A 42,964-nucleotide genomic window follows, 5' to 3' on the forward strand; every position below is an offset into this window, starting at 1 on the left:
CCGCCGGGGAGCGCGATGAGGACCGGGAAGCCGTGGTCCTTGAACTTCGGGTCGTTGTACGCCTTGGGCGCCCAGACCCACACCTTGCCCTTGAAGCCGGACTTCTTGCCGTCCAGGGTCGTCACGGCGACCTGGGTGCCGTCCGACAGGGTGCTGGTGTTCTTGAACTCGGCCTTGGGGCCCGTCGGCATCAGGACCTTGGAGTCCGCCTTCTGCGGGCCGTTGGCGCCGCCCGCCTGGCCGCCGCCGGGCTGGTCCTGGCCGAAGCTGACCGGCTTGCCCTTGTCCGAGAACGGCCCGAACTTGAAGTAGTTCATGATGCCGGCGGCTATCAGGCCGACCACGGCTATGGACGCCACGATGATCGTCCATCGTTTGGCGCGGGATGCGCGGCGGTGGCCCTGGGACTGGTAGGCCCCATCTTGCGAGTACGTCATCGCGTCGCTCCGGACGTTGCTGCTGCCCCGAAGGACATGACGGTTTGTTCCGTCCTGGTGGATGGGGAAACCGCCCTGGGGGGTTCCTGGGACACCCCGTGAATTGAGTCATAGGCCGAAAAACCGGGGCCCCAGGCCCCCGCCGGGGGAGGCGAAAGGCCCGATGGAACCCTTGCTGCCGGAAGATCCGCAGGTCATCGGTGTGTACCGGCTGCTGGGCCGGCTGGGGGCGGGCGGCATGGGCCGCGTGTACCTGGGTCGCAGTGCCGGCGGCCGGACCGTCGCGGTCAAGGCCGTTCATCCCCATTTTGCCCTGGATGAGCAGTTTCGCGCGCGCTTTCGGCGCGAGGTCGAGGCCGCACGCAGCGTGGGCGGGTCGTGGACGGCTCCCGTGCTGGACGCGGACCCGGACGCCGCCGTGCCCTGGGTGGCGACCGGCTACGTGGCCGGCCCGTCCCTCACCGAGGCCGTCCTGGCCGGCGGCCCCCAGCCCGAGCGGACGGTGCGGGCCCTCGGCGCGGGGCTCGCGGAGGCCCTGGCGGCCGTCCACGCGCTCGGCCTCGTCCACCGCGACGTCAAGCCGTCCAACGTGCTGCTCACCCTCGACGGGCCCCGGCTGATCGACTTCGGCATCGCCCGGGCCACGGACGGCACGGCGTCGCTGACCGCCACGGGCGTCTCGGTCGGCTCACCCGGCTACATGGCCCCGGAACAGATCCTCGGCCACGGGGTGACGGGTGCGGCGGACGTCTTCTCGCTGGGGGCCGTGCTCGCCTACGCGGCCACGGGCGAGGCGCCCTTCGCCGGGGACGGCGCGGCGGTGCTGCTCTACAAGGTCGTCCACGAGGCGCCGGTCCTCGGCCCGGGCCTCACCGGGGACCTGCGCTCCCTGGCCGGTGAATGTCTGGCCAAGGATCCGGTGGCCCGCCCGGCCCCGGAGGAGGTCGCCCGCCGGCTGGCCCCGGACGGCGCCGGTGCCCTGGTGGGCGCGGGCTGGCTGCCCGGGCCCGTGGTGGAGCGCGTGAGCCGGCGCGCGGTGGAGCTGCTGGACCTGGAAGGGGGCGCGCCCACGGCCCTGGACGCGGGCCCGCTCCGGGCGGGCGCCGCCCCGCCTCCCACCGGCGCCGCGTCCCCGGCGGACGCCGTGCCGCTCCCGTGGGGTGCCGGGCAGCCGCCCGCGGCGGAGGCCGCGGAGCCCGCCCGGAGAGCCGGAGAGGGACGGCGCAGAACGAGGGCCGTGCTCGTCGCGGTCGGTGCGCTCCTGGTCGCGGCGGCCGTCGCCGCGATCCTCGGCTCCGGCCTCCTGCGGGGCGGGGGCGGCGACAAGGGCGGGACCGGCGGCACCGGAGGCGGCCGGGCGAAGTCCGTACCCGAGCAGTTCCTCGGCACCTGGACCGGGCAGGTCGTCCAGAGCGACGGCACCCCCAACGGGACGATGACCGCCGTCATCGCCGACGGCGCCCCCGGCACCTACGTCGTCCGCACCACCTACTCCGCGCTCAACGTCCTGGAGTGCCACAGCAAGGGCAAGCTGCTCACCGCCGTCCCCACCCGGCTCACCCTGGAGGAGGCCACCGACGGCACGCCGTCGCTCGGGTGCACGGGCGAGACCGCGCGGATCACGTTCTCCCTGGCCGCCGACGGCAAGCTCATGTACACGTCCGAGGACACCAAGGGCGGCAGCCCCCATGCAACCCTCACCCGCCGGGAGGGATGAGGGCTGGCGTAGGCTGGCGGTCGTGTCAAACCCCCTCCGAAGGGACGCCCCGGTGAGCGAGAAGGCCGACCTCACGACCATTGATGTCACAGCCGTCCTCGACCGCGCCGCCGCCGGTGGCCGCATCACTCCCGAGGAGGCGCTGGAGCTCTACCGCTCCGCGCCGCTGCACGCGCTCGGCGCGGCGGCCGACGCGGCCCGCCGCAAGCGCTACGCGGGCACCGAGCACATCGCGACGTACATCATCGAGCGCAACATCAACTACACGAACTCGTGCGTCACCGCGTGCAAGTTCTGCGCCTTCTACGCCCCGCCGAAGAGCGACAAGGTCTGGACGCGCCCCCTCGACGACATCCTGCGCCGCTGCGCGGAGACCGTGGAGCTCGGCGGCACGCAGATCATGTTCCAGGGCGGCCACCACCCGGACTACGGCGTGGAGTACTACGAGGAGCACTTCTCCGCCATCAAGAAGGAGTTCCCGCAGCTGGTGATCCACTCCCTCGGCGCGTCCGAGGTGGAGCACATGGCGCGGATCTCCGGGGTGAGCGCGGAGGAGGCCATCCGCCGCATCCACGCCGCCGGCCTGGACTCCTTCGCGGGCGCCGGCGCCGAACTCCTGCCCGCCCGGCCCCGCAAGGCCATCGCGCCGCTGAAGGAGTCCGGCGAGCGCTGGCTGGAGATCATGGAGCTTGCCCACACCCTGGGCGTCGAGTCGACCTCCACCATGCTGATGGGCACCGGCGAGACCAACGCCGAGCGGATCGAGCACATCCGGATGATCCGTGACGTGCAGGACCGCACGGGCGGCTTCCGCGCCTTCATCCCGTACACCTACCAGCCGCAGAACAACGTGCTGAAGGGCCGTACGCAGGCGACCGTCTTCGAGTACCTGCGGATGATCGCCATCGCGCGGCTGTTCCTCGACAACGTCGCCCACATCCAGGGCTCCTGGCTGACCGTCGGCAAGGAGGCGGGCCAGCTCTCGCTGCACTACGGCGCGGACGACCTGGGCTCGGTGATGCTGGAGGAGAACGTCGTCTCCTCCGCCGGTGCCAAGCACCGCTCCAACCGCATGGAGCTCATCGACCTCATCCGCAAGGCGGGCCGCGTCCCGGCGCAGCGCGCCACCACGTACGAGCACCTGCTCGTGCACGACGACCCGGCGAACGACCCGGTCGACGACCGCGTCGTCTCGCACCTGTCGTCGACGGCGATCGAGGGCGGCACGGCCCACCCCGAGCTGAAGCTCATCGACGCGAGCTGACACCGGACCCGTGCTGACGATGCCGTGCTGACGATCCACACCGCCGGCCTGCTGCTGACCGCCGCCCCCGGCGCCGCCGCGGTGCCCGGCGGCGCGGTGGTGGTGGACGGCGACAGGATCGCGGCGGCCGGCCCGTACGAGGACGTGGCCGCGGCCTTCCCGGGCGCGCGCGTGCGGCGCTGGCCGGGCGTGCTGACGCCCGGTCTGCGCCAGTGGCACGCGGCGTGGCTGCTGGGGAACGCCTATTTCCCGGATCCGCGCGAGTACGACGAGCTGGGGGACCGCCCGCTCACCGGCGAGCGGCTGGCCGCGCTGGAGATGACCGAGACCCGCCGGGCGGGCAGCGTCCGGCGGGGGCTGCAGCAGATGCTGCGGCACGGCACCACGGCCGTGGCCGCGACGGGCGGCTTCCAGGACCCGGTGGTGGCGACCGCGGTCGCCCGGTCGGGGATGAGGGTCGTACCGGCGCGCCTCGCGCAGGGGATCCCGGCCGGCGCTCCGGACCTCGATCCCCTGCGGGAGGGCCGGGACCTGCCCGGCTCCGTCGAGGCGCCTCTGACCGTAGGCGGCCCGGCCGACCTCGCCGCCTTCGACGTGCCGGACGAGGCGGCGCTCCTGGCGGCGGGCGCGGGCAGCTGCGTCGCCACCGTGCTCGCCGGGCGGCTGGTCCACCGGCGCCGCTGAGCGGACGCCTGCGGGCGGCCGCCGGCCGGGCGCCGCACACCCGGCGTCAACGAGCCGTATGGAGGGCGTCCGCGCACGTCAGGGGCCCGTCAAGGCGGAAGATCCCGGTCCGTTCCGCGGGGCAGGATGGGCAGCGCGGGGACGGCCGCTACGGACGTCCCGCGGTGCCACTGTGGAGGGCCCTGGCAACGGTTCGTCATGCCGGGCCGCAAGGGCGCGCAACGCCGGGCGGGGGGTCCGGCGGTCCCGGGGAGCGGGGGCTCCCGGGACGTGCGCAGTCGGCACCGCAGGACGTCCGGTCCTTCCCGGGCGCGCCGTCCCCGTCCAACCCTCTGCGTCCCCTCCCGCCCCGGGGGTGAACAATGGGGTCGTGACCCGAGCATCCCTGGACAAGCAGCCGCACGAAGTCGCCGCGATGTTCGACGACGTGGCGGCCAAATACGACCTCACCAACGACGTGCTCTCGCTCGGCCAGGCCCGTCAGTGGCGCAAGGCCGTCGCCCGGGCCGTCGACGCCCGCCCGGGGGAGAAGGTGCTGGACCTCGCGGCCGGGACGGGCACGTCCTCGCTGCCGTTCACCATGGCCGGCGCCTACGTCGTGCCGTGCGACTTCTCGGTCGGCATGCTGCGCGAGGGCAAGAAGCGCAACCCCTGGATGCCGCTGACCGCGGGCGACGCCACCCGGCTGCCCTTCGCGGACGGGGTGTTCGACGCCGTCACGATCTCCTTCGGACTGCGCAACGTGCAGGACACCGTCGGCGCGCTGCGCGAGATGCTGCGCGTGACCCGGCCCGGCGGCCGCGTGGTGATCTGCGAGTTCTCCACGCCCACGTGGGCGCCGTTCCGCACGGTCTACAGCGAGTACCTGATGCGGGCCCTGCCGCCGGTCGCGCGGGCCGTCAGCAGCAGCCCCGACGCGTACGTCTACCTCGCCGAGTCGATCCGCGCCTGGCCCGCCCAGCCGGAGCTCGCCGCGCTGCTGCAGGAGGCGGGCTGGTCGAAGGTCGCGTGGCGCAACCTCACGGGCGGCGTCGTGGCCCTGCACCGGGGCACCAAGCTCCCGGCGTGACGCGTCCGGAGCGGGCCGGGGCCGGGGCCGGGCCGGCGGGCTGACGGATTGTCATGGGCAGGGCGTCCGGAGTCGATACGATCAAGCCACCCCCGCCCTCCGAATGACCCGCCCGAGCTCCGGAGCGCTCCATGACCTTGCCCTGCTGTCCCGACTGCGGTTCCACGCTCCCCGCGGAAGCGCGCTTCTGCATGAAGTGCGGGCGGGAACGGCCGCGGGGCGGGGCGGAGGCCCCGCCGATACCGGGGCCGCCGGCTGCGGCGGCGATACCGGAGAAGCCGGGCGCGGCAGCGATACCGGCCCCGCCGGCCGCGTCGCCGGCCGCGTCGCCGGCTTCGGACGCGGCGGCTTCGAAGGCGGCTTCGGACGCGGCGCCTGCTCCTGCGGCGCCTGCCTCTGCGGCCCCGGCTCCTGCGGCCCCGGCCCCGGCAGCCCCTGCCCCCGCCGCCGTGCCCCCCGTTCTCCCGCCGCCCCCCGCGCCTTGGACCGTGCCGACCACCGGCGCTCCGGCCGCGCCCGCCGCCGGGCCGGCACCGGCACCCGTACCGCCGCCCGCGCCCGCGTCGACGCCCGGCGCCGCACCGGGCCACCCCGCGCCGCCCTTCCCGCCCGCGCCGGAGGCGAGCCCGCTCGCCGTCATCGGGCCCACCCCCGAGTTCTTCGTGCTCCCCAAGGCCCGCCGCAGGCTCAACCTCGGCTGGGTGGCGGCCGCCGTGGCGGTCGTGGTGATCGGCGGGGCCGTGGGCGGCGGGATCCTCCTGACGCAGGGCAAGGACGACGGCAAGCGGGACGCCGCCCGGATCGAGGACACCGAATCCGTGGAGCCGGCGCCGCCCACGGCGGCACCGAGCAACCCGCCCTCGCCGTCGCCGTCCGCCTCGCCCTCCGCGTCGCCCTCGGCCTCCGCCTCCGCATCGGCGTCCCCGTCCGCCTCCGAGTCCTCCTCGGCCTCGCCGTCGCCGTCCGCGTCGTCGTCGGCGCCCGCGACGGGCGGCCCCGCGCCCGCGGGGTACGAGAACGTGTCCGCCCCGGAGGGGTTCTCCCTCGCGGTGCCCCAGGGGTGGCGCCGGGAGGACAACGGGAGCGGCCAGATCGACTACGCGGGCCGCACCGGCAGCGAGTACCTGCGCATCGGCATCGTGCACGGCACCAAGCAGTCCGCCTACGACCACTTCCAGGACCTGGAGAAGGGCGTGGCCCAGCTGAACGGCTACAAGCGGGTCAAGATGACGCGCAACACCTTCCAGGGCCGCCCGGGCGCCCTGTGGGAGTGGACCTGGGTCGAGAAGTCCTCGGGCCGCACCATGCACGGCCACAACCAGGCGTACGTGGACGGTTCGGGCACGGAGTACGCCATCATGTTCCGCGGCCGGGACGGCGGCGGGGACGCGTACCGCAAGCCCTTCGACACGGCGCTCGGCTCCTGGCGGGCCGGGTAGCCGGGCGCGCTCAGGCGCCCCCTGAACGGCCGGGTGGCCCCCGCCCGGCCGCGGCCGGGCGGCTCATAGACTCGGGTGACCAGTCCTCAGCCGAACGGGAGAGCCGACCGTGACCGATACCGAACACTCCGCGGATGTGATCGTCGTCGGGGCCGGCCCGGCCGGGTCGACCACCGCGTACTACCTCGCGAAGGCCGGACTGGACGTCCTCCTGCTGGAGAAGACGGCGTTCCCGCGCGAGAAGGTGTGCGGCGACGGGCTGACCCCCCGTGCCACCAAGCAGCTCGTGGCGATGGGCATCGACATCTCCGAGGAGGCGGGCTGGCTGCGCAACAAGGGCCTGCGCATCATCGGCGGCGGCGTCCGGCTGCAGCTCGACTGGCCGGATCTCGCCTCCTTCCCGGACTACGGACTGGTCCGCAAGCGCGACGACTTCGACGAGCAGCTGGCCCGCAACGCGGTGAAGGCCGGCGCGCGGATGTACGAGCGCTGCAACGTGGGCGCGCCCGTCATCGACGACCGCACGGGCCGGATCGTGGGCGTCGAGGCGAAGCTGGGCGAGGAGAAGACCCCGGTCACCTTCCGCGCCCCGCTGGTCGTCGCGGCCGACGGCAACTCCTCCCGGCTGTCGCTGGGCATGGGCCTGCACCGCCGCGAGGACCGCCCCATGGGCGTGGCCGTGCGCACGTACTTCACCTCCCCGCGCCACGACGACGACTACCTGGAGTCCTGGCTGGAGCTGTGGGACCGGCGCGGCCCGAAGGACCGGCTGCTGCCCGGCTACGGCTGGATCTTCGGCATGGGCGACGGCACGAGCAACGTCGGCCTCGGCGTGCTCAACACCTCCGATTCCTTCAAGGAGCTGGACTGGCGCGAGGTCCTCAAGGCCTGGTGCGCCTCGATGCCGGAGGACTGGGGCTACACCCCGGAGAACATGACGGGCCCGATCCGCGGCGCCGCCCTGCCCATGGCCTTCAACCGCCAGCCGCACTACACGCGCGGCCTGCTGCTGGTCGGCGACGCGGGCGGGCTGGTGAACCCGTTCAACGGCGAGGGCATCGCGTACGCCATGGAGTCCGGGCAGATCGCCGCGGACGTCATCGTCCAGGCCCACGCGCGCGCTTCGTACGCCCAGCGCGAGCTGGCCCTGCAGCGCTACCCGAAGGTCCTCAAGGACACCTACGGCGGCTACTACACGCTCGGCCGGGCCTTCGTGAAGCTCATCGGCAACCCGAAGGTGATGAAGATCGGCGCCCAGCACGGCCTGACGCACCCGCTGCTGATGAAGTTCACGCTGAAGATGCTGGCGAACCTGACGGACCCGCAGGGCGGGGACGCGATGGACCGCATCATCAACGGGCTGAGCCGGGTGGCGCCGAAGGCGTGACGCGCGGGCGCCGCACGGGCTTCCACCCTTCGGGTGGCTTCCGGGCGCCCCGGACCGCCCGCTCCGGTCCGCTGATCACACCACCCCGTTGAGCAGTGCCTGTCCCAGCGGGGTGAGCGTGTGGTGCACGGAGGGACCCGTGCGGGTGGTGCTGAGCAGGCCCGCCTCCCGCAGCACGGTCGCGTGCTCGCTCGCCGAGGCCGGGGAGATGCCGGTGCGGCGGGCGAGCTGTGCGGTGCTGCCGCCCTCGGCCGCCGCGTCCAGCACCCGGGCGCGGGTGCGTCCGAGCAGCGCGGTCAGCCGCCCGAGTCCGCCCGGGGCGGTGGGGCGGGAGAGGACCGCCTGGTAGGCGGACAGGTCGAGGGCGACGGGGTAGCACAGGTCGATCGGCGCCTCGTCGTCCGCGCTGTGGGCGCGCGCCGTGGGGTGCGGCCAGAAGAACGAGGGCGTGAGCGTCAGGCCGCGGCCCGCCAGGTGCACGTCGTGGAAGTCCCGGTGGAAGCCCTCGTTGTGCATGCAGGGCACGTGCAGCACGGGCGACTCCCAGCGCACGGTGGGGTGCAGGGTGGCGAGCAGGTGCTCGACGCCCTGTTCCGCGGCGGTGCGGATGCGGCGCGTGCGGTCGGCCTGCACGCAGGCGGTGACCTGCGACCAGTACGGCGCGAGGGCCGTCTCCCAGTACGAGCGGAAGGCCTGGTCGACGGTCCGGGCGGCCGGGCGGTCGGCGGTGTGCAGGTCGCCGAACCACTGCGGCACGGGGCGGTGGTCCAGCGCGCACTCCAGCTCGGCCGTCCAGACCTTCCGCGGCAGGGACCACACGGACTCCAGGCTCTCCGCCAGCGAGCAGGCCCCGTCCTCGGCGTGCAGGAACGCCTCGGGGAGGTACTCGCCCATGTTGGCCGGGGCGAGCTCCAGCAGGGGCCGCATGAGCGGGCTCAGGCCGCGCTGGGTGCGGTGCCGCCAGCCCTCCAGGGCGATCCCGCCCATCCACCGGTTCTGCAGGACGGGCAGGCTCAGTGCCGCCTCCGCCAGCGGATCGGGGCCGGGCGCGAGGCGCACCCTGCCGAGATCTTCGGGGCCGAAGTGGATACGCAGCACGGTGACCGAAGGTAGCGCCCCGGCGGTATCGGCCAACTGTCCAGATCTGGACAACTTTACGGGGAGCCCGGATTCGGCTGCCGCCGAAGGGCTTTGTCCCCGCGATGACGGTGCTTGCAGACTTCACATACCGGGACGGGCGCTTCTCATGCGGCTCGGAGCGCCCGCCCCGGTACCGGGGGAGGCACGGATGTCCTGGGGGCGACGGGGGTCGCAGGGTGTCCGTGCGGGCAGGCCGCGCCGCGGGCCGTGCGGGGGACACGGCCGCCGGCGGGCATGCCGAAGGGCCGCCGTCCCGAGCGGTGGGACGGCGGCCCTTCGCAGGTGTGCGAGCCGCTGGGCGGTCCGGCGTCAGAGGACGCGGACGGCACCCGTGGGCGGGGAGTAGCTCATGTCGCGCTCGACGATGCCCGTGCTCGGGTTCTGCGCGCCGATGAACTTGCCGCCGCCGATGTAGACGGCCACGTGGTACGCGCTGCCCGCGGAGCCCCAGTAGAGGATGTCGCCGACCTGCAGGTTCGAGGTCGACACCTGGGTGCCGGCCGTCGACTGGTCCTGCGAGACGCGCGGCAGGTCGATGCCGATCTGGCTGTAGGCGGCCATGACCAGGCCGGAGCAGTCGTAGGAGGACGGGCCGGTGGAGCCCATCACGTACGCCTTGCCGACCTGGGCCCGGAGGAAGGAGACCAGGGAGGCGGTGCTGCCGGTGGCGGTGCCGCTGCTCTTGGAGGAGGACGAGGCGGGGGCGTCGGCGTCGGCGTCCTCGGAGGTCTGGGCGGCGGACTTGCTGCTCAGGCTCTGGCGCTCGTTCGCGCGGGAGGCGCGGGCCTCCTCCTTCTCGCGCTTCTCCTTGGCCGCGGCGGCCTTGCGCTCGGCCTCCGCCTTGCGCTCGGCCTCGTCGGCGGCCTTCTTGGCGGCGGCCTCGACCTTGCTGGTGGCCTCGTCCTGCTGCGCGCGGTCCTGGTAGTCGAAGGCGGTCTGCTGGGTGGCCGCCGCGCTCTGCGCGATGGACGTGGCCAGGGCCGCGTTGACCGCGGGCATCTCGACGGTCGCCTCGACGGGCTTCTCGGCGGCGGTGGCGGAACCGGCGCCGGCCACGGCCAGGGTGCTGAGGACGCCACCGGCAACACCAGTGCGGACGACCCACGACTGGGTGGCCGTACGACGGGGCTTCCGGTGGCTGGTTATGTGCGCGTTGGGGGACATGGGACAACGGACTATCAGTCCGCGCAGGTTGAGTTCAATAAAGGTGACGTGCGTCACAATTGACGTGGACGCGCCCAGAATTCGGGCATTTGATCACGGGAACATCACGGCGCCTCGCGCCCCGCCGACCCCTATCAGCCGCCTCAGCATGGGGTTTTGGCCATCGGTCATGATCGGCGATGGTCATATCACCATCACGGCTCACGTGTCGAGGCTACCCGGCAAAACCGGCCCTAGACCCGTCCGGCGCGTGGCGCAGCTCACGTCCCGCCCGCCCCGTGCGAGCTCTCGTGAACGGAGACACCAGCCGTTGCCCGGCGCGGCCTCCGGGGCGATGCCGGGTCAGTGAACGGCGCTCCTATATCAGTTGAAGGCACCCGGTGCCAATTTGCGTGCGCGCGGCATCGCTTGATAGTGCGACACGTCTCCGACCAGGCCCTGAGCGTCCGATTGTCACCTCTGGTGATCACTCGGCCGCTTCGTGTATGAAGATCGCCGCTCATCCGACTTGATGATCGTTCGTCAGGTGGTGGAGATCACAAACGCGGGTGTGTACCCCGTGTCGCAGATCACAGACCGGCGGGCATAGGATGCAATCGACCCGGGCTTGTGAACTGCCTCACATATCGGTGATCTTCGCGGTGATCTCCGGTGGTCGTCACCGTGGGCGGGGCGCCCGACCGGGTCCGGTAAGCCGGCAGTCAGCGTCGACTGGAAGGAGCGAGGAGCGGTGAACGCCTACGCGCCCATCCTCGTACTGGGAGCCCTCGGGGCAGGCTTCGCGATCTTCTCCGTGGTCATGGCCTCGCTCATCGGGCCCAAGAGGTACAACCGCGCCAAGCTCGAGGCCTACGAGTGCGGTATCGAGCCGACCCCGCAGCCCGCGGGCGGCGGGCGCTTCCCGATCAAGTACTACCTGACGGCGATGCTCTTCATCGTCTTCGACATCGAGATCGTCTTCCTCTACCCCTGGGCCGTCACCTTCGACGCCCTGGGTCTGTTCGGGCTCGTGGAGATGCTGCTCTTCGTGCTCACCGTCTTCGTCGCCTACGCCTACGTCTGGCGCCGCGGCGGCCTGGAATGGGACTAGGGGGCACCACATGGGACTCGAGGAGAAGCTGCCCAGCGGCTTCGCGCTGACCACCGTCGAGCAGGCCGCCGGCTGGGTCCGCAAGTCGTCCGTCTTCCCGGCGACCTTCGGCCTGGCCTGCTGCGCCATCGAGATGATGACCACCGGCGCCGGCCGTTACGACCTGGCCCGCTTCGGCATGGAGGTCTTCCGCGGCTCGCCCCGCCAGGCCGATCTGATGATCGTCGCCGGCCGGGTCAGCCAGAAGATGGCCCCCGTCCTGCGTCAGGTCTACGACCAGATGCCCAACCCCAAGTGGGTGATCTCCATGGGCGTCTGCGCCTCCAGCGGCGGCATGTTCAACAACTACGCGATCGTCCAGGGCGTCGACCACATCGTGCCGGTCGACATCTATCTCCCCGGCTGCCCGCCGCGGCCCGAGATGCTCATGGACGCGATCTTGAAGCTGCACCGGAAGATCCAGGGCGAGAAGCTCGGGGTGCACCGCGAGGAGGCCGCCCGCGAGGCGGAGGAGGCGGCCCTCAAAGCCCTGCCGTTGATCGAGATGAAGGGGCTGCTGCGGTGAGCGAGCAGGAACGGGTCCCCCCCGAGCAGGTCCCCGCCCAGCGGGAGGAGACCGGCGAGGCCGTCCGCGTCCAGCGCGGCATGTTCGGCGCCCGCAACGGCGGCGACACCAGCGGCTACGGCGGCCTGGTGCGGACCGTACGGCTGCCCGGCGAGGCCACCCGCCCCTACGGCGGCTACTTCGACGAGGTGGCGGACGAGTTCGAGGGCGCCCTGGAGGAGCAGGGCCTCCTCCCGGGGAACGTGATCGAGAAGACCGTCGTCGACCGCGGCGAGCTCACGTTCCACATCGCGCGCGAGCACCTGCCCCGCGCCGCCCGCACCCTCCGCGACGACCCCGCGCTCCGCTTCGAGCTGTGCACGGGCGTGAGCGGAGTGCACTTCCCCGGCGACAAGGGCCGCGAGCTGCACGCCGTCTACCACCTGCGCTCGATCACTCACAACCGGTTGATCCGGCTGGAGGTGAGCGCCCCCGACGCCGACCCGCACATCCCGTCGGTCGTCGACGTCTACCCCACCAACGACTGGCACGAGCGCGAGACCTACGACTTCTTCGGCATCGTCTTCGACGGCCACCCCGCGCTCACGCGGATCATGATGCCGGACGACTGGCAGGGCTTCCCGCAGCGCAAGGACTACCCCCTCGGCGGCATTCCCGTCGAGTACAAGGGCGCCCGCATCCCGGCTCCGGACGAGCGGAGGTCGTACAGCTGATGAGCGCATCACAAGCAAGCCCGCGTGAGACGACGGAAGGCACCGTCTACACGGTCACCGGCGGCGACTGGGACGAACTCGCGGCCACCGCCAAACAGGCCGACGACGAGCGCATCATCGTCAACATGGGTCCGCAGCACCCCTCCACCCACGGAGTGCTCCGGCTGATCCTGGAGATCGACGGCGAGACCGTCACCGAGGCCCGCTGCGGCATCGGCTATCTGCACACCGGCATCGAGAAGAACCTCGAATACCGGACCTGGACCCAGGGCACCACCTTCGTCACGCGCATGGATTACCTGACGCCGTTCTTCAACGAGACGGCGTACTGCCTCGGCGTGGAGAGGCTCCTGGGCATCGAGGAGCAGATCCCCGACCGCGCCACGGTCATCCGCGTGCTCCTGATGGAGCTGAACCGAATCTCCTCGCACCTGGTGTGCATCGCCACCGGCGGCATGGAGCTCGGTGCCACCACGATCATGATCTACGGCTTCCGGGACCGCGAGCTCGTCCTCGACGTCTACGAGCTGATCACCGGCCTGCGCATGAACCACGCCTACGTCCGCCCCGGCGGCCTCGCGCAGGACCTGCCGCCCGGCGCCGTGGACCAGGTGCGCGAGTTCGTGAAGAAGATGCGCAAGAACCTGCCGGAGTACGACAAGCTCGCCACCGGCAACCCCATCTTCAAGGGCCGCCTGCAGGGCGTCGGCCACCTCGACCTCGCCGGCTGCATGGCCCTCGGCGCGACCGGCCCCATCCTGCGCGCCACCGGCCTGCCGCACGACCTGCGCAAGTCCCAGCCCTACTGCGGCTACGACACCTACGACTTCGAGGTGCCGACCGCCGACACCTGCGACTCCTACGGGCGCTTCCTGATCCGCCTGGAGGAGATGCACCAGTCCCTGCGGATCATCGAGCAGTGCCTGGACCGGCTCGCCCCCGGCCCGGTCATGGTCGCGGACAAGAAGATCGCCTGGCCCGCCCAGCTGGCCCTGGGCCCCGACGGCCTCGGCAACTCCCTCGACCACATCAAGAAGATCATGGGCACCTCCATGGAGGCCCTGATCCACCACTTCAAGCTGGTGACGGAGGGCTTCCGGGTCCCGCCCGGCCAGGTCTACGCCGCGGTCGAGTCGCCCAAGGGCGAGCTGGGCGTCCACGTCGTCAGCGACGGCGGCACCCGCCCCTACCGCGTCCACTTCCGCGACCCGTCCTTCACCAACCTGCAGTCCATGGCGGCGATGTGCGAGGGCGGCCAGGTGGCCGACGTGATCGTCGCGGTGGCGTCCATCGATCCCGTGATGGGAGGCGTCGACCGGTGACTCATGACGTACAGCTCGGGATGCCTCGGCTTCCCGCGCCCGACTATCCCGCCGACGTGCGGGAGCGGCTCGCGGCCGACGCGCAGGAGGTGATCGCCCGCTACCCCGACAGCCGCAGCGCCCTGCTGCCGCTGCTGCACCTCGTGCAGGCCGAGGAGGGCCACGTCACCCGCACCGGCCTGCGGTTCTGCGCCGAGGTGCTCGGCCTGACCAGCGCCGAGGTCACGGCGGTCGCCACCTTCTACACCATGTACCGGCGCGAGCCCGGCGGCGAGTACCAGGTGGGGGTGTGCACCAACACCCTGTGCGCCGTCATGGGCGGCGACGCCATCTTCGAGGGCCTGCGCCGCCACCTCGGCATCGGCAACGGCGAGACCACCCCCGACGGCAAGGTCACCCTCGAGCACGTCGAGTGCAACGCCGCCTGCGACTTCGCGCCCGTCGTGATGGTCAACTGGGAGTTCTTCGACAACCAGACGGTCGAGAGCGCCAAGGCCCTCGTGGACGACCTGCGCGCCGGCCGCGGCGCCGAGCCGACCCGCGGCGCCCCGCTGTGCACCTTCCGGGAGACCTCCCGGATCCTCGCCGGCTTCCCCGACCCCCGCCCGGGCGCGGTCGAGGCGAGCGGCGGCGCGGGCCCGGCCTCCCTGGCGGGGCTCCGGCTGGCCAAGGGCGAGAACGCGCCTCGCGTCGGCCCGCCCCGCAGCGCCCCGGCGCAGGGCGACGGCCCCACACCGCATCGCGAGGAGGGGGAGGGATGACCATGGCACCAGCGATGGGGGAGACGAGCCCGGAAAAGCTGCTCGCTCCCGTGCTGAGCGCCTTCTGGGACGAGCCGCGTTCCTGGACGCTGGAGACCTACCTGCGCCACGACGGCTACCAGGGCGCGCGCAAGGCGCTCGCGATGGCCCCCGACGACGTCATCGGCTACGTCAAGGACTCGGGCCTGCGCGGCCGCGGCGGCGCGGGCTTCCCGACCGGGATGAAGTGGCAGTTCATCCCGCAGGGCGACGGCAAGCCGCACTACCTCGTGGTCAACGCGGACGAATCCGAGCCCGGGGCCTGCAAGGACATCCCGCTGCTCTTCGCCGCCCCGCACACCCTCATCGAGGGCATCGTGATCGCCTGCCACGCGATCCGCTCCGAGCGGGCCTTCATCTATCTGCGCGGAGAGGTCGTGCCGGTGCTGCGCCGGCTGCACGAGGCCGTGCGCGAGGCCTACGCCGCGGGCTACCTCGGCAAGAACGTCCTCGGCTCCGGGATGGACCTGGAGCTGACCGTGCACGCGGGCGCGGGCGCGTACATCTGCGGCGAGGAGACCGCCCTCCTCGACTCCCTGGAGGGGCGCCGCGGCCAGCCCCGGCTCCGGCCGCCCTTCCCCGCCGTCGCGGGCCTCTACGCCTGCCCCACCGTGGTGAACAACGTCGAGTCCATCGCGTCGGTTCCCGCGATCCTCAGCAAGGGCAAGGAGTGGTTCCGTTCGATGGGCACCGACAAGTGCCCCGGATTCACGCTCTATTCGCTCTCGGGCCACGTCGCGAACCCCGGCCAGTACGAGGGGCCCATGGGCATCACGCTGCGGCAGCTGCTCGACATGAGCGGCGGCATGCGGCCGGGCCACCGGCTGAAGTTCTGGACGCCGGGCGGCTCCTCCAGCCCCATGTTCACCGCCGAACACCTCGACGTGCCGCTGGACTTCGACAGCGTGGGCGCCGCCGGCTCCCTGCTGGGCACCAAGTCGCTGCAGTGCTTCGACGAGACGACGTGCGTGGTGCGCGCGGTCACCCGCTGGACGGAGTTCTACGCGCACGAGTCGTGCGGCAAGTGCACCCCCTGCCGCGAGGGCACCTACTGGCTGGTCCAGCTGCTGCGCGACATCGAGGCCGGCAAGGGCCGCAAGTCCGACCTCGACAAGCTCGCCGACATCTCCGACAACATCAACGGCAAGTCCTTCTGCGCCCTCGGCGACGGCGCCGCGGCGCCCATCCTCTCCTCGCTGCAGCACTTCCGCGCGGAGTACGAGCAGCACATCACGGGCCGGGGCTGCCCCTTCGACCCGTCGAAGTCGACCCTGTGGGCCGACGGCCCGCAGAACTCCCACCTGGAGGTGAACGCGTGACGGTCACGACGTCTGCCCCCTCCGGAGGAGGGGGCGCGGAGCCGCCGCCGGAGGACCTCGTCTCCCTCACGATCGACGGCGCGGCGATCTCCGTCCCCAAGGGGACGCTGGTCATCCGTGCCGCGGAGCTGCTGGGCATCGAGATCCCCCGCTTCTGCGACCACCCGCTGCTCGACCCGGCGGGCGCCTGCCGGCAGTGCATCGTGGAGGTCGAGGGCCAGCGCAAGCCGATGGCCTCCTGCACCATCACGTGCACGGACGGCATGGTCGTCAGGACGCAGCTGACCTCGCCCGTGGCCGAGAAGGCGCAGCGCGGCGTGATGGAGCTGCTGCTGATCAACCACCCGCTGGACTGCCCCGTCTGCGACAAGGGCGGCGAGTGCCCCCTGCAGAACCAGGCGATGACGGCGGGGCAGGCCGACACCCGCTTCGAGGGCCGCAAGCGCACCTTCGAGAAGCCGGTGCCGATCTCCCCGCAGGTGCTGCTGGACCGCGAGCGGTGCGTGCTGTGCGCGCGCTGCACCCGCTTCTCCCAGCAGATCGCGGGCGACCCGATGATCGAGCTGCTGGAGCGCGGGGCGCTGCAGCAGGTCGGCACGGGCGAGGGCGCGCCCTTCGAGTCGTACTTCTCCGGCAACACCATCCAGATCTGCCCGGTGGGCGCGCTGACCTCGGCTGCGTACCGCTTCCGTTCGCGCCCCTTCGACCTGGTGTCGTCGCCGTCGGTGTGCGAGCACTGCGCGGGCGGCTGCGCGCTGCGGACGGACCACCGGCGCGGCAAGGTGATGCGCCGCCTCGCCGCCGACGACCCCGAGGTCAACGAGGAGTGGGTGTGCGACAAGGGCCGCTTCGCGTTCCGCTACGCGCAGCGGCCGGAGCGCTTCGCCCACCCGCTCGTGCGCAGCGCCGAGGGGGTGCTGGAACCGGCGAGCTGGCCGGAGGCCCTGGACGCCGCGGGGCGCGGGCTGGCGGCCGCGCGCGGCAGAGGGGGTGTCCTGACGGGCGGCCGGCTGACGGTCGAGGACGCGTACGCGTACGCCAAGTTCGCACGGGTGGCGCTCGACACGCACGACGTGGACTTCCGGGCCCGGGTGCACAGCGGTGAGGAGGCCGACTTCCTGGCCGCCCGCGTTGCAGGCCGCGGCCGGGATCTCGACGGCAGCGGGCTGACGTACGCGGCGCTGGAGAAGGCCCCGGCGGTGCTGCTGGTGGGCTTCGAGGCGGAGGAGGAGGCGCCCGGCGTCTTCCTGCGGCTGCGCAAGGCCTGGCGCAAGCACGGGCAGCGCGTCTTCGCGCTCGCCACGCACGCCAGCCGCGGCCTGGAGAAGGCCGGCGGCACGCTGCTGCCCGCCGCGCCCGGCACCGAGACCGAGTGGCTGCGGGCGCTGGCCGACGCCGCGGCCCCGGACGCCCCGGGGCAGGCCGCGGCCGACGCCCTGCGCGCCGACGGGGCCGTGATCGTCGTCGGCGAGCGGCTCGCGGGCGTGCCCGGCGCGCTGTCGGCCGCCGTTGCGGCCGCCGCGACGACCGGGGCGCAGCTGGTGTGGATCCCGCGCCGTGCGGGGGAGCGGGGCGCGATCGAGGCGGGGGCCCTGCCGGGGCTGCTGCCCGGCGGTCGCCCGGCCACCGACCCGCGGGCGCGCGAGGAGACCGCGGCCGCCTGGGGCGTGTCCGACCTGCCGCGTAGCCCCGGCCGGGACACCGGCCAGATCGTGGAGGCGGCGGCCAGGGGCGAGCTGGGCGCCCTGCTGGTGGGCGGCGTCGAGGTCGCGGACCTGCCCGATCCGGCACGCGCGCGTGAAGCGCTCGACGCCGTCGGCTTCCTGGTCAGCCTGGAGCAGCGGCCCAGCGAGGTGTCGGACCGGGCGGACGTCGTCCTGCCGGTGGCGGCCGTGGCGGAGAAGGCGGGCACGTTCCTCGACTGGGAGGGCCGGGCCCGCCCGTTCGAGGTCGCGATCAAGCCCGATCAGCTGCCGAGCCGCCACGTGCCGGCGGACGCCCGCGTGCTGCACATGCTGGCGGACGCCATGGGCATCGGGCTCGGCCTGCCGGACGTCGACGCCGTCCGCGCGGAGCTGCGCCGCCTCGGCCCCTGGGCCGGGGCGTACGCCGCGGACCCGGTGGAGACCGCCCGGCCGCTGCCGCAGCCGGCCGCCGGGGAGGCGGTGCTCGCGGGCCACCGGATGCTGCTGGACCGGGGCCGCCTGCAGGACGGCGACGACGCCCTCGCCGGCACGCGGCACGCGGCGCTCGCCCGGCTGTCCGCGGCGACCGCCGCGGAGGTGGGCGTGCGCGACGGCGAGCTGCTGGCGGTGACGGGCCAGGCCGGGACGGTGCGGCTGCCGCTGCGCGTGACGGCCATGCCGGACCGCGTGGTGTGGCTGCCGCTGAACTCGGCCGGTGGCGGCGTCGCCGGGGACACCGGCGCGCGCCCCGGCGAGCTCGTACGGATCGGGGCGGATTCCGGTGAGGGCACCGGGACCGGGACACCGGAGGCGCGGTAGTGAACGCTGTGGAAGCTGTGCAGGCTCACCGACTGACCGGACTGGCCGCCGAGGACCTGTCGATGTTCGGCCGGGACCCGTGGTGGCTGGTCGTCGTCAAGGCGGTCTTCTGCTTCGCGTTCGTCATGCTGACCGTGCTGTTCTCGATCGTCTGGGAGCGCAAGGTCGTCGCGTGGATGCAGCTGCGCATCGGCCCCAACCGGCACGGCCCGTGGGGGATGCTGCAGTCCCTCGCGGACGGCATCAAGCTGATGCTGAAAGAGGATGTGATCGTCAAGCGGGCGGACAAGGCGGTCTATCTGCTCGCCCCGGTCGTGGCGGCCGTGCCCGCGTTCATGGCGATCGCCGTGATCCCCTTCGGCCCGGCCGGCAACGAGATCTCAATCTTCGGGCACCGCACCACGATGCAGCTCACGGACCTGCCGATCGGCGTGCTCTACATCCTCGCCACGGCCTCGGTGGGCATCTACGGCATCGTGCTCGCGGGCTGGTCGTCCGGCTCGACGTACCCGCTGCTCGGCGGCCTGCGCTCGTGCGCGCAGATGATCTCCTACGAGATCGCGATGGGCGTCTCCTTCGCGGCCGTCTTCCTCTACTCCGGGTCGATGTCGACCTCGGCGATCGTGGAGGCCCAGCACGACCGCTGGTACGTGCTGCTGCTGCCGGTGTCCTTCCTGGTCTACATCGTGGCGATGGTGGGCGAGACCAACCGGGCGCCGTTCGACCTGCCGGAGTCCGAGGGCGACCTGGTCGGCGGCTTCAACACCGAGTACTCCTCCATCAAGTTCGCGATGTTCATGCTGGCCGAGTACGTCAACATGGTCACCGTCTCGGCCGTTGCGGTGACGCTGTTCCTGGGCGGCTGGCGGGCCCCGTACCCGGTCTCGGCCTTCTGGGAGGGCGCGAACCACGGGTGGTGGCCGCTGCTGTGGTTCGTGATCAAGCTGCAGCTGCTGCTGTTCTTCTTCATCTGGCTGCGCGGGACGCTGCCGCGGCTGCGCTACGACCAGTTCATGAAGCTGGGGTGGAAGGTCCTCATCCCGGTCTCGATGGTGTGGCTGATGCTCGTCGCCTCGGTGCGGGCCCTGCGGAACGAGAACTACGACTTCCAGCAGATCGTGCTGTACGTCGGCGGCGGTGTCGTCGCGGTCCTGCTGCTCTCCTTCGTGGCGGACATCTTCCGCAAGGGCGAGCGCGGCCAGGGCGACGGAGAGGCCGCGCCGGAGCGGGAGTTCGACCCGACGGGCGGCGGGTTCCCCGTGCCGCCGCTGCCCGGGCAGACCCTTCCGCCGGTGCCGCGCCGCAGGCCGCGCCGTGACGGAGAGCTCATTGTCAGTGGCGGGCCCGATACTGTGCGTGACGGAAAGGAGGGCTGACGGCGGTGGCTACCGAACCCGCGCGGGGCGATGATCCCCGCGACCCCCCCCGCAATCCCGTGGCTGGCTTCGGCGTGACCTTCAAGGCCATGTTCAAGAAGCGGCTGACCGAGCAGTACCCGGAGTACAAGAAGCCCACGGCCCCCCGCTTCCACGGCCGCCACCAGCTCAACCGGCACCCGGACGGCCTGGAGAAGTGCATCGGCTGCGAGCTGTGCGCCTGGGCCTGCCCCGCCGACGCCATCTACGTGGAGGGCGCGGACAACAAGGACGAGGAGCGCTATTCGCCGGGCGAGCGCTACGGCCGCGTCTACCAGATCAACTACCTCCGCTGCATCCTCTGCGGCCTGTGCGTCGAGGCGTGCCCGACCCGCGCCCTCACCATGACCAACGAGTACGAACTGGCCGACAGCAGCCGCGAGTCGCTCATCTATACAAAAGAGGAGCTCCTGGCCGGCCTGGAGGAGGGCATGGTCGACAGCCCGCACGCGATCTTCCCCGGCATGACCGAACAGGACTACTACCGGGGCCTGGTGACGGAGGCCGCGCCCGGCACGGTCCGCCAGGTCGCCGTCACCAAGGGAGAGAAGCCCGACGAGGAAGGGGCCGACGCATGAACGCCTCTTCCCCGGCCCTCTCCTCCCTGGCCGCCTCGGCCGCCTCCACCACCTCGACGGGCGAGGCGGTCCAGTTCTGGATCCTGGCGGTCGTCGCCGTCCTCGGGGCGCTGGGCGCCGTCTTCATGAAGAAGGCCGTGCACAGCGCCCTCTCGCTCGCCGGCACCATGATCGTCCTGGCGGTGTTCTACCTCGCCAACGGCGCCTACTTCCTGGGCGTCGTCCAGATCGTCGTCTACACCGGCGCGATCATGATGCTGTTCCTCTTCGTCGTCATGCTCGTGGGCGTCACCGCGGCCGACTCCCTCAAGGAGACCATCAAGGGCCAGCGGTGGCTCGCCGCCCTGTGCGTGCTCGGCTTCGGCATCCTCCTCATGGCCGGCATCGCCAACGCCTCCCTGAAGGAGTTCAACGGCATCGGCCGGGCCAACGCCGGAGGCAATGTGGAGGGCCTCGCCGCCCTCCTCTTCACCAAGTACGTCTTCGCGTTCGAGGTCACCGGCGCGCTGCTGATCACCGCGGCCGTGGGCGCGATGGTGCTCACCCACCGCGAGCGCACCGAGCGCGCGGCCACCCAGCGCGAGCTCGCCGAGCGGCGCGTCCGCGAGGGCAAGCAGATCACCCCGCTCCCCGCCCCGGGCGTCTACGCCCGGCACAACGCCGTCGACATCCCGGGCCTCCTCCCGGACGGCACCACGTCCGACCTCACCGTCAGCCCCACCCTGCGGGCCCGCGGCCAGGTCCGTGACGTCTCGGGCGAGGCCCTGGAGGACCTGGCGGCCCTGGAACAGCGCTCGGGCGACTGGCAGGAGCGCGGCCGCAGCGAGGACACCGGAGCGAAGGGGGCGAGCAAGTGAATCCGGTCAACTACCTCTACCTGGCGGCCCTCCTGTTCACCATCGGGGCGGCCGGCGTGCTCATCCGGCGGAACGCGATCGTCATCTTCATGTGCGTCGAGCTGATGCTGAACGCCTGCAACCTGGCGTTCGTCACCTTCTCCCGGCTGCACGGCAATCTCGACGGCCAGATCATCGCCTTCTTCACGATGGTCGTGGCCGCGGCCGAGGTCGTGGTGGGCCTCGCCATCATCGTGACGATCTTCCGCTCCCGGCACTCGGCCTCGGTGGACGACGCCGGCCTGCTGAAGCTGTAAGGGGACGCTGACGTGGAGAACCTCATCGGATTGCTCGTCGTGGCACCGCTGCTGGGCGCGGCCGTGCTGCTGTGCGGCGGGCGCAGGCTCGACCGCGGCGGGCCCTGGATCGGCACGCTGTTCGCGGCGGTGTCCTTCGCGATCGGCGTGGTGCTCTTCGCCGCGCTGCTCGGCCGCGACGCCGACGACCGCACGCTGGACGCCACGGCCTTCAGCTGGGTGCCCGTCGGCGGCTTCCGCGCGGACGTCGGCTTCCACCTCGACCAGCTGTCGATGACCTTCGTCCTGCTGATCACGGGCGTGGGCACGCTCATCCACCTCTACTCGGTGGGCTACATGGCGCACGACGAGCGGCGGCGGCGCTTCTTCGGCTATCTCAACCTCTTCCTCGCCGCGATGCTCCTGCTCGTCGTCGCCGACAACTACCTGCTGCTGTACGTGGGCTGGGAGGGCGTCGGCCTCGCCTCGTACCTGCTGATCGGCTTCTGGCAGCACAAGCCGAGCGCGGCCACCGCCGCCAAGAAGGCGTTCCTCGTCAACCGCGTCGGCGACATGGGCCTGTCCATCGCGATCATGCTGATGTTCACCACGTTCGGCACCTTCGCGTTCGGGCCCGTGCTGGAGCGGGCCACGGAGGCGGGCGAGGGCAAGCTGACGGCCGTCGGGCTGATGCTGCTGCTCGCCGCCTGCGGCAAGTCCGCCCAGGTGCCGCTGCAGTCCTGGCTCGGGGACGCGATGGAGGGCCCGACGCCGGTCTCGGCCCTCATCCACGCGGCCACGATGGTGACCGCCGGCGTCTATCTGATCACCCGCTCCGGCGCGATCTTCAATGCGGCGCCGGACGCGCAGACCGCGGTGGTCACGGTCGGCGCGGTCACGCTCCTCTTCGGTGCGATCGTCGGTTGCGCCAAGGACGACATCAAGAAGGCCCTGGCCGGCTCCACCATGTCCCAGATCGGGTACATGATCCTGGCCGCCGGGCTCGGGCCGATCGGCTACGTCTTCGCGATCATGCACCTGGTGACGCACGGCTTCTTCAAGGCCGGTCTCTTCCTCGGCGCCGGCTCGGTCATGCACGGCATGAACGACGAGGTCGACATGCGCCGCTACGGCGGCCTGCGGAAGTACATGCCGGTCACGTTCGTCACCTTCGGCCTCGGCTATCTCGCCATCATCGGCTTCCCCGGGCTGTCCGGCTTCTTCTCCAAGGACAAGATCATCGAGGCGGCCTTCGCCAAGGGCGGCACCGAGGGCTGGATCCTGGGCGGCGCGGCCCTGCTGGGCGCGGCCATCACCGCGTACTACATGACCAGGGTGATGCTGCTGACCTTCTTCGGCGAGAAGCGCTGGCAGCCGGACGAGCGCGGCGAGCTGCCGCACCCGCACGAGTCGCCGCGGACGATGACCGTCCCGATGATCGTGCTCGCCTTCGGGTCGGTCTTCGCCGGCGGCCTGTTCAGCATCGACGACACCTTCCTGAAGTGGCTGGAGCCGGTCACCGGGCACGCGGAGGGGCACTCGCCCGTCAGCGCCCTGACCGTCACCGCGGCCACCATGGTCGTGCTCGTGATCGGCGTGGCGATCGCCTGGGCGCAGTACGGGCGCAAGCCCGTCCCCGTCACGGCCCCCCGCGGCAGCCTGCTCACCCGGGCCGCCCGGCGCGACCTCCTGCAGGACGACTTCAACCACGTGGTGCTGGTCCGCGGAGGCGAGCACCTCACCCGCAGCCTGGTCTACGTCGACCACACCCTGGTCGACGGCGTCGTCAACGGCACCGCCGCCTCCGTGGGCGGCCTGTCGGGCCGGATGCGCAAGCTGCAGAACGGCTACGCCCGTTCGTACGCGGTCTCGATGTTCGGCGGTGCGGCGGTGCTCATCGCCGCCACCCTGCTGATGAGGGCGGTTTAGCCATGTCCTTTCCCCTGCTGACGCTCACGGCCGCGGTCCCGGCGGTCGGCGCGGTCGTCACCGCGGCCGTGCCGGCCGGGCGCCGCACCGCCGCCAAGTGGCTCGCGCTCGCCTTCTCGCTCGCGACGCTCGTCCTGGCGGCCGTGCAGCTCGTGCGCTTCGACCCCGACGCGAAGGGGCCCTTCCAGCTCACCGAGTCGCACGCCTGGATCAAGGACTTCGGGGTCCGCTACGAACTGGGCGTGGACGGCATCGCGGTCGTCCTGATCGCCCTGGCCGCGCTGCTGATCCCGTTCATCATGCTGGCCGGCTGGCACGACGCCGACCCCCAAGAGAGCGGATCTTCCCGCTGGCGCCCCACCCAGGGCTTCTTCGCGCTGATCCTCATGGTCGAGGCGATGGTGGTGATCTCCTTCGAGGCCACCGACGTCTTCCTCTTCTACATCTTCTTCGAAGCCATGCTCATCCCGATGTACTTCCTCATCGGCGGCTTCGGGGACCGCGCGGGCGAGCGCACCGAGGGGGACGCCGCCGCCCAGCGCTCGTACGCCGCGGTGAAGTTCCTCCTCTACAACCTCGTCGGCGGGCTGATCATGCTGGCCGCCGTCATCGGGCTGTACGCGGTCACCGCCGACCAGCTCGGCACGGGCACCTTCTCCCTCCAGGAGATCGTCCAGGCGCGCGCCGCCGGCAAGCTGGACCTCGCGACCACCACCGAACGGGCCCTGTTCCTCGGCTTCTTCTTCGCCTTCGCCGTGAAGGCCCCGCTGTGGCCGCTGCACACCTGGCTGCCCAACGCCATGGGCGAGGCCACCGCCCCCGTCGCCGTGCTGATCACCGCCGTGGTCGACAAGGTCGGCACCTTCGCGATGCTCCGCTTCTGCCTCCAGCTCTTCCCGGAGGCCTCGAAGTGGGCCACCCCCGTCATCGTCGTCCTGGCGCTGATCAGCATCCTCTACGGGGCGCTGCTCGCGGTCGGGCAGCGCGACATCAAGCGGCTGGTCGCCTACGCCTCGATCTCCCACTTCGGCTTCATCGTGCTCGGCATCTTCGCGATGACCAGCCAGGGCCAGAGCGGCGCGACGCTCTACATGGTCAACCACGGCATCTCCACGGCCGCGCTGATGCTCGTCGCCGGCTTCCTGATCTCCCGCCGCGGCTCGCGGCTCATCGCGGACTACGGCGGCGTGCAGAAGGTCGCCCCGGTCCTCGCCGGCACCTTCCTCGTCGGCGGTCTCGCGACGCTGTCGCTGCCGGGCCTCGCGCCGTTCGTCTCCGAATTCCTCGTCCTGGTCGGCACGTTCAGCCGCTATCCGGCCGCCGGTGTGGTGGCCACCCTCGGCATCGTGCTCGCCGCCCTCTACGTCCTCGTGCTCTACCAGCGCACCATGACCGGGCCGGTGAAGGAGGAGGTGCGGGGCATGCCCGACCTCAGGGCGCGCGAGCTGGTCGTCGTCACCCCGCTGATCGCCCTGCTGCTCTTCCTCGGCGTCTACCCCAAGCCGGTGACCGAGATCCTCGACCCGGCCGTCCGGCACACGATGTCGCAGGTGCACGAGGCCGACCCCCAGCCCGACGTGAACGATGTGGAGGCCGCGAAGTGAGCCACGCAGCATCCGTCCACAGCCTGTGGACGATGTCGGCCGCCGCGCCGCAGAAGATCCCGGCGCCGCACATCGAGTACGCCCAGCTGTCACCGACGCTGATCGTGCTCGGCGCCGCGGTGGTCGGCATCCTCGTGGAGGCGTTCCTCCCGCGGCGCGCCCGCTACCACGCGCAACTGCTGCTGTCCTGCGTCGCCCTGGCCGCTGCCTTCGCCGCCGTCGTCGCCCTGGCCGCCGGAGGCTACGCCACGGACAAGGCGCACGCCGCCGCCATGGGCGCCGTCGCCGTCGACGGCCCGGCGCTGTTCCTGCAGGGGACCATTCTCCTCGTCTCCCTGGTGGCCGTGTTCACCTTCGCCGAGCGGCGCCTGGACCCGGCGGCGCACGGCAGGCCCGTCGACTCCTTCGCCGCCCAGGGCGCGGCCGTGCCCGGCGGCAAGGCGGAGCAGGACGCGGTGAAGGCCGGCTTCACCACCACCGAGGTCTTCCCTCTCGTGCTCTTCGCGGTGGGCGGCATGCTCGTCTTCCCCGCCGCGGACGACCTGCTGACGCTCTTCGTCGCGCTGGAGGTCTTCTCCCTCCCGCTGTACATCCTGTGCGCGCTGGCCCGCCGCAAGCGGCTGCTGTCGCAGGAGTCGGCCGTGAAGTACTTCCTGCTCGGCGCCTTCTCCTCGGCCTTCCTGCTGTTCGGCGTGGCCCTGCTCTACGGCTACGCCGGCACGGTCACCTACTCCGGCATCGCCGACGTCGTCAACGGCTCCGTCCGGACGCTCGACCCGGCCCTCGCCGCCACCACCGGCAACGACGCCCTGCTGCTGATCGGCGTCGCGCTCGTGCTGATGGGCCTGCTGTTCAAGGTCGGCGCAGTGCCCTTCCACATGTGGACGCCGGACGTCTACCAGGGCGCCCCCACGCCCGTCACGGGCTTCATGGCGGCGGCCACCAAGGTCGCCGGCTTCGGCGCGCTGCTGCGGCTGCTGTACGTGGTCCTGCCGGGGCTGCGCTGGGACTGGCGGCCGGTGATGTGGGGCGTCGCGATCATCACGATGCTGGTCGGCGCGATCGTGGCCGTCACGCAGACCGACGTGAAGCGGCTGCTGGCCTACTCCTCCATCGCGCACGCGGGCTTCATCCTCGCGGGCGTCATCGCGACGACCCCCGACGGCGTGTCGTCCGTGCTGTTCTACCTGGGCGCGTACTCCTTCGTCACCCTCGGCGCGTTCGCGGTCGTGACGCTCGTGCGCGACGCGGGCGGGGAGGCCACGCACCTTTCCAAGTGGGCCGGCCTGGGCCGCCGTTCGCCGCTGACGGCCGCCACCTTCGCCGTCTTCCTGCTGGCGTTCGCCGGCATTCCGCTGACGAGCGGCTTCGCGGGCAAGTTCGCCGTGTTCAAGGCGGCGGCGCAGGGCGGGGCGGGGGCGCTGGTCATCGTCGGTGTGGTGTCCTCGGCGATCGCCGCGTTCTTCTACGTCCGGGTGATCGTGCTGATGTTCTTCAGCGAGCCGAAGGCGGACGGGCCGACGGTGGCGGTGCCGAGCGCTCTGACTTCGTCGGCCATCGCGATCGGGGTTGCCGTCACCCTGGTGCTGGGCGTAGCGCCCCAGTACTTCCTGGATCTGGCCGGCCAGGCAGGGGTGTTCGTGCGGTAGCGGGAGGACTCACGGCTCGGCCCCGGACCCTTGAGGGGGTCCGGGGCCGAGCCGTGTGCGGAGTCAGCTCGCCGGCTTCGCGGGCAGGCCGCCCGGGAGGCCGGCCGGCTTGCCGTCGCTGCCCACGGCCTTGCTCATCTTGTCCTGCTTGCCGGAGGCCCAGGCCACGGTGAAGGACTTGCCGTCGAAGTCCTTGATGGTGCCCGTGCTGTAGTCCGTGCTGCCGTCCTGGCAGTGCTTGATGGTGATCGTCGCCGGCTGGGAGTTGTCGACGAGCGTGCCCGAGCAGGCGGTCTTCCCGCTGAGCATCACCCTGTCCTGGGCGAACGACAGGATGACGAGGCTCTTGTCGGTGAGCTTGCCGTTGTTGGACCAGCCGCCCGCGAGCTCGGCCGCCGTCGCGCGCTTGCCGTCGGCGGCGGGCGTCGACGGCTGCTCCGCCGGGGCCTGGGAGGCCGGCGTGGCACCGCCGACCGGCTTGTCGTCCTTCTTGCCGCCGTCGCTCTCGCTGCTGCAACCGGTCATCAGCACAGCGGCGCAGAGCGCCGCCCCCGTGATCTGTACTGCCTTGCGCACGTGTCTCCTCCGAGTGGTTATGGACACGACAAATTAGCAGCCCTGAACCGGCGGTTCCGAAGTCCGCGCCGCGCGGCGGCGGTTCGGCGGATCAACCGCCTCCGCCGTCGCCCCCGCCACCACTGCCGTCCGCGCTGTCGCTCATCACATTCTTGTGCACGGCGCGCGCCGCCCAGTCCGCACGGACGAGCCGCCGCATGGCCTGCCGCTCGGTCCGGCGCCCCCAGCCGGGGCAGAGCGCACCCGATATGCCGACGGCGGACGCCAGCGCGGCGAGTGCGCGGGCGCGCGGATCGGCGAACCCGCCGCGCCGGGCCAGCTCGAAGCGCTCCCGCGCCGCCGTCGTCAGGTTCACCGGGCCCATGGACGAGTGCCGGTACGGGATGAGGCCGAGGAAGCGGCGGGTCTCCGCACGCAGCGCACCCCTCTCCACCAGCCGGGTCAGACAGATCTCTTCGAGGCGCCCCGATGCGCTCCGCACCCAGCGGGCGGTCCGCGGACCGCCGCGCTTCGCGTCCTTGCCGGGCTGCGTCAGGCTCGCCATCGCCGCGGCCAGCACCGGATCGTCCGGCGGCAGCGGCTTCGTCACCCTCACCCGGCCGTGCTCCTCCACGACCCGCCCGGCCAGCCGCAGTTCGGCCAGCGCCGCCCCGGCCACGCCGTACGCCGAGGAGTGACCGGATCGCATCAGCTTGCGTCCGCTGCCGGGGTCGTAGCAGAGCAGCAGCAGTTCCTCGGGGAGCGTGGGGGGCGGGGCGTCGGCGGTCATGGCGTCGCGTCGCCGTGGGCGGGGACGGCGCGGGCCGGGAGGATGCGGCCGGTGACCTCGCCGAGGCCGATCCGGGCGCCGTCCGGGCCGGGCGCCCAGGCGGTGAGGGTGACCTCGTCGCCGTCCTCCAGCCACGGTCCCTTGCCGGCGGTGAGTTCGAGGAGGCAGCCGAGCTGGTCGGGCTCGGGGCCGCTGACCGTGCCGGAGGCGAAGAGGTCGCCGGTGCGCAGCGTCGCGCCGTTGACCGTCATGTGCGCGAGCTGCTGGGCGGCGGTCCAGTACATGGCGGAGAACGGCGGCCGGGAGACCGTCGCGCCGTTGATCGTCACCTCGATGCGCAGGTCGATGCCGCCGGGCTCGGCCGTGGAGTCGTCGAGGTAGGGCAGGAGCGGGTGGGTGCGCTCCGGCGGCGCCGTGCGGGCCTCGTCGAAGGCGTCGAGCGGGGTGATCCAGGCCGAGACGGAGGTGGCGAAGGACTTGCCGAGGAACGGGCCGAGGGGGACGTACTCCCAGGCCTGCAGGTCGCGCGCGGACCAGTCGTTGACGAGGCAGACGCCGAAGACGTGCTCGCGGAAGTCCGCGAGGCCCACGGGCGCGCCGGCGGGGGTGCCGACGACGAAGCCGACCTCGGCCTCGATGTCGAGGCGGCGCGAGGGGCCGAAGGAGGGGAGCGCGTCGGAGGGCGCCTTGCGCTGGCCCTGGGGGCGCACGACGTCGGTGCCGCTGACCACGACCGTGCCGGCGCGCCCGTGGTAACCGATCGGCAGGTGCTTCCAGTTCGGCGTGAGGGGCTCGCCGTCGGGGCGGAAGATGCGGCCGACGTTGGTGGCGTGGTGCTCGCTGGAGTAGAAGTCGACGTAGTCGGCGACCTGGAAGGGCAGGTGCAGCGTCACGTCGGCGAGCGGGTGGAAGGGCCCGTCGGCCAGCCAGGTGCGGACCTCGGCGCGCACGGCCTGCCAGACGGCCCGGCCGGCGGCCAGGAGGGGGTCGAGCGTGGGCTGCTCCAGCAGGGCGGCGTGCACGGAGCCGTGGGCCGCCGCCGCGGCCGCCGCGTCGAGGACGGAGGTCCCGTAGCGGACGCCGATGCGGGGCCGGTCCGGGGCGTCGGCGGTGGTGAAGACGCCGTACGGGAGGGTGTCCGCTCCGAAGGGGTCGCCTTCGGCAAGCTCGCGGGGGCTGTGCTGGGGCATGGGACGCTGCCTCGCTCTCTCCTGGACGCTCCGGGAAGCCGGTGGGCCCCGCCGGGGCCCGCGGCCCCACATTACGTGCTGGTGGCCGGCAGGCAAGGGGTGTCAGGAGGGGGTCTCGCGGCGGGCTCATCCCGTGCGCCCGGGGCGGATCCGGGCGGCTGCCCGAAGCGCCGCCGGGGCGCCGTCCGGGCGGTCCTCCGGGCGGTCCTCCGGGCGCCTTCCGAACGGCTGCCCGCAGATCGTCCGAACCACTGTCCGAGCTCCGGCTAAAGAGCGCGCAATATCCGGTAATTCCTTGCTGGAAGCGGCGATTCCGAAGTAGCGTCCTTAATCGGGCCAGGCACAGTGGGGGGCCGCTGCGGCTGAGGGGCCGAGGGGGATGCTGGTGGCGAGCAGGAGCACGCCCATCGCGGCGGACCGGTCCGTTCCAGGACTGATCGTGAAGATCGGTGACTATCCCCTGCACCACGGCGGGGTGGGCGCGATCCGCAGCCTCGGCAGACTCGGCATCCCCATGTACGCCATCACGGAGGACCGCTGGACGCCCGCCGCCGTCTCGCGCTATCTGCGCGGCGGCTTCGTCTGGCGCACCACGGGCACCGAGCGGCCCGGGGAGCTGGTCGAGGGCCTGCTGCGGATCGGCCGCGAGATCGGCCGCCCCGCGGTCCTGGTGCCCACCGACGAAGAGGCCGCGGTGCTCATCGCCGAGCACGCCGGGGAGCTCGCCGGCAGCTTCCTCTTCCCGCCCGTGGAGCCGGAGCTGCCGCGCAGGCTGGCGAGCAAGCAGGGGCTGCACGAGCTGTGCGTGGAGCACGGGGTGCCGTCCCCGGAGGCCCTGTTCCCGGCGTCGTTCGAGGAGATCGAGGAGTTCGCGGAGCGCGCCCGCTTCCCCCTCGTCGCCAAGAACAGGGAGGCGTTCGAGCGCCGCCGCAAGCCCGCCGTGCACGGCACCACCCGCATCCGCGGGCCGCGCGAGCTGCTGCAGCTGGCGCGCGGCTGGGGCCCGTCCCCGGGCGTGATCCTCCAGGAGTACCTGCCCCGCGAGCAGGCCGAGGACTGGATCGTGCACGCCTATTTCGACGCCGAGTGCACCCCGCTCGCGATGTTCACGGGCGTGAAGGTGCGCTCGTGGCCGCCGCACGCGGGCATGACCGCCAACGCCTACGTCGTGGACAACCCCGAACTGGCCGACATGACTGCCCAGTTCATCAAGCAGATCGGCTTCTGCGGGATCGTCGACCTGGACTGGCGGTTCGACCGCCGCGACGGCCGGTACAAGCTGCTGGACTTCAACCCCCGCATGGGCGCCCAGTTCCGGCTCTTCGAGAGCGAGGCCGGAATCGACGTCGTCCGGGCCCAGCACCTGGACCTGACCGGGCGCAGGGTCCCGGAGGGCGAGCAGCCCGCCGGGCGACGGTTCATCGTGGAGAACATCGACCTGCCCGCCTTCGCCGCCTACCGCCGCAGCGGCTACAGCACCCCGCACGCGCCGCCGCGCCCCACCGGCACGGAGCTGGCCTGGGTCGCGCGCGACGACATGAAGCCCTTCTTCACCATGCTCGCCCGGTTCGTACGACCGGGCGTGCGGCACCTGTGGCAGATGTGGCGCTCCAGGCGCGCCGCCGCGTCCGCCGCCGAATAGCCGCTGCCGAACAACTGCCGCCGAACAACCGCCGCCGAACAACCGTCGCCGAGTGTCCGCCGCCGTCATCAACGAGTACCGGTCATGCATAGCGAGCAACGCCCTGGGAGGGGACTCGTGACACTTCCCGTAGCAGTCATCGGGGCCGGCCCGTACGGTCTGTCGACCGCCGCCCACCTGCGGGCCCGTGGGATAGCGACCCGCGTCTTCGGCTCGCCGATGGTGAGCTGGCGCGAGCACATGCCCACCGGGATGATCCTGAAATCCACCCCCTCGGCCTCCAGCATCGATGCGCCGCAGCCCGGCCACACCCTGCTCGACTTCTGCCGGGAGACCGGCGAGCGGCGCTTCGAGTCGGACTGGGACACCATCCCGGTCGAGACGTTCTCGCGCTACGGCCTGTGGTTCCAGGAGCGCCTGGTGCCCGAGCTGGAGCAGGTGCGCGTGGTGTCCGTGGACCGGCGGGCCGCGGACTTCGAGCTGAAGCTGGATTCCGGGGAGCAGTTCGCCGCCCGCGCGGTGGTGATCGCCACAGGCCTGAGCGGGCTGGCGCAGCTGCCGCCCGAGCTGGCCGCGGCGGTCCCCGACGGCCCGTCCGTCTCGGGGCCGATCTCGCACAGCTCCCAGCACCGGGACCTGTCGCGGTTCGCCGGGCGCGAGGTGGTCGTCATCGGCGCCGGGCAGTCGGCGCTGGAGACGGCGGTGCTGCTGGCGGACGCCGGGGCGGCGTCGGTACGGGTGGTCGCCCGCCGGAAGGGTGCCGTCCGCTTCGGTGCGGCGCCGGACGGCCAGCCGCGGCTGAAGCCCGACACCCCCTTCGGCCGGGCCTGGTCGCTCTACGCGTTCTCGTACCACGCCGATGGTTTCCGCCATCTTCCGGCGCCCGCCCGCCGGTTCCTCGTGCAGCGCGTCCTCGGCCCGCTCGGCGCCTGGTGGCTGCGCGAGCGCTTCATCGGCCGGGTCCACGTCTCGGAGGGCAAGCGGATCGCCTCGGCCCGCATCGAGGAGGGCCGCCCCGTCCTCGGCCTCGCCGGCCCGGACGGCTCGAACGAGGGGGAGCTCGCCGCCGACCACGTCATCGCGGCGACGGGCTACCGGGTCGACCTCGCGGCCATGGACTTCCTCGGCCACGGCCTGCGCACCAGGCTCGCCGTCGGCGCGGGCGGCCCCCGGCTCGGCCCCGGCTACCGCGCCTCGGTACCGGGGTTGTTCTTCACGGGCCTGCCGGCCGCGGCCAGCTACGGCCCGGTCATGCGGTTCGTCTGCGGTACGGAGTACGCCTCGCCGCGGCTGGCGCGGGCGGTGGGGGTGCTGCCGTAACCCCGGGTACCGCCGTGCCCCGGGGCGCCTGCCGCAACCCGGGTTACGGCCGTAACCCGTAGTGCTGCCGTAACCCGTAGGGGTAAGGCAGCGGGCGGGCACCGCCTCCGGCCCCCGGGCCGCGGGGCGGTGCGCCCGCCTTCGGCTCGCCGGGGGCAGAGGCCCGGCCCGGGCAGGTCCGGCACCGCCGGCCACGCCCGTGGTGGTCTCCCGCCGTCACGGCGGAGTCTTTTTCTGCCGGCCGCCGGCTCGTCGTTCCCGCCGCCGCGGAGAGCAACCACTGTGGGCGTGACCGGCGGTGCCGCGCCGACCCGCTGCGGGCCCGCAGCGAGGGCCGCAGCGCAGCGGGCCGGCCCAACCGGTGGCCGAAACCCACGACCACGGGCCCGCCCGGCAGGGCCCCCCGCGGGGTGACCAAGGGCCGCGCGGGGCACATGTCAGGTCGCACCCACGTCGCACACCAGCACGCGCGTCGGGTCGCGGAGGACGCCGGACACCGGCCGGGGAGAGGGTCCGTGAAGGGCCCGGGACAGCGCAACCCGGACGGGCGGCCACGGTGATCCACAGCCGACCGGATACGCTGACTTTCGGTGGAGACAGCGACACATCGACAAACCCCGTGTTCGCAGGCAGACAGGAGTACCCCTCGTGACCGTCGTCGGGCCTTTCGGGCTGAGCGTGCGGGACCAGGCTCTTGAAGCCGATGTCCAGGCGGGACTGGCCGCTGTCGAGGAGGGACTCCTCGAGGCCACCAAGAGCGACGTGCCCTTCATCACCGAGGCCGCACAGCACCTCGTGCGCGCCGGGGGCAAGCGTTTCCGGCCACTGCTGGTGATGCTCGCCGCCCAGTTCGGCGACCCGTACGCCCCGGGCGTCGTCCCCTCCGCCGTCGTCGTCGAGCTCACGCACCTGGCCACCCTCTACCACGACGACGTCATGGACGAGGCCGAGAAGCGCCGCGGCGTGGACAGCGCCAACGTCCGCTGGGGCAACTCCCTGGCCGTCCTCACCGGCGACTTCCTCTTCGCCCGCGCCTCCCAGATCCTCGCGGACCTCGGCCCCGAGGCCGTCCGCATCCAGGCCGAGGCGTTCGAGCGGCTGGTCACCGGTCAGATCCTGGAGACCGCCGGTCCCCGCGACGGCCGCGACCCCATCGAGCACTACCTCGACGTCCTCGCCGGCAAGACCGGTTCGCTGGTCGCCGTCTCCGGGCGGTACGGCGCGATGATGTCCGGCGCCGACGAGCGCACGATCGACGTCCTCACCCACTACGGCGAGCGCCTCGGCATGGCCTTCCAGCTCGCCGACGACGTCCTCGACATCGCCAGCGACTCCCACGAGTCCGGCAAGACCCCCGGCACCGACCTGCGCGAGGGCATCGCCACCCTCCCCGTCCTCCACCTGCGCGCCCGGGCCGCCGCCACCGGCTCGCCCGCCGACCTCGAACTGTGCGAGATGCTCGACGGCGACCTCGCCGACGACGCCCTCCACGCCGAGGTGCTGCGCCGCCTGCGCACCCACCCCGCCCTGGAGCAGGCCCGCCGCGACACCGTGCGCTACGCCGAGGAGGCGCGGTCCACGCTGGCCCCGCTGCCCGACTGCTTCGCCAAGGCCGCCCTGGAGAACCTCTGCGATGCCGTGGTGCACCGCGCCGGCTGACGAAGGTCAGGTGCGGCCTCCCCCTCGCGGGTGGCCGTCCCGTAGGGGATGTCCTACCCGAGGGGTACGTGGACTTGATCCCGTCGTCTGATGCCCCGGCAGGCCGTCTCTGGTGGAATCGAAGTGTCTCGGGGCGAGGGAAGAGACCGGGGAAAAAGCCCCGGATTCCCCGCTCCGCCACCGAGCGGCCGGGCTCACAATGAGCTCAGGGGGTGGCGAGTGCACGACACGCCGAGACCGCCGCCGACGACGGAGGTAGAGGACATGGCACGCAACGAACCGACCCACGGCACCGACGGGGCGGCCGGCGCCGGGGAAAGCGCCGGGCGGGCACCGGGCCGCCGCAAGGCCGTCCGCTACGCCGTCCCGGTCGCGGTGGCCGGCGTCGCCGCGGCATCGATCGGGATCGGCACGGCGCTCGCGAGCAGCGGCGACCCCGACCTGCCGAAGATCAGCGCGCAGGACCTCATAGCCAAGGTGGCGAAGTCGGACGCGCAGCAGCTGTCCGGCACCGTCAAGATCACGACCGACCTCGGCCTGCCCTCGATGCCCGAGGGCCTCTCGCTCGGTGACGGCCCGGGCGGCAAGGCGGGCCACGGCCCGGCCGGCAAGGGCGAAGGGGCGGACGCCGCCTCGCCGCAGGCCAAGCTCACCGAGCTCGCCTCCGGTACGCACACCCTGCGCGTCGCCGCCGACGGCCCCGACAAGCAGCGGCTGTCGATCGTCGAGCGCGCCGCGGAGTACAGCCTGATCCGCAACGGCGACCAGGTCTGGGCGTACGACAGCAAGAGCAACACCGTCCACCGCTCGACGGCCCCCAAGGACGCCAAGGGCGGCAAGGAGGCCCCCGAGGAGCTGCGCGGGGCCTCGCCGCAGGACCTCGCCAAGAAGACGCTCGCCGCCGTGGACGACTCCACGTCGGTGTCGGTGGACGGTACGGCCAAGGTCGCCGGCCGGGACGCCTACCAGCTGGTCATCAAGCCCAAGCAGGCCGAGTCGACGGTCGGCGCGGTGCGCATCGCGGTGGACGCGAAGAACGGCGTGCCGCTGAAGTTCACGCTCGCTCCGAAGGGCGGCGGCAAGGCCGTCGTCGAGGCGGCCTTCACCAAGGTCGACTTCGGCAAGCCGGCCGCGGACACCTTCGCCTTCACCCCGCCGAAGGGCGCCAAGGTCACCGAGGACAAGGACGCCAAGGACGGCAAGGGTGGCAAGGCCGGTGCGGACGGCCGGAAGAAGGGCCTGGACGAGTCCGGCCTGTCCGGCATGAACGTGATCGGCAAGAGCTGGACGTCGATCGCCGAGTTCAAGACGCCCGGGGGCGTGGGTCCGGGCGCGGGCGCCAAGGGTGCCAAGGGCGGCAAGGACGCCGGTCCGGCCGGTGCCCTGCTGGACGGCCTCGGCAGCAAGGTCTCGGGCTCCTTCGGCTCGGGCCACGTCTTCAGCACCCGCCTGGTCAACGCCCTGGTCACGGACGACGGCAAGGTCTACGTGGGTGCCGTCACCAAGGACGCGCTGGTCAAGGCCGCGTCGAAGTAGCACGCACAGCGAAGCAGCACGCACAGCGAAGCAGCACCTAGAGCGGAGTAGTACGTACAGCGAAGCGGTACGTACAGCGGATCGCAGGCAGGGAGGCCCCATGGAGGAGCTGTCCGCCGCCGGGGAACCGGCGATAGCCACCCACGCGCTCACCAAGCGCTACCGGGGCGGGCAGCTCGCCGTCGACCGGCTCGACCTCGTCGTGCCGCGCGGCAGCGTCTTCGGCTTCCTGGGCCCCAACGGCTCCGGCAAGACCACCACCATCCGGATGCTCATGGGGCTGATCGAGCCGACCTCCGGCGTCGCCCGCGTCCTCGGCGAGGAGATGCCGCGGGCCGGGCGGCGCGTGCTGCCCCGGGTGGGCGCGCTGATCGAGGGGCCCGCCCTCTACGGCTTCCTCAGCGGCCGCGACAACCTCGTGCGGTTCGACGCCGCCGACCCCACGGCCGACCCGCGCACCCGCAAGGCCCGGGTGGACGCCGCCCTGGACCGGGTCGGGCTGGTCGCCGCGGCGGGCAAGAAGGCCCGCGCGTACTCCCTGGGCATGAAGCAGCGCCTGGGGCTGGCCGCGGCCCTCCTGCAGCCGCGCGAGCTGCTGGTCCTGGACGAGCCGACCAACGGCCTCGACCCGCAGGGCATGCGCGAGATCCGCACCCTGGTGCGCGGCCTCGCCTCCGAGGGCACCACGGTCTTCCTCTCCTCGCACCTGCTCGACGAGATCGAGCAGGTGTGCACCCACGCCGCCGTGATGGCCCAGGGCCGCCTCCTGACCCAGGGCACGGTCGCCGAACTGGCCTCCTCCGCGCGCGGCAGGCTGGCCGTCACCACCCCCGACACGGCGGAGGCCGTCCGCGTGCTCAAGGAACACGGCGTGAACGACCTCACCGTCGACGACGACCGCGTCACCGGCGAACTGCCCGCCGTGGCCCGGGAGCTCGCGGACCTCAACGCCGCGCTCGTCCGCGCGGGCGTCCGCGTGCGCTCCTTCGGCACCGAACGAGCCTCCCTGGAGGACGCCTTCGTCGCACTCACCGGAGAGGGATTCGATGTCGCAGGCTGAGGCCGTTCCGGCCGTTCCGGCCGCCGCGGTGAGGCGCGCCCCCAGCCCGCTGTGGGCGCTGTCGCTCTTCCGCAGCGAGGTGGCGACGGTGTTCCGGCGGTGGCGCACGCTCGCGCTGCTGGGCGTGCTCGCGGCCGTGCCCGTGCTGGTGGGCATCGCCGTGAAGATCGAGACGCAGGACGGCGGCTCGGCCGGCCAGGGGGGAGCGGGCCCGGCGTTCATCAGCCAGGTCACCAACAACGGCCTCTTCCTGGTCTTCACCTCGCTCGCCGCGACCCTGCCCTTCTTCCTGCCGATGGCCATCGGCGTGATCGCGGGCGACTCCGTCGCGGGCGAGGCGAGCTCGGGCACGCTGCGCTACCTGCTGGTCGCGCCCGCGGGCCGCACCCGGCTGCTGCTCGTCAAGTACGCGGCGACGCTGACGTTCTGCTGCGCGGCGACGCTGACCGTCGCGGCCTCCGCGCTCGCCGTCGGGGCGCTGCTCTTCCCGCTGGGGGACGTGACCCTGATCAGCGGGGTGACGGTGTCCTTCGCGGAGGGGCTGCTGCGGGCGCTGGCGGTCGCGGGGGCGGTGGCGCTGTCGCTCGTGGGCATCGCGGCGCTCGGGCTCTTCGTCTCCACGCTCACCGGCAGCGGGATCGCGGCGATGGCCACCACCGTGGGCCTGCTGATCACGGCGCAGATCCTGGACCAGTTCCCGCAGCTGCACGCGATCCAGCCGTACCTCTTCCCGCACTACTGGCTGAGCTTCGCGGACCTGCTGCGCGCCCCGGTCTACTGGGACCAGCTGCTGGACAACCTCGGGCTGCAGGCGCTGTACGCGGCCGTGTTCGGCTCGGCGGCGTGGGCGCGGTTCACGACGAAGGACATCACGGCCTGAGGGGCCGGTGCGGGGCCGTGCGGGGCCCGGGCCGCCCGCGGTGAGGGGTGCGGGCCCGGGAGGCGTGTGACGGCCTCCCGGGCCCGCGTGCGGGGTTGTGCCCTCAGTGGTCTGCGCCGGGACGGCAGGGCCGGCTCAGAAGGTGAGCTTCCAGCCGTCGATGCGCCCGGTGTCCTGCGCGGCGATGTCCTGGACGCGGAGCTTCCACGTCCCGTTCGCCGTCTCCCCGGATGCGTCGACCGTGTACGTGGCGACGACGTCGTCCGCGGAGTCGTTGCCGCTGGAGTCCTTCAGCCGGTACGCCTTCCCGCTCGGCCCGACGAGGTCGACGACCAGGTCGCCGCGCCAGGTGTGCTTGATGTCGACGGAGGCCTTGAGGGCGGACGGCGCGTTGCCCGTGAGGCCGGAGACCGTCAGGGGCGACTCGACGGCCGCTCCTCCGTCGGGGATGGCGAGCTGCGACTTGCTCTCGAAGATCTTCCCCCCGGGCGGGTTGGTGGTGCCGCCGCTCAGCGTCCACACCGCGCTCGCGATGGCGTCGGTGTTGGTGTCGAGCGCCTTGTCGCTGATGTTCGCCGAGGTGTCGCAGGACGAGTGGTAGCAGCGGTCGAAGGGCTGGCCCGCGGTGCCGCCCCACTTCTGGGCCTGAGCGGCGGTCTTGCGGTAGTCGGCGCCGCTGAAGAGGCCGCCGACGGGGATGCCGACCCGCTGGAAGGGGGCGTGGTCGGAGCGGCCGTCGCCCTCGGTGTCGATCTCGGTGGCGATGTTCTTCGCGGCGAACCAGTTCTCGAAGAGGGCCTTGAGGTTCTGGTCGTAGCCGTAGACGAAGTAGCCGGGGTTCGGCGAGCCGATCATGTCGAAGTTGAGGTACGCGTCGATCTTCCCGCGCTCGGCGGCCGGGAGCTGGTTGACGTAGTGGTTCGAACCGCGCATGCCGAGCTCTTCCGCGCCCCACCAGCCGAACCGCAGGTGCTTGGCGGGCTTGTAGCCCTCGCGGGCCACGGCGAGCGCGGTTTCGAGGACGCCGGCCGAGCCGGAGGCGTTGTCGTTGATGCCCGGCCCGGCGGAGACGGAGTCCAGGTGGGCGCCGGCGAAGACGACGTGGTCCGCGTCGCCGCCGGGCCAGTCGGCGACGAGGTTGTAGCCGGTGGCGCCGCCGGTGGTGAACTGCTGCACGGTGGTGGTGAAGCCGGCCGCGTCCAGCTTGGACTTCACGTAGTCGATCGACGCCTTGTAGCCGGGGCGGCCGTGGGCGCGGTTGCCGCCGTTGGCGGTGGCTATGGACTGCAGTTGGGCGAGATGCGCCTTGACGTTGGCGACGGGTATGTCGGGTCCGGCGGCGGCGACCGGAAGGGCCGTGGCGGCGGTGGGAACCGCCAGGGCCGGGCCGGAGGCCGCGCCGATCAGGGTGGCCGCGAGGGCCGCACCGGTGGCCAGGAGGGCGCCGGTGCGGGATCTTCGGGGTCGTGAGGGCTGCACGGTGGGACCGCTGAGTTCAAGCATGGGGGGCTCCCAACTCATTTTGACGTGGGCATGATGTTGAGGGCGCCCCGAAAGAGCGTCAAGGGCGGATTTCGGACAGGGGACACCGGTTTCCGGATATCGGGCGGGTCCTGACGGGTCCTTACTGGCCCTGAGCTGTGACTTCTGGTGCCTGTGGGGCAGTTGTGACTTCTGTGTTAACGATGGTGGCGGCGCCCGCCGCGCCCGCCCCCGCCCCCGCGGTGCCCGTCGCCCCGGTCGCCCCGGTCGCCCCGGCCGCGGCGGCCCGCGCCGTCCGCAGCTCGGCCCGCGCCCTGCGCGCCGTCCGCAGCGCGTCCCACGTCAGCACGGCCAGCGCGAGCCACACGAGCCCGAAGCCCACCCAGCGCTCGGCCGGCATCCCCTCGTGGAACACCAGCAGCCCCAGGGCGAACTGGAACGTCGGCGCCAGGTACTGCACCATCCCCACCACCGACAGCGGCAGCCGCACCGCCGCCGCGCCGAACAGGATGAGCGGCACCGCGGTGATCGCCCCCGAGCACATCAGCAGCGCGGTGTGCCCCGCGCCCTCGCTCACGAACGTGCTGTGCCCCGTCGCCCCCAGGAACACCAGGAACCCCAGCGCCGGAAGGAACTGCATGGCCGTCTCTGCCGCCAGAGACTCCAGCCCGTCCAGGCCCACCTGCTTCTTGACCAGGCTGTACGTACCGAACGTCGCCGCGATCGCGAGGGCGATCCACGGCGGCTTGCCGTAGGCCACCGCCAGCACGAGGACCGCGGCCACGCCGACACCGACCGCCGCCCACTGCGCGGCCCGCAGCCGCTCCCTCAGGACCACCACGCCGAAGGCGATGCTGACGAGGGGGTTGATGAAGTACCCCAGCGACGTCTCCACGACATGCCCGGAATTGACGCCCCAGATGTAGATCCCCCAGTTCACGGAGATCGTCGCCGCGCACAGCGCGATCATGCCCAGCCGGCGGGGCTGCCGCAGCAGCGGGCGTATCCACGCCCAGCGCCGGGTTATGACGAGCACGACCACCACGGCGGCCAGCGACCACACCATGCGGTGCGCCAGGATCTCGACGGGCCCGGCCGCGTCCAGGAGCGGCCAGTAGAGGGGGAAGAGCCCCCAGATGCCGTAGGCGGCGAAGCTGCAGATGAGGCCAGTGCGGGATTCACTGCGTGATGGCGGTGCGGGTGCGGGCATGGTCCCCTCCAAGGCATGGTGCGACCTTGCGAAGGTAGCCGAGGAGGGCTCGGCACCGCCGGGTGCGCCGGTGGGGGTTGCACGCCGTCGCGGCGGGAGGGATTCCCCTGACCCACCCCTTCCCGAAACCGGGGCGCTGCCCCGGACCCCGGGCGGGCACGGGAATCCGGAGCGGCTGCCTCACCCCTGGGGGTCTGGGGCCCACCCCCAGGAAACGGTGAAAGGGCGGGACCGGGGCCCCCTCCCGCCGCGACGGCGAGCAGCCCACCGCTTCGTACCCGGCGGTGCCGAGCCCGCCTCAAGGCGTGCGTGCCCGCATCCGCGCCATCGCCGCGGTCACATCGAACGGCACCACCGTCACCGCCACATTCGGCAGGTGCTGCAACGTCTTCGCCAGCTCGTCCCCGGAGTCCGTGTGCAGCAGCGCGGCGAGCGGCCGTGCGTACGTCCGGCGGGGGACGAGGAGCGTCAGGGCGGTCGTCCCGTCGGCCGTGTCGCGCGAGGCGAGCCCGGCGACGGCGTGCCGCAGCCGCCGGTCCGGGCAGTCGACGAGTTCCAGCGGCACGTTCGTCCCGGGCAGTTCCTCCCACCGCGCGGCCAGCCGCCGCGCCCGCGCCTCGTCGATGACGAAGTGCACGGCCCGCACTTCGTCCGGCCGCAGCTCGTGCGCGTACCGCAGCGCCTTGACTGCGGCGAGGTCGAGCACGTCGACGAGGACGTACACGAGGTGCCGCCGCCAGCGCGGCTCGGCCGTTCCGGTGAGGGGCGGCATGGTCTCCAGGGCCGCGGCCTCCTCGCGGTACTCGCGGTTGATGCGGATGAGCGCCCACACGCCGATCGGGAAGACCACGACGACCAGCCACGCGCCCTCGGTGAACTTCGTGATCGCGAAGATCACGACGACCAGGGCCGACACCACGGCCGCCACGAAGTTCACCCCCGTCCTCCAGCCGCGTTCCCGCCGCCGCCAGTAGTGGGCCGTCATCCCGGCGGCGGCCATCGTGAAGCCGGTGAAGACGCCGATCGCGTACAGGGCGACCAGCTTGTCGACGTTGGCGCCGGTGACCAGCAGCAGCGCGAGCGCGACGACGGTCAGGGAGATGATCCCGCTGGAGAACGCCAGCCGGTGGCCGCGCCGCATCAGCTTCCGGGGCAGGAAGCGGTCCTCGGCGACGAAGCTGGCGAGGAAGGGAAAGCCGGTGAAGGGCGTGTTGGCGCCGGTGTAGAGGATGAGCGCGGTCGCCAGCTGTACGAACACCAGCCCGGCCGTGCCCGTCCAGCCGTCGCCGAAGACGAGGTGGGCCTCCTGGGCGATGACGGTCGGGTTGCCGTCCACGTAGGGGACGGCGTGCGTGTAGTGGGCGAGGGTGGAGACGCCCAGCACCATGACGCCGAGGACGCAGCTCATGACGGTCAGCGTCCGCCGCGCGTTGACGCCCTGGGGCGGGCGGAAGGCGGAGACGCCGTTGGAGATGGCCTCCAGTCCCGTCAGCGAGGAACCGCCGTTGGCGAAGGCGCGCAGCACCATGAAGAGGGAGGCGCCGTAGAGCCAGCCGCTCCCTTCCTGGCCGAGGGGCACCACGCCCGGGGCGTGCAGGTCGGTGTGCGGGAGCCCGCCGTCCAGCGCCCGGACGAGGCCGACGACCAGCAGGAGCGCGATGGCGAGCATGAAGAGGTACGCGGGCGCCGCGAACGCCCGTCCCGCCTCACGGATCCCCCGCAGATTCCCGTACATCAGCAGTACCACCACGGCCGCGGTGATGGGCAGCTTGAGGTGGTCGATGCCCGTGTACCCCTCGCCCGTGAGGTGGGCCAGGGAGATCAGCGCGTCGGTGCCGGCCGCGGTCTGGACGGCGACCGTGACGATGTAGTCGACGAGGAGTGCGACGGCGGCGATCTGGGCGACGCGCGGCCCGAAGTTCTCCCGCGCGACGACGTACGACCCGCCCGCGCGCGTGTACACGGACACCACGTCGCGGTACGAGAGCGTCAGGAGCAGCAGGACGAGCAGGATCGCGCCGGTCACCGGCATCAGCAGGGTGAACGCGGCGACCCCGGCGACGGGCACGAGGATGCGCAGCATCTCCTCGCTGCCGTACGCGGTGGAGGAGATGCAGTCGGAGGCCAGCACCCCGAGCGCCATGGGGTTGCTGAGCTTCTCCTGGGAGAGCTGCTCGGTGACCAGGGGCGGCCCGAGCAGCCGGCACTTCACGCGGTAGGCGAGCCGGTCGCGGATGGGGGGAGAGAGCGTGGCATCGGGGTCGGCCATGCCCCCATGAGAGCGGGCGAGCGGGGAATGGGGCGTCAGACGCCCCCGGACGGGCCGGAAATCAGCCCGTCCGAGCGCCTCGGCTCACCTGTCCGGCGATCTGCCCGATGGCCTGTCCGGCGACCTATCCGACGACCGTCCAGGTGTCGCTCCCGGCCAGCAGGGCCGTCAGGTCGCCCTTGCCCTTCTGCTCGATCGCCGCTTCGAGCTGATCGGCCATCTGGGTGTCGTAGACCGGCCGCTCGACACTGCGGAAGACACCGATCGGCGTCTGGTGGAGGGTGTCGGGGTCGGCGAGGCGGGAGAGGGCGAAGGCGGTGGTGGGGGAGGCGGAGTGGGCGTCGTGGACGAGGATGTCGGCCTCGTTCTCCGGCGTGACCTGGACGACCTGCAGGTCGCCGGTGGCCGTGTTGCGCACGACCCCCTTGTCGTTGTCCGTGCCGAAGCGGA

Annotated in this window: 35 protein-coding genes and 2 pseudogenes (1 of these 37 only partly in view); 27 read left to right on the forward strand and 10 right to left on the reverse strand. The window is 72.3% G+C overall.

Annotated elements, in window-relative coordinates; translation table 11 throughout:
• Positions 1-437, reverse strand: the beginning of a protein-coding gene (locus AS857_RS35635; RefSeq protein WP_079110949.1) for an alpha/beta hydrolase. 676 nt of this gene lie to the left of the window's left edge; 437 of the gene's 1,113 nt are visible here — the first part of the coding sequence; its start codon is at positions 435-437; its stop codon lies off the left edge, out of view.
• 163 nt (positions 438-600) lie between these two features.
• On the opposite strand from AS857_RS35635, the gene AS857_RS35640 reads away from it, so the two are divergent.
• From AS857_RS35640 to AS857_RS35665, 7 genes and pseudogenes are all read left to right on the forward strand, one after another.
• Positions 601-2,154: a serine/threonine-protein kinase gene (locus AS857_RS35640; protein WP_058047624.1), complete on the forward strand. Its 1,554-nt coding sequence runs from the start codon at positions 601-603 to the stop codon at positions 2,152-2,154.
• Positions 2,155-2,206: 52 nt separating this feature from the next.
• On the forward strand, positions 2,207-3,418 hold the full coding sequence (gene mqnC / locus AS857_RS35645; RefSeq protein ID WP_058047625.1) for a cyclic dehypoxanthinyl futalosine synthase: 1,212 nt from the start codon (positions 2,207-2,209) through the stop codon (positions 3,416-3,418).
• Positions 3,419-3,442: 24 nt separating this feature from the next.
• Positions 3,443-4,102, forward strand: coding sequence for an imidazolonepropionase-like domain-containing protein (locus AS857_RS35650; RefSeq protein WP_058047626.1), 660 nt, complete (start codon positions 3,443-3,445; stop codon positions 4,100-4,102).
• A 370-nt stretch (positions 4,103-4,472) separates the two neighbouring features.
• On the forward strand, positions 4,473-5,171 hold the full coding sequence (locus AS857_RS35655; RefSeq protein WP_058047627.1) for a demethylmenaquinone methyltransferase: 699 nt from the start codon (positions 4,473-4,475) through the stop codon (positions 5,169-5,171).
• A gap of 131 nt (positions 5,172-5,302) precedes the next feature.
• Positions 5,303-5,374 (forward strand): annotated as a pseudogene (locus tag AS857_RS42485) (zinc-ribbon domain-containing protein); the annotation flags it as partial.
• A 285-nt stretch (positions 5,375-5,659) separates the two neighbouring features.
• The gene (locus tag AS857_RS35660; protein WP_058047628.1) at positions 5,660-6,610 is read left to right on the forward strand and encodes a hypothetical protein; all 951 of its coding nucleotides are present in this window, start codon (positions 5,660-5,662) and stop codon (positions 6,608-6,610) included.
• Positions 6,611-6,719: 109 nt separating this feature from the next.
• On the forward strand, positions 6,720-7,997 hold the full coding sequence (locus AS857_RS35665) for a geranylgeranyl reductase family protein (protein ID WP_058047629.1): 1,278 nt from the start codon (positions 6,720-6,722) through the stop codon (positions 7,995-7,997).
• A gap of 75 nt (positions 7,998-8,072) precedes the next feature.
• On the opposite strand, the gene AS857_RS35670 is transcribed toward AS857_RS35665, so the two are convergent.
• Positions 8,073-9,095 carry a winged helix-turn-helix domain-containing protein gene (locus tag AS857_RS35670; RefSeq protein WP_058047630.1) on the reverse strand — a complete coding sequence of 341 codons (1,023 nt, stop codon included), beginning with the start codon at positions 9,093-9,095 and terminating at the stop codon, positions 8,073-8,075.
• 351 nt (positions 9,096-9,446) lie between these two features.
• Positions 9,447-10,301, reverse strand: coding sequence for a C40 family peptidase (locus AS857_RS35675; protein WP_079110951.1), 855 nt, complete (start codon positions 10,299-10,301; stop codon positions 9,447-9,449).
• Positions 10,302-11,031: 730 nt separating this feature from the next.
• Between AS857_RS35675 and AS857_RS35680 the strand changes: the two genes are divergently transcribed.
• The 14 genes from AS857_RS35680 to nuoN all read left to right on the forward strand — a co-directional run bounded on the left by AS857_RS35680 (position 11,032) and on the right by nuoN (position 26,921).
• Positions 11,032-11,391 (forward strand): NADH-quinone oxidoreductase subunit A, encoded by a 360-nt coding sequence (locus AS857_RS35680; protein WP_058047631.1) that lies wholly within the window; start codon positions 11,032-11,034, stop codon positions 11,389-11,391.
• A gap of 10 nt (positions 11,392-11,401) precedes the next feature.
• The gene (locus AS857_RS35685; RefSeq protein WP_058047632.1) at positions 11,402-11,956 is read left to right on the forward strand and encodes a NuoB/complex I 20 kDa subunit family protein; all 555 of its coding nucleotides are present in this window, start codon (positions 11,402-11,404) and stop codon (positions 11,954-11,956) included.
• The gene (locus tag AS857_RS35690; RefSeq protein WP_058047633.1) at positions 11,953-12,669 is read left to right on the forward strand and encodes an NADH-quinone oxidoreductase subunit C; all 717 of its coding nucleotides are present in this window, start codon (positions 11,953-11,955) and stop codon (positions 12,667-12,669) included. Before AS857_RS35685 ends, AS857_RS35690 begins: the two co-directional genes overlap by 4 nt.
• Positions 12,669-13,991: an NADH-quinone oxidoreductase subunit D gene (locus AS857_RS35695; protein ID WP_058047634.1), complete on the forward strand. Its 1,323-nt coding sequence runs from the start codon at positions 12,669-12,671 to the stop codon at positions 13,989-13,991. The genes AS857_RS35690 and AS857_RS35695 overlap by 1 nt, the downstream gene beginning before the upstream one ends.
• A 20-nt stretch (positions 13,992-14,011) precedes the next feature.
• A complete protein-coding gene (gene nuoE, locus AS857_RS35700; protein ID WP_058047635.1) occupies positions 14,012-14,752 on the forward strand; it encodes an NADH-quinone oxidoreductase subunit NuoE in 741 nt (246 codons plus the stop codon).
• A complete protein-coding gene (gene nuoF, locus AS857_RS35705) occupies positions 14,749-16,110 on the forward strand; it encodes an NADH-quinone oxidoreductase subunit NuoF (RefSeq protein ID WP_058047636.1) in 1,362 nt (453 codons plus the stop codon). The genes nuoE and nuoF overlap by 4 nt, the downstream gene beginning before the upstream one ends.
• Positions 16,107-18,614 (forward strand): NADH-quinone oxidoreductase subunit G, encoded by a 2,508-nt coding sequence (locus AS857_RS35710; protein ID WP_058047637.1) that lies wholly within the window; start codon positions 16,107-16,109, stop codon positions 18,612-18,614. Before nuoF ends, AS857_RS35710 begins: the two co-directional genes overlap by 4 nt.
• A 62-nt stretch (positions 18,615-18,676) precedes the next feature.
• A complete protein-coding gene (gene nuoH / locus AS857_RS35715) occupies positions 18,677-19,990 on the forward strand; it encodes an NADH-quinone oxidoreductase subunit NuoH (protein WP_058047662.1) in 1,314 nt (437 codons plus the stop codon).
• A gap of 5 nt (positions 19,991-19,995) precedes the next feature.
• A complete protein-coding gene (gene nuoI, locus AS857_RS35720; protein ID WP_058047638.1) occupies positions 19,996-20,607 on the forward strand; it encodes an NADH-quinone oxidoreductase subunit NuoI in 612 nt (203 codons plus the stop codon).
• Positions 20,604-21,464, forward strand: coding sequence for an NADH-quinone oxidoreductase subunit J (locus tag AS857_RS35725; RefSeq protein WP_058047639.1), 861 nt, complete (start codon positions 20,604-20,606; stop codon positions 21,462-21,464). The genes nuoI and AS857_RS35725 overlap by 4 nt, the downstream gene beginning before the upstream one ends.
• The gene (nuoK, locus tag AS857_RS35730) at positions 21,461-21,760 is read left to right on the forward strand and encodes an NADH-quinone oxidoreductase subunit NuoK (RefSeq protein ID WP_058047640.1); all 300 of its coding nucleotides are present in this window, start codon (positions 21,461-21,463) and stop codon (positions 21,758-21,760) included. The genes AS857_RS35725 and nuoK overlap by 4 nt, the downstream gene beginning before the upstream one ends.
• A gap of 12 nt (positions 21,761-21,772) precedes the next feature.
• Positions 21,773-23,668, forward strand: a complete 1,896-nt coding sequence (gene nuoL / locus AS857_RS35735) for an NADH-quinone oxidoreductase subunit L (RefSeq protein WP_058047641.1) — start codon at positions 21,773-21,775, stop codon at positions 23,666-23,668.
• Positions 23,669-23,670: 2 nt separating this feature from the next.
• Positions 23,671-25,272, forward strand: a complete 1,602-nt coding sequence (locus AS857_RS35740; RefSeq protein WP_058047642.1) for an NADH-quinone oxidoreductase subunit M — start codon at positions 23,671-23,673, stop codon at positions 25,270-25,272.
• A 32-nt stretch (positions 25,273-25,304) separates the two neighbouring features.
• Complete coding sequence (gene nuoN, locus AS857_RS35745) at positions 25,305-26,921, forward strand: NADH-quinone oxidoreductase subunit NuoN (RefSeq protein WP_420824008.1); 1,617 nt, start codon at positions 25,305-25,307, stop codon at positions 26,919-26,921.
• A gap of 63 nt (positions 26,922-26,984) precedes the next feature.
• Here nuoN and AS857_RS35750 read toward each other — a convergent pair whose 3' ends face one another.
• From AS857_RS35750 to fahA, 3 genes are all read right to left on the reverse strand, one after another.
• Positions 26,985-27,497 carry a hypothetical protein gene (locus AS857_RS35750; protein WP_058047644.1) on the reverse strand — a complete coding sequence of 171 codons (513 nt, stop codon included), beginning with the start codon at positions 27,495-27,497 and terminating at the stop codon, positions 26,985-26,987.
• Positions 27,498-27,588: 91 nt separating this feature from the next.
• On the reverse strand, positions 27,589-28,266 hold the full coding sequence (locus AS857_RS35755) for a GOLPH3/VPS74 family protein (RefSeq protein WP_058047645.1): 678 nt from the start codon (positions 28,264-28,266) through the stop codon (positions 27,589-27,591).
• Positions 28,263-29,456 carry a fumarylacetoacetase gene (fahA, locus tag AS857_RS35760; protein ID WP_058047646.1) on the reverse strand — a complete coding sequence of 398 codons (1,194 nt, stop codon included), beginning with the start codon at positions 29,454-29,456 and terminating at the stop codon, positions 28,263-28,265. Before fahA ends, AS857_RS35755 begins: the two co-directional genes overlap by 4 nt.
• A 379-nt stretch (positions 29,457-29,835) precedes the next feature.
• On the opposite strand from fahA, the gene AS857_RS35765 reads away from it, so the two are divergent.
• From AS857_RS35765 to AS857_RS35790, 6 genes are all read left to right on the forward strand, one after another.
• On the forward strand, positions 29,836-31,098 hold the full coding sequence (locus AS857_RS35765) for a carboxylate--amine ligase (RefSeq protein WP_058047647.1): 1,263 nt from the start codon (positions 29,836-29,838) through the stop codon (positions 31,096-31,098).
• Positions 31,099-31,215: 117 nt separating this feature from the next.
• On the forward strand, positions 31,216-32,418 hold the full coding sequence (locus AS857_RS35770; protein WP_107105766.1) for an FAD-dependent oxidoreductase: 1,203 nt from the start codon (positions 31,216-31,218) through the stop codon (positions 32,416-32,418).
• A 648-nt stretch (positions 32,419-33,066) separates the two neighbouring features.
• Positions 33,067-34,077 carry a polyprenyl synthetase family protein gene (locus tag AS857_RS35775; protein ID WP_058047649.1) on the forward strand — a complete coding sequence of 337 codons (1,011 nt, stop codon included), beginning with the start codon at positions 33,067-33,069 and terminating at the stop codon, positions 34,075-34,077.
• A 264-nt stretch (positions 34,078-34,341) separates the two neighbouring features.
• Positions 34,342-35,613, forward strand: coding sequence for a LolA family protein (locus tag AS857_RS35780; RefSeq protein WP_058047650.1), 1,272 nt, complete (start codon positions 34,342-34,344; stop codon positions 35,611-35,613).
• A gap of 100 nt (positions 35,614-35,713) precedes the next feature.
• Entirely contained in the window at positions 35,714-36,673 is a 960-nt protein-coding gene (locus AS857_RS35785; protein ID WP_058047651.1) for an ABC transporter ATP-binding protein, read from the forward strand.
• Positions 36,660-37,553 carry an ABC transporter permease gene (locus AS857_RS35790; RefSeq protein ID WP_058047652.1) on the forward strand — a complete coding sequence of 298 codons (894 nt, stop codon included), beginning with the start codon at positions 36,660-36,662 and terminating at the stop codon, positions 37,551-37,553. The genes AS857_RS35785 and AS857_RS35790 overlap by 14 nt, the downstream gene beginning before the upstream one ends.
• Before the next feature lie 135 nt (positions 37,554-37,688).
• Here AS857_RS35790 and AS857_RS35795 read toward each other — a convergent pair whose 3' ends face one another.
• From AS857_RS35795 to AS857_RS35810, 4 genes and pseudogenes are all read right to left on the reverse strand, one after another.
• Positions 37,689-39,056: a M28 family metallopeptidase gene (locus tag AS857_RS35795; RefSeq protein ID WP_079110952.1), complete on the reverse strand. Its 1,368-nt coding sequence runs from the start codon at positions 39,054-39,056 to the stop codon at positions 37,689-37,691.
• Between the two features lie 121 nt (positions 39,057-39,177).
• Complete coding sequence (gene rarD / locus AS857_RS35800) at positions 39,178-40,245, reverse strand: EamA family transporter RarD (RefSeq protein WP_079110953.1); 1,068 nt, start codon at positions 40,243-40,245, stop codon at positions 39,178-39,180.
• A gap of 298 nt (positions 40,246-40,543) precedes the next feature.
• Positions 40,544-42,514, reverse strand: coding sequence for an APC family permease (locus tag AS857_RS35805; RefSeq protein ID WP_058047653.1), 1,971 nt, complete (start codon positions 42,512-42,514; stop codon positions 40,544-40,546).
• Positions 42,515-42,638: 124 nt separating this feature from the next.
• A pseudogene (locus AS857_RS35810) lies at positions 42,639-42,964 on the reverse strand (2-oxoacid:ferredoxin oxidoreductase subunit beta); the annotation flags it as partial.

Source organism: Streptomyces roseifaciens (genome assembly GCF_001445655.1).
In the GTDB taxonomy this organism is placed as follows: domain Bacteria; phylum Actinomycetota; class Actinomycetes; order Streptomycetales; family Streptomycetaceae; genus Streptomyces; species Streptomyces aureoversilis.

Coding starts and splice junctions, on each gene's coding strand:
- nuoN (WP_420824008.1), top strand. CDS start 25,305: ATGTCGGCCGCCGCGCCGCAGAAGATCCCGGCGCCGCACATCGAGTAC.
- rarD (WP_079110953.1), bottom strand. CDS start 40,245: ATGCCCGCACCCGCACCGCCATCACGCAGTGAATCCCGCACTGGCCTC.
- AS857_RS35725 (WP_058047639.1), top strand. CDS start 20,604: ATGAACGCCTCTTCCCCGGCCCTCTCCTCCCTGGCCGCCTCGGCCGCC.
- nuoE (WP_058047635.1), top strand. CDS start 14,012: ATGCCTCGGCTTCCCGCGCCCGACTATCCCGCCGACGTGCGGGAGCGG.
- AS857_RS35795 (WP_079110952.1), bottom strand. CDS start 39,056: ATGCTTGAACTCAGCGGTCCCACCGTGCAGCCCTCACGACCCCGAAGA.
- AS857_RS35695 (WP_058047634.1), top strand. CDS start 12,669: ATGAGCGCATCACAAGCAAGCCCGCGTGAGACGACGGAAGGCACCGTC.
- AS857_RS35765 (WP_058047647.1), top strand. CDS start 29,836: ATGCTGGTGGCGAGCAGGAGCACGCCCATCGCGGCGGACCGGTCCGTT.
- AS857_RS35685 (WP_058047632.1), top strand. CDS start 11,402: ATGGGACTCGAGGAGAAGCTGCCCAGCGGCTTCGCGCTGACCACCGTC.
- AS857_RS35755 (WP_058047645.1), bottom strand. CDS start 28,266: ATGACCGCCGACGCCCCGCCCCCCACGCTCCCCGAGGAACTGCTGCTG.
- AS857_RS35740 (WP_058047642.1), top strand. CDS start 23,671: ATGTCCTTTCCCCTGCTGACGCTCACGGCCGCGGTCCCGGCGGTCGGC.
- AS857_RS35790 (WP_058047652.1), top strand. CDS start 36,660: ATGTCGCAGGCTGAGGCCGTTCCGGCCGTTCCGGCCGCCGCGGTGAGG.
- AS857_RS35675 (WP_079110951.1), bottom strand. CDS start 10,301: ATGTCCCCCAACGCGCACATAACCAGCCACCGGAAGCCCCGTCGTACG.
- fahA (WP_058047646.1), bottom strand. CDS start 29,456: ATGCCCCAGCACAGCCCCCGCGAGCTTGCCGAAGGCGACCCCTTCGGA.
- AS857_RS35785 (WP_058047651.1), top strand. CDS start 35,714: ATGGAGGAGCTGTCCGCCGCCGGGGAACCGGCGATAGCCACCCACGCG.
- AS857_RS35640 (WP_058047624.1), top strand. CDS start 601: ATGGAACCCTTGCTGCCGGAAGATCCGCAGGTCATCGGTGTGTACCGG.
- AS857_RS35805 (WP_058047653.1), bottom strand. CDS start 42,514: ATGGCCGACCCCGATGCCACGCTCTCTCCCCCCATCCGCGACCGGCTC.
- nuoH (WP_058047662.1), top strand. CDS start 18,677: ATGTTCGGCCGGGACCCGTGGTGGCTGGTCGTCGTCAAGGCGGTCTTC.
- AS857_RS35780 (WP_058047650.1), top strand. CDS start 34,342: ATGGCACGCAACGAACCGACCCACGGCACCGACGGGGCGGCCGGCGCC.
- nuoF (WP_058047636.1), top strand. CDS start 14,749: ATGACCATGGCACCAGCGATGGGGGAGACGAGCCCGGAAAAGCTGCTC.